This window comes from Amycolatopsis suaedae, assembly GCF_004214935.1.
GTDB classification, from domain to species: Bacteria; Actinomycetota; Actinomycetes; order Mycobacteriales; family Pseudonocardiaceae; genus Amycolatopsis; species Amycolatopsis suaedae.
The window spans coordinates 57672-113990 of sequence record NZ_SFCC01000018.1; the positions used below are offsets into that span (position 1 = coordinate 57672).

General features: G+C 72.6%; 57 protein-coding genes (2 of these 57 running past the window's edge). 27 read left to right on the top strand and 30 right to left on the bottom strand.

Features of this window, described 5'->3' with window-relative positions; all coding sequences use genetic code 11:
- The 3 genes in view from EWH70_RS29975 to EWH70_RS29985 are tightly spaced (at most 12 nt apart) and all read left to right on the top strand, a layout consistent with a single transcriptional unit that may run on beyond the window.
- Positions 1-1051 carry the 3' portion of an ATP-grasp domain-containing protein gene (locus tag EWH70_RS29975; RefSeq protein WP_130478919.1) on the top strand. The gene continues 221 nt to the left of window position 1, outside the view, so the window shows 1051 of its 1272 coding nt (coding positions 222-1272); the start codon falls outside the window, past its left edge; its stop codon occupies positions 1049-1051.
- 4 nt (positions 1052-1055) lie between these two features.
- Positions 1056-3074, top strand: a complete 2019-nt coding sequence (locus EWH70_RS29980; RefSeq protein WP_130478920.1) for a CocE/NonD family hydrolase — start codon at positions 1056-1058, stop codon at positions 3072-3074.
- A gap of 12 nt (positions 3075-3086) precedes the next feature.
- Complete coding sequence (locus EWH70_RS29985) at positions 3087-4139, top strand: FUSC family protein (protein WP_130478921.1); 1053 nt, start codon at positions 3087-3089, stop codon at positions 4137-4139.
- On the opposite strand, the gene EWH70_RS29990 is transcribed toward EWH70_RS29985, so the two are convergent.
- The 11 genes from EWH70_RS29990 to EWH70_RS30040 form a co-directional block, all read right to left on the bottom strand.
- The gene (locus EWH70_RS29990) at positions 4124-6475 is read right to left on the bottom strand and encodes an ATP-binding protein (RefSeq protein WP_205669317.1); all 2352 of its coding nucleotides are present in this window, start codon (positions 6473-6475) and stop codon (positions 4124-4126) included. The genes EWH70_RS29985 and EWH70_RS29990 overlap by 16 nt on opposite strands.
- 187 nt (positions 6476-6662) lie before the next feature.
- The gene (locus EWH70_RS29995; protein WP_130478922.1) at positions 6663-8015 is read right to left on the bottom strand and encodes an aldehyde dehydrogenase family protein; all 1353 of its coding nucleotides are present in this window, start codon (positions 8013-8015) and stop codon (positions 6663-6665) included.
- Positions 8012-9283 (bottom strand): UDP-glucose dehydrogenase family protein, encoded by a 1272-nt coding sequence (locus tag EWH70_RS30000; RefSeq protein WP_130478923.1) that lies wholly within the window; start codon positions 9281-9283, stop codon positions 8012-8014. Before EWH70_RS30000 ends, EWH70_RS29995 begins: the two co-directional genes overlap by 4 nt.
- Complete coding sequence (locus EWH70_RS30005) at positions 9280-10209, bottom strand: glycosyltransferase family 9 protein (RefSeq protein ID WP_130478924.1); 930 nt, start codon at positions 10207-10209, stop codon at positions 9280-9282. The genes EWH70_RS30000 and EWH70_RS30005 overlap by 4 nt, the downstream gene beginning before the upstream one ends.
- Positions 10200-10895: an SDR family oxidoreductase gene (locus EWH70_RS30010; RefSeq protein ID WP_205669318.1), complete on the bottom strand. Its 696-nt coding sequence runs from the start codon at positions 10893-10895 to the stop codon at positions 10200-10202. Before EWH70_RS30010 ends, EWH70_RS30005 begins: the two co-directional genes overlap by 10 nt.
- The gene (locus EWH70_RS30015) at positions 10892-12268 is read right to left on the bottom strand and encodes a PfkB family carbohydrate kinase (RefSeq protein WP_130478925.1); all 1377 of its coding nucleotides are present in this window, start codon (positions 12266-12268) and stop codon (positions 10892-10894) included. The genes EWH70_RS30010 and EWH70_RS30015 overlap by 4 nt, the downstream gene beginning before the upstream one ends.
- The gene (locus EWH70_RS30020) at positions 12265-12825 is read right to left on the bottom strand and encodes a D-sedoheptulose-7-phosphate isomerase (RefSeq protein ID WP_130478926.1); all 561 of its coding nucleotides are present in this window, start codon (positions 12823-12825) and stop codon (positions 12265-12267) included. The genes EWH70_RS30015 and EWH70_RS30020 overlap by 4 nt, the downstream gene beginning before the upstream one ends.
- Complete coding sequence (locus EWH70_RS30025) at positions 12822-13865, bottom strand: glycosyltransferase family 9 protein (RefSeq protein ID WP_165436473.1); 1044 nt, start codon at positions 13863-13865, stop codon at positions 12822-12824. Before EWH70_RS30025 ends, EWH70_RS30020 begins: the two co-directional genes overlap by 4 nt.
- A complete protein-coding gene (locus EWH70_RS30030; RefSeq protein ID WP_130478927.1) occupies positions 13862-15340 on the bottom strand; it encodes an HAD-IIIA family hydrolase in 1479 nt (492 codons plus the stop codon). Before EWH70_RS30030 ends, EWH70_RS30025 begins: the two co-directional genes overlap by 4 nt.
- Positions 15337-16962, bottom strand: a complete 1626-nt coding sequence (locus EWH70_RS30035; RefSeq protein WP_130478928.1) for a carbamoyltransferase family protein — start codon at positions 16960-16962, stop codon at positions 15337-15339. The genes EWH70_RS30030 and EWH70_RS30035 overlap by 4 nt, the downstream gene beginning before the upstream one ends.
- A gap of 304 nt (positions 16963-17266) precedes the next feature.
- Positions 17267-18214: a UDP-glucuronic acid decarboxylase family protein gene (locus EWH70_RS30040; RefSeq protein WP_130478929.1), complete on the bottom strand. Its 948-nt coding sequence runs from the start codon at positions 18212-18214 to the stop codon at positions 17267-17269.
- A 71-nt stretch (positions 18215-18285) separates the two neighbouring features.
- On the opposite strand from EWH70_RS30040, the gene EWH70_RS30045 reads away from it, so the two are divergent.
- Genes EWH70_RS30045 through EWH70_RS30055 form a run of 3 tightly spaced genes read left to right on the top strand, consistent with a single transcriptional unit; the run spans position 18286 to position 20926 of the window.
- Positions 18286-19164: a polysaccharide pyruvyl transferase family protein gene (locus EWH70_RS30045; RefSeq protein ID WP_130478930.1), complete on the top strand. Its 879-nt coding sequence runs from the start codon at positions 18286-18288 to the stop codon at positions 19162-19164.
- Positions 19161-20030 (top strand): glycosyltransferase family 2 protein, encoded by an 870-nt coding sequence (locus EWH70_RS30050; protein WP_130478931.1) that lies wholly within the window; start codon positions 19161-19163, stop codon positions 20028-20030. Before EWH70_RS30045 ends, EWH70_RS30050 begins: the two co-directional genes overlap by 4 nt.
- Complete coding sequence (locus EWH70_RS30055) at positions 20030-20926, top strand: glycosyltransferase family 2 protein (RefSeq protein WP_130478932.1); 897 nt, start codon at positions 20030-20032, stop codon at positions 20924-20926. Before EWH70_RS30050 ends, EWH70_RS30055 begins: the two co-directional genes overlap by 1 nt.
- A gap of 1 nt (position 20927) precedes the next feature.
- Here EWH70_RS30055 and EWH70_RS30060 read toward each other — a convergent pair whose 3' ends face one another.
- Both EWH70_RS30060 and EWH70_RS30065 read right to left on the bottom strand, forming a co-directional pair.
- Positions 20928-22139, bottom strand: coding sequence for a glycosyltransferase (locus EWH70_RS30060; protein ID WP_130478933.1), 1212 nt, complete (start codon positions 22137-22139; stop codon positions 20928-20930).
- Entirely contained in the window at positions 22136-23140 is a 1005-nt protein-coding gene (locus tag EWH70_RS30065) for a glycosyltransferase (RefSeq protein WP_130478934.1), read from the bottom strand. The genes EWH70_RS30060 and EWH70_RS30065 overlap by 4 nt, the downstream gene beginning before the upstream one ends.
- Before the next feature lie 85 nt (positions 23141-23225).
- Here EWH70_RS30065 and EWH70_RS30070 point away from each other — a divergent pair, with 85 nt between their 5' ends.
- The gene (locus EWH70_RS30070) at positions 23226-23645 is read left to right on the top strand and encodes an ATP-binding protein (protein WP_130478935.1); all 420 of its coding nucleotides are present in this window, start codon (positions 23226-23228) and stop codon (positions 23643-23645) included.
- On the top strand, positions 23642-24397 hold the full coding sequence (locus EWH70_RS30075; protein WP_130478936.1) for a SigB/SigF/SigG family RNA polymerase sigma factor: 756 nt from the start codon (positions 23642-23644) through the stop codon (positions 24395-24397). The genes EWH70_RS30070 and EWH70_RS30075 overlap by 4 nt, the downstream gene beginning before the upstream one ends.
- A gap of 7 nt (positions 24398-24404) precedes the next feature.
- Here EWH70_RS30075 and EWH70_RS30080 read toward each other — a convergent pair whose 3' ends face one another.
- Positions 24405-25589 carry a zinc-dependent alcohol dehydrogenase gene (locus EWH70_RS30080; RefSeq protein ID WP_130478937.1) on the bottom strand — a complete coding sequence of 395 codons (1185 nt, stop codon included), beginning with the start codon at positions 25587-25589 and terminating at the stop codon, positions 24405-24407.
- Between the two features lie 149 nt (positions 25590-25738).
- On the opposite strand from EWH70_RS30080, the gene EWH70_RS30085 reads away from it, so the two are divergent.
- Complete coding sequence (locus tag EWH70_RS30085; protein WP_130478938.1) at positions 25739-26314, top strand: dihydrofolate reductase family protein; 576 nt, start codon at positions 25739-25741, stop codon at positions 26312-26314.
- Here the strand turns inward: EWH70_RS30085 and EWH70_RS30090 are convergent.
- Both EWH70_RS30090 and EWH70_RS30095 read right to left on the bottom strand, forming a co-directional pair.
- The gene (locus tag EWH70_RS30090) at positions 26296-26865 is read right to left on the bottom strand and encodes a TetR/AcrR family transcriptional regulator (RefSeq protein WP_205669319.1); all 570 of its coding nucleotides are present in this window, start codon (positions 26863-26865) and stop codon (positions 26296-26298) included. The two genes, EWH70_RS30085 and EWH70_RS30090, sit on opposite strands and share 19 nt — an antisense overlap.
- Before the next feature lie 31 nt (positions 26866-26896).
- Positions 26897-28081, bottom strand: a complete 1185-nt coding sequence (locus EWH70_RS30095; RefSeq protein ID WP_130478940.1) for a kynureninase — start codon at positions 28079-28081, stop codon at positions 26897-26899.
- Positions 28082-28309: 228 nt separating this feature from the next.
- On the opposite strand from EWH70_RS30095, the gene EWH70_RS30100 reads away from it, so the two are divergent.
- Positions 28310-29041 (top strand): S1 family peptidase, encoded by a 732-nt coding sequence (locus EWH70_RS30100; RefSeq protein WP_130478941.1) that lies wholly within the window; start codon positions 28310-28312, stop codon positions 29039-29041.
- A 46-nt stretch (positions 29042-29087) separates the two neighbouring features.
- Here the strand turns inward: EWH70_RS30100 and EWH70_RS30105 are convergent, their stop codons facing one another.
- Complete coding sequence (locus EWH70_RS30105) at positions 29088-29735, bottom strand: dihydrofolate reductase family protein (RefSeq protein ID WP_130478942.1); 648 nt, start codon at positions 29733-29735, stop codon at positions 29088-29090.
- Positions 29736-29916: 181 nt separating this feature from the next.
- On the opposite strand from EWH70_RS30105, the gene EWH70_RS30110 reads away from it, so the two are divergent.
- Genes EWH70_RS30110 through EWH70_RS30145 form a run of 8 tightly spaced genes read left to right on the top strand, consistent with a single transcriptional unit; the run spans position 29917 to position 38751 of the window.
- Entirely contained in the window at positions 29917-31278 is a 1362-nt protein-coding gene (locus EWH70_RS30110; RefSeq protein ID WP_165436474.1) for an amidohydrolase family protein, read from the top strand.
- A gap of 8 nt (positions 31279-31286) precedes the next feature.
- Positions 31287-32051, top strand: a complete 765-nt coding sequence (locus EWH70_RS30115) for an ESX secretion-associated protein EspG (RefSeq protein WP_130478944.1) — start codon at positions 31287-31289, stop codon at positions 32049-32051.
- Positions 32051-32428: a hypothetical protein gene (locus EWH70_RS30120; protein ID WP_130478945.1), complete on the top strand. Its 378-nt coding sequence runs from the start codon at positions 32051-32053 to the stop codon at positions 32426-32428. The genes EWH70_RS30115 and EWH70_RS30120 overlap by 1 nt, the downstream gene beginning before the upstream one ends.
- Entirely contained in the window at positions 32425-33891 is a 1467-nt protein-coding gene (locus EWH70_RS35645) for a hypothetical protein (RefSeq protein WP_165436475.1), read from the top strand. The genes EWH70_RS30120 and EWH70_RS35645 overlap by 4 nt, the downstream gene beginning before the upstream one ends.
- 31 nt (positions 33892-33922) lie before the next feature.
- Positions 33923-34360 carry a hypothetical protein gene (locus tag EWH70_RS30130; RefSeq protein WP_130478946.1) on the top strand — a complete coding sequence of 146 codons (438 nt, stop codon included), beginning with the start codon at positions 33923-33925 and terminating at the stop codon, positions 34358-34360.
- Positions 34360-35274, top strand: coding sequence for a hypothetical protein (locus EWH70_RS30135; protein WP_130478947.1), 915 nt, complete (start codon positions 34360-34362; stop codon positions 35272-35274). Before EWH70_RS30130 ends, EWH70_RS30135 begins: the two co-directional genes overlap by 1 nt.
- Complete coding sequence (locus EWH70_RS30140; RefSeq protein ID WP_130478948.1) at positions 35274-35732, top strand: hypothetical protein; 459 nt, start codon at positions 35274-35276, stop codon at positions 35730-35732. The genes EWH70_RS30135 and EWH70_RS30140 overlap by 1 nt, the downstream gene beginning before the upstream one ends.
- 10 nt (positions 35733-35742) lie before the next feature.
- Positions 35743-38751, top strand: coding sequence for an AfsR/SARP family transcriptional regulator (locus EWH70_RS30145; protein WP_165436476.1), 3009 nt, complete (start codon positions 35743-35745; stop codon positions 38749-38751).
- Here EWH70_RS30145 and EWH70_RS30150 read toward each other — a convergent pair.
- Positions 38738-39958 (bottom strand): AfsR/SARP family transcriptional regulator, encoded by a 1221-nt coding sequence (locus EWH70_RS30150; protein ID WP_165436477.1) that lies wholly within the window; start codon positions 39956-39958, stop codon positions 38738-38740. The genes EWH70_RS30145 and EWH70_RS30150 overlap by 14 nt on opposite strands.
- A gap of 12 nt (positions 39959-39970) precedes the next feature.
- Here EWH70_RS30150 and EWH70_RS35650 point away from each other — a divergent pair, with 12 nt between their 5' ends.
- Positions 39971-40771, top strand: a complete 801-nt coding sequence (locus tag EWH70_RS35650) for a WXG100 family type VII secretion target (RefSeq protein ID WP_165436478.1) — start codon at positions 39971-39973, stop codon at positions 40769-40771.
- A gap of 3 nt (positions 40772-40774) precedes the next feature.
- Here the strand turns inward: EWH70_RS35650 and EWH70_RS30160 are convergent, their stop codons facing one another.
- From EWH70_RS30160 to EWH70_RS30170, 3 genes are all read right to left on the bottom strand, one after another.
- Positions 40775-41206 carry a hypothetical protein gene (locus tag EWH70_RS30160; RefSeq protein ID WP_240687309.1) on the bottom strand — a complete coding sequence of 144 codons (432 nt, stop codon included), beginning with the start codon at positions 41204-41206 and terminating at the stop codon, positions 40775-40777.
- An 11-nt stretch (positions 41207-41217) separates the two neighbouring features.
- Complete coding sequence (locus EWH70_RS30165) at positions 41218-42435, bottom strand: hypothetical protein (RefSeq protein ID WP_130478952.1); 1218 nt, start codon at positions 42433-42435, stop codon at positions 41218-41220.
- Positions 42436-42513: 78 nt separating this feature from the next.
- On the bottom strand, positions 42514-43377 hold the full coding sequence (locus tag EWH70_RS30170; RefSeq protein ID WP_130478953.1) for an LLM class flavin-dependent oxidoreductase: 864 nt from the start codon (positions 43375-43377) through the stop codon (positions 42514-42516).
- An 81-nt stretch (positions 43378-43458) separates the two neighbouring features.
- Between EWH70_RS30170 and EWH70_RS30175 the strand changes: the two genes are divergently transcribed.
- Positions 43459-43800, top strand: coding sequence for a winged helix-turn-helix transcriptional regulator (locus EWH70_RS30175; protein ID WP_130478954.1), 342 nt, complete (start codon positions 43459-43461; stop codon positions 43798-43800).
- Positions 43797-44153 (top strand): MmcQ/YjbR family DNA-binding protein, encoded by a 357-nt coding sequence (locus tag EWH70_RS30180; RefSeq protein WP_130478955.1) that lies wholly within the window; start codon positions 43797-43799, stop codon positions 44151-44153. Before EWH70_RS30175 ends, EWH70_RS30180 begins: the two co-directional genes overlap by 4 nt.
- Before the next feature lie 12 nt (positions 44154-44165).
- Here EWH70_RS30180 and EWH70_RS30185 read toward each other — a convergent pair whose 3' ends face one another.
- The 4 genes from EWH70_RS30185 to EWH70_RS30200 form a co-directional block, all read right to left on the bottom strand.
- Entirely contained in the window at positions 44166-44873 is a 708-nt protein-coding gene (locus EWH70_RS30185; RefSeq protein WP_130478956.1) for a GAP family protein, read from the bottom strand.
- Between the two features lie 19 nt (positions 44874-44892).
- The gene (locus EWH70_RS30190) at positions 44893-45504 is read right to left on the bottom strand and encodes a TetR/AcrR family transcriptional regulator (protein ID WP_130478957.1); all 612 of its coding nucleotides are present in this window, start codon (positions 45502-45504) and stop codon (positions 44893-44895) included.
- 33 nt (positions 45505-45537) lie between these two features.
- A complete protein-coding gene (locus EWH70_RS30195) occupies positions 45538-46377 on the bottom strand; it encodes an LLM class flavin-dependent oxidoreductase (RefSeq protein WP_130478958.1) in 840 nt (279 codons plus the stop codon).
- Positions 46378-46611: 234 nt separating this feature from the next.
- Positions 46612-47085 carry a MarR family winged helix-turn-helix transcriptional regulator gene (locus EWH70_RS30200; protein WP_130478959.1) on the bottom strand — a complete coding sequence of 158 codons (474 nt, stop codon included), beginning with the start codon at positions 47083-47085 and terminating at the stop codon, positions 46612-46614.
- Between the two features lie 74 nt (positions 47086-47159).
- Between EWH70_RS30200 and EWH70_RS30205 the strand changes: the two genes are divergently transcribed.
- Positions 47160-48236: a cytochrome P450 family protein gene (locus tag EWH70_RS30205; RefSeq protein WP_130478960.1), complete on the top strand. Its 1077-nt coding sequence runs from the start codon at positions 47160-47162 to the stop codon at positions 48234-48236.
- Here the strand turns inward: EWH70_RS30205 and EWH70_RS30210 are convergent.
- Positions 48208-48861, bottom strand: coding sequence for a hypothetical protein (locus EWH70_RS30210; RefSeq protein ID WP_205669320.1), 654 nt, complete (start codon positions 48859-48861; stop codon positions 48208-48210). The two genes, EWH70_RS30205 and EWH70_RS30210, sit on opposite strands and share 29 nt — an antisense overlap.
- Before the next feature lie 36 nt (positions 48862-48897).
- On the opposite strand from EWH70_RS30210, the gene EWH70_RS30215 reads away from it, so the two are divergent.
- Positions 48898-49536 carry a TetR/AcrR family transcriptional regulator gene (locus EWH70_RS30215; RefSeq protein WP_130478961.1) on the top strand — a complete coding sequence of 213 codons (639 nt, stop codon included), beginning with the start codon at positions 48898-48900 and terminating at the stop codon, positions 49534-49536.
- Here EWH70_RS30215 and EWH70_RS30220 read toward each other — a convergent pair.
- Positions 49521-50417 carry a serine hydrolase gene (locus EWH70_RS30220; protein ID WP_130478962.1) on the bottom strand — a complete coding sequence of 299 codons (897 nt, stop codon included), beginning with the start codon at positions 50415-50417 and terminating at the stop codon, positions 49521-49523. The two genes, EWH70_RS30215 and EWH70_RS30220, sit on opposite strands and share 16 nt — an antisense overlap.
- Entirely contained in the window at positions 50414-51292 is an 879-nt protein-coding gene (locus EWH70_RS30225) for a LysR family transcriptional regulator (RefSeq protein WP_130478963.1), read from the bottom strand. Before EWH70_RS30225 ends, EWH70_RS30220 begins: the two co-directional genes overlap by 4 nt.
- A gap of 109 nt (positions 51293-51401) precedes the next feature.
- On the opposite strand from EWH70_RS30225, the gene bla reads away from it, so the two are divergent.
- From bla to ligD, 3 genes are all read left to right on the top strand, one after another.
- Positions 51402-52307 (top strand): class A beta-lactamase, encoded by a 906-nt coding sequence (gene bla, locus EWH70_RS30230; RefSeq protein ID WP_205669321.1) that lies wholly within the window; start codon positions 51402-51404, stop codon positions 52305-52307.
- A 65-nt stretch (positions 52308-52372) separates the two neighbouring features.
- Positions 52373-53215 (top strand): hypothetical protein, encoded by an 843-nt coding sequence (locus EWH70_RS30235; RefSeq protein WP_130479022.1) that lies wholly within the window; start codon positions 52373-52375, stop codon positions 53213-53215.
- A 76-nt stretch (positions 53216-53291) separates the two neighbouring features.
- A complete protein-coding gene (gene ligD, locus EWH70_RS30240) occupies positions 53292-54851 on the top strand; it encodes a non-homologous end-joining DNA ligase (RefSeq protein WP_240687315.1) in 1560 nt (519 codons plus the stop codon).
- Here the strand turns inward: ligD and EWH70_RS30245 are convergent.
- Positions 54820-55365, bottom strand: coding sequence for a CGNR zinc finger domain-containing protein (locus tag EWH70_RS30245; RefSeq protein WP_130478966.1), 546 nt, complete (start codon positions 55363-55365; stop codon positions 54820-54822). The genes ligD and EWH70_RS30245 overlap by 32 nt on opposite strands.
- Positions 55366-55390: 25 nt before the next feature.
- Between EWH70_RS30245 and EWH70_RS35655 the strand changes: the two genes are divergently transcribed.
- Positions 55391-55534 (top strand): hypothetical protein, encoded by a 144-nt coding sequence (locus tag EWH70_RS35655; protein WP_165436479.1) that lies wholly within the window; start codon positions 55391-55393, stop codon positions 55532-55534.
- A gap of 544 nt (positions 55535-56078) precedes the next feature.
- Here EWH70_RS35655 and EWH70_RS30250 read toward each other — a convergent pair.
- Positions 56079-56319, bottom strand: partial view of an aldehyde dehydrogenase (NADP(+)) gene (locus EWH70_RS30250; protein ID WP_240687310.1) — the final stretch only. The gene runs 1361 nt beyond the window's last position; the window shows 241 of its 1602 coding nt (coding positions 1362-1602); its start codon lies beyond the right edge, outside the window — the gene reads right to left on this strand; it ends in the stop codon at positions 56079-56081.

The window sequence follows — 56319 nt, forward strand, 5'->3', positions numbered from 1 at the left end:
GGTGACCGCGATGGTCCCGCTGCTGTGCCGCCGTTTCGGCCTGCCGTCCGCACCGCTGGAAGCGGTGGTCAAGTGCGAACACAAGTACTGGAGCAGGCTGGAGCAGCAGAAGGTGATCACCGGGCTGCCGAAGTTCGCGCTCGTCGACCTCGACGACGCCGGCCCACCCGCCGGGCTGGACTACCCGATGTGGCTCAAGCCGGTGAAGTCGTTCTCCTCGGAGCTGGCCTTCCACGTCAGCGACCACCGGGAGTTCACCGACGCGCTCGCCGAGATCCGGGCCGGTGTCTCCCGCGTCGGTAAGCCGTTCGAGTTCGTACTGGAGCAGCTGGACCTGCCGCCGGAGATCGCCGACGCGGGCGGGCAGGCCTGCCTGGCCGAGGAGGCCATGTCCGGTCAGCAGGCGGCCACCGAGGGCTACGTGTACCAGGGCGAGGTGACCGTCTACGGCGCGCTGGACTCGCTCAACTACCCCGGCACGGCCAGTTTCCTGCGCCACCAGTACCCGTCCCAGTTGCCCGGGCCGCTGGTCGAGCGGATGTTCGACATGTCCGAGCGGGTGATCAAGCAGGTCGGGCTGGACAACTCGACGTTCTCGATCGAGTTCTTCTGTGACACCGGCAACGACGACGTACGCCTGCTGGAGATCAACGCCCGCCACTCCCAGTCACACGCGGACCTGTTCCTCGCCGTCGACGGCGTGACCAACCACCACTGCATGGTCCGGCTCGGCCTCGGCGAGGACCCGAAGCTGGTCAAGGGCGACGGGGACGCCGCGATCGCGGCCAAGTGCTACTACCGCCGGTTCTCCGACGCCGTGGTGCGCCGGGTCCCCACCGCCGAGGAGATCGACGAACTGCGCCGCGAGCTGCCCGGCGTTACCGTCGACGTGGTACCGGAGGAAGGTCAGCGGCTGTCCGACATGCCCGCGCAGGACAGCTACAGCTACGAGCTGGCCGACGTGTTCGTCCGCGCCGGCAGCCAGGCCGAACTGGAAGAGCTGTACCAGCGGGCCGTCGAGTCGCTCCGGTTCGAGTTCGAGGAGGACTGATCCCATGCGCACGGTGACCTCGCTGCCCTACGAGATCACCGAGACCGAGCACCTGGAGATTCCGGTGTCCGACGGCACCCGGCTGGCCGCGCGGATGTGGCGGCCCGCCGGGTGCGAGGACCGGCCGGTTCCGGCCATCCTGGAGTACATCCCCTACCGCAAACGGGATCTCACCGCCCAGCGTGACTCCGTGCACCACCCCTACCTGGCCGGGCACGGCTACGCCTGCGTCCGGGTGGACATCCGGGGCACCGGCGAGTCGGAGGGCGTGCTCGCCGACGAGTACCTGGAACAGGAACAGCGCGACGCCGAGGACGTGCTGGCCTGGCTGGCCGACCAGCCGTGGTGCACCGGGCGGACCGCGATGATGGGCATCTCCTGGGGTGCCTTCGCCGCGCTGCAGGTCGCCGCACGCAAGCCGCCGAGCCTGGAAGCGATCGTGATCTCGTCGTTCACCGACGACCGCTACGACGACGACATGCACTACATGGGCGGCTGCCTGCTCTCGGACAACCTGGCCGAGGCCGGCACGATGTTCGCCTACAGCACCCTTCCGCCCGACCCCGCGCTGGTCGGCGAACGCTGGCTGGACATGTGGCTGGAACGGCTGGACAACTGCGGCCCGTGGATCGACAACTGGCTGGAACACCAGCGCCGCGACGACTACTGGCGGCACGCCTCGGTGTGTGAGAACTACAGCGACGTCTCGGTTCCCGTGCTGGCGTCCAGTGGCTGGGCGGACGGCTACTCCAACGCCGTCGCCCGCCTGCTGTCCAATCTGGACGTTCCACGCAAGGGCCTGGTCGGCCCGTGGTCGCACAAGTACCCGCACCTCGGCGAGCCCGGCCCGGCCATCGGCTACCTGCAGGAGGTGCTGCGCTGGTTCGACCACTGGCTCAAGGACGCCGACAACGGGGCGCTTGACGGCCCGATGCTGCGCACCTGGATGCAGGACAGCGTGCCGCCGTCGACCTCCTACGAGCAGCGCCCGGGACGCTGGATCGGTGAGCCGAGCTGGCCCTCGCCACACGTCCGTCCGGTGGACCTGCCGCTCGCCCGGCACCGGCTCGCCGACCCGGGCACCGCGGTACCCGCCGTGGAGCTGACGGTGTCCTCGCCGCTGTCGGTCGGCCAGTTCGCCGGCAAGTGGGCCTCCTACAACGCTCCCCCGGACCTGCCCTACGACCAGCGGGAGGAGGACGGCGGCTCGCTGGTGTTCGAGACCGAGCCGCTGGCCGAGGTCACCGAGATCCACGGCGCGCCGACGGTCACCCTGGACGTCGCGGCCGACCGGCCGGTGGCGATGGTCGCCGCCCGGCTGTCCGACGTCGCCCCCGACGGCAAGGCGACCCGCGTCACCTACGGGCTGCTCAACCTCACCCACCGCGACGGGCACGACGAGCCTGTGCCGCTGGAACCCGGTACCCGCTACCGGGTCACCGTGCGGCTCAACGCCGTGGCGCAGGCGTTCCCGCCCGGCCACCGCATCCGGCTGTCGCTGTCCAGCTCGTACTGGCCGCTGGCCTGGCCACCGCCGGAACCGGTCCGGCTGACCGTGTACACCGGCGAGGCGGTGCTCACCCTGCCGGTCCGCGAGGCGGTCGACGGCGAGGACCCGCGGCCGTTCGGCGAGCCGGAGGGCTGTGAGCCGCTGCCTGCCGAACCGGTGCGCGGCGGCGAGCAGCGATGGACGGTGTCGCGGGACATGGTGCACTACGAGTCGGCGCTGGAGATCGTCAAGGACGCTGGCACGATCCGCTTCCCGGACAACGGCCTGGAGGTCTCCCGCCGCGCACACGAGCGCTACGGCTGGGTGTCCGACGACTTCTGCTCGGCCCGCGGCGAGACGACGTGGGCCATGGAGTTCGAACGGGACGGCTGGTCGGCCCGCTCGGTGACGCACACCGTGCTGACCTGCACGTCGACCGACTTCACACTGCACGCCACCGTCGACGCCTATCAGGGTGACCAGCGGGTGGCTTCCCGCAACTGGCACCGCGTCATCCCGCGCGACGGCGTCTGACGGACGTACACAGTGGACAGATTCGCGCCCGGCCCGTTGCTGCGCAGGCATTCCGGCACGCTGATCCAGTCGGCCAAGGCGGCGGTGGCTGCCGTCGCCGCCTGGCTGATCGCCGCCGAGCTGCTGCGGCTGCCGCAGCCGTTCCTCGCGCCGTACGCGGCGGTGTTCCTGATGGAGCCGACGGTGTACCGGTCGTTCACCACCGCCGTGCGGCAGGTCGCCGCGGTCGCCGCCGGGGTGCTGCTCGCCGCGGCGGTCGGCACGGTGGTGCCGGTCCAGAGCGCCGCCATCGGGGTCGCCGTCCTGATCGGTCTGGTGCTGGGCAGCTGGCGGCGCATGGGCGACAGCGGAATCTGGATCGGCGTGACCGCCCTGCTGCTGCTCTCCTACGGCACCACGGGCAACGAGCTGCTGCTCGTCGACCGGTTGATCGAGTCGGCGCTGGGCGCGGCGATCGGGCTGGCGGTCAACGTCGTGATCCTGCCGCCAGCCTACGTCCGCGAACCGGCCCGGGCGGTCCAGCGGCTGGCCAGGGAACTGAGCGACCTGCTGACCGACCTGTCCAGGGCGATGGACGCCGACGAGCCTCCCGAGGAGAAGGAGAACTGGTCGCGGCGGGCACGCGACGCCGAAGCCCGCGTCCGGGCGGCGGAGGACGCCATCGGCTGGGCGAGCGAGAGCGTGGTGGCCAACCCGCGCCGGATCGCGCTGCGGGAGCGGCCCGCCCCGGCGCGGGCACAGGAGGTGCTGGCGTCGCTGCGAGCGGCCTGGCCGCACATCCGGCAGCTGTGCGAGGCGGTCGAGGCCGTCCTCACCGGACACGAGCCGTTCGCCCAGCCCTCGCGGGCCAACCGGGAGGCGGTGGCGAGCCTGCTCGACGCGCTGGGACGCGCGGTGACCGCGTGCGCGGAACGCGACCACGCCGCCCTGCGCGAAGCCCACCACGACACGGAAACCGCGCTGGACCGGCTGCACCGGGGCATCGCCGACGTCCCGGACGAACGCGCGGGGCTGGGTGCGGTGATCCTCCCGGCCAGGACCGTGCTGGCTCAGCTCTCCTGCTGAGCGGCCAGCCCGGCGGTGAAGTCGGCCACGATCTCGGCGGCGATCTCGCGTGCCTTGCGGTTGCGGTGCTGGGACAGCGCCACCAGCTGCCGGAACGCGGTGTCCGCGTCGACCCGGTGGGTGGCCATCAGCAGGCCGACCGCCTGGCTGAGCACGCTGCGGCTGTCCAGTGCGGCCCGCAGCTGCTCGGCCTCCCGCTCACTGGACTCCAGGACGGTCTCGCGCAGCCGGGACAGCTCCAGATGCACCCGGACCCTGGCGATCAGTTCGACCGGGTGGAACGGTTTGACGACGTAGTCGTCGGCGCCGTGACGCAGGCCCTCCACCGCGGACTCGGGCCCCGCCCGTGCCGTCAGCAGGACCACCGGGAGGCGGACCAGCCGGGGATCGGCCCGCAGCTGGCGCAGCAGGTCCAGCCCGTCGCGGCCGGGCAGCATGACGTCGCTGACCACCAGGTCCGGCGGCTTCGCGCCGATGAGCGCGAGCGCGGTGTCGACGTCACCGGCCAGATCGACCAGCCAGCCCTGCTCGTCCATCAGCCGGGCGAGGTAGTCACGCATGTCGGCGTTGTCCTCGACGACCAGGACGCGGGTGCCGTCTCTCGGCTCGGTCGTGCCCGCCGGTTCCCACTGCCGTGCCTCGCCGAGGAACGCGGGCGCCAGCTTAGCCGCGACGTCGTGCCCGGACAGGTCGCCGTTGGGCGACACGGCGGCGATCCTCGGCACGGTGACGGTGAAGGTGCTGCCCTGCCGCGGCACGCTGGCGACAGTGACCCGCCCGCCGAGCGCCGCGGCCAGGTCTGCCACCAGCGCCAGCCCGATGCCCGCGCCCTCCCTGCTGCGCCCACGGGTTCCGGCGACCTGGTGGAACCGGTCGAAGATGCGGTCCTGTTCGACGTCCGGGATGCCGACGCCGGTGTCGGCGACGGTGAGCGTCACGTCGTCGCCGGTGACGTCCAGGGTGAGCGTCACCGATCCGGACGGGGTGAACTTCACCGCGTTGGACAGCAGGTTGAGCACGATCTTGGCCCACATCTCGCGGTCGAGCGCCACGGTCGCGCCTGCCGCGCCGTCGACGGCGATCCGCAGCCGCAGGTCGTTGCGCTCGGCCACCGCGCGGAACATGCTCGCGCACTCGGCGGTCAGCGCGGCCACGTCGGTCGGCTCCCGCCGGGCGTGCAGTTCGTCGGCCTCGGCCCTGGCCACGTCCAGCAGCGCGTCGACGAGCCGCTGCAGGCGCAGCGCGGCCTGGTAGGCGGCGGCGAGTCCGTCGCGCTGGTCGGCGGGCAACACGTCGGCATGCCGGTCCAGCACCGTGCGCAGCGGTCCGAGCAGCAGCGTCAGCGGGGTGCGGAACTCGTGGCTGACGTTCTGGAAGAACCGGGTCTTCGCCGCGTCCAGCTCAGCCAGCGCGGAGGCCCGCGTGCGCTGGGCGGTGTAGGCCAGCGCGTCACCGAGCACGGCCGACACCCTGGCGGCGACCAGATCGAGGAAGACGCGGTAGAACTCGTCGAGTTCCCGGTACGGGCTCACGCCCACGGCCAGCACGCCGATCGGCTCGGCCTGCCCGCTGACCACCAGCGGCAGCACGACCGACCCGGCGACCCGCTCGGCCTGGCCGGTCCGCGCGACCTTGCGCAGGGTGTCCGGCGGGGTGTCCGCCTGATCCCCGTAGGCGGCGACCAGTTCGAGGCGGTCCTCGGTTCCGTCCGGGCGCAGGTAGGCCACGACCCCGGGCAGATCGGCCGAGCCGGACAGCACGGTGACCGCGGCGCGGGCGGCGTCGGTGATGGTGTCGGCGCCGGTGAGCGACAGCGTTCCCAGCTGGCGCAGGGATTCCAGCCGCCGGTGGGCCAGGGTGCGGGCGGTGACGTCGTTGGTGGCGACGAAGATGCCCGCCACCGTGCCGTCCTCGGAGTGCACCGGGCTGTAGGAGAACGTCCAGTAGGTCTCCTCGAGGTAGCCGTGCCTGCGCAGCAGCAGGTGCATCTCCTCGGAGTAGGTGGCGCCGCCCCCGCCGAGTACCTGCTCGGCCAGCGGTCCCAGCTGGTCCCACACCTCGCTCCAGCACCGCGCGGCCGGCTGGCCCGCGGCGTCGGGGAACTTGTCCCCGAGCAGCGGTGTGTACGCCTCGTTGAAGATCTGGATCAGCTCCGGGCCCCACCAGAGCAGCATCGGGATCCGGGACGGGAGAACGGTCCGTACCGCCGCACGCAGCTCCACCGGCCACGACTCGACCGGCCCGAGAGGTGTGCTCGCCCAGTCCTTCGCCCGCATCACCGCGGCCGTGCGGCCGGGTCCGGCGAACAGGCGGCCGGCCGTCCAGCCATGACTCACCAAGTCGACTCCGCCCGAGCCGACGACATCTCCACCATATGGCCCTGCACTCCCGAACGTAGACGGGCGGGCGGGCCACAGCGGGCGCACCAGACCCGCCTGAGCGAAAACGGTCCTGTGCGGCTGTGTCTCAACCAGCGAAGGCGATCTTATCCCGCCCCGCTCCGGCCCGGTGCAGGTGCCACGCTCAGGCGCCGGGCGGGCGCAGGTGGACCACCTTCGTCGTGGTCATCTCGTCGAGCAGCTCGGGGCCGTAGCCGTAGCCGGTGCCGCTGGCGCCCCTCGGCTCGGCCGCGCCGCCGGGGGCACCGCCGAACACCGCGTTCACCTTCACCGTGCCCACCGGCAGCTCCCGCCAGGCCCGCTGGGCGAACTCCATCGACCCGGTGAGGACCGTGGCGGCGAGGCCGTAGGCGTCGTCGGCGGCCTCGGCCAGCGCCTGGCCGGCATCGCCGACCACCCGCACCGGCGCCACCGGTCCGAACGTCTCCTCCCGCATCACCCGCATGTCCGGGGTAGCGCCGGTCAGCACCGTCGCCGGGTAGTGCGCGCCCGGTCCGCCGGGGATCTCGCCGCCCGCGGCCACCCTGGCCCCGGCGGCGACGGCCTCGCGGACCTGCTCGTGCACCTGCTCCCGGTGCGCCCGGTCCACCAGCGGGCCGAGCACGCTGGTGCGGGCACGGCCGGCCAGCGCGGCGGTGAACGGCTCGGCCACGGCGCGGTGCACGTAGATCCGTTCCACGGCGACGCAGATCTGCCCGGCGTTGGCGAACGCGCCCAGCGCGGCCTGCGCGGCGGCCCAGTCCGGGTCGACGCCTGCGTCGACGATCAGCGGATCGTTGCCGCCGTTCTCCAGCAGCACCTTCGCGCCGGTGACGGCTGCCCGCTGCCGGATCGACCGGCCCACCCTCGTCGAACCGACGTGTGCGATCAGGTCGACCCGGTCGTCGCCGGTCAGCAGCTCGCCGACCGCACCGTCGCCGTGCACGGTGCGCAGCACGCCGTCCGGCAGGGCACCGGCCAGCACCTCACCGAGCAGATCGCCGGTGTGCGGGCACCGTTCGCTCGGCTTGTGCACCACGGCGTTGCCGGTGACCAGCGCGGCGCCGAGCAGGCCGCAGGCCACGGCGACCGGGTCGTTCCACGGCGTCAGCGCCACCACCACGCCACGCGGCTGCGGCACCATCAGGTCGGTCGCGCCGGGATCGCCGAGCAGTGACCGGCCGCGGTGCACCGGCCCCAGCTCGGCGTACTGCTCCAGCGTGCCGATCCCGGCCTCGACACCGCCCAGTGCGTCCTCCCGCGGCTTGCCGGTCTCGGCGGTGTTGCGTTTCGCCAGTTCGCCCGCCCGCTCCCGCAGGGCCCGCGCGGCGGCCTTGACGGCGGCACCACGTTCGGCCGCCGGGGTACGCGCCCAGGACGCGGCCGCCGCGCGCGCACCGGCCAGCGCACTGTCCACTTCGGACCGGCTGGCCACGGGTACGGCACCCACCCTGCTGCCGTCGGCCGGGTCGGTGATCTCCAGGACTGTCACGCTCATTCCGGCCGGGTACCCGTGCCGTACCGGCGGAAACCGCGTGCCCGCAGCAGCGCCGGGTCGAGCAGGTTGCGGGTGTCGACCACCACCGCCCGTTCGGCGAGGGCGGCCATGCGGGCCCAGTCGAGGTCGCGGAACTGCGGCCAGTCGGTCAGCACCACCAGTGCCTCGGCGTCCTTGGCCACCAGGTACGGGTCGTCGGTGACCTGCACCCGCGAGCCGTCCAGCTCGGCCGGGTCGACGGCCGGGTCGTAGCCGGTGAGCACCGCGCCGCCGTCGGCGAGCTTCGCGGCGACGGCCAGCGCGGGCGAGTCCCGCAGGTCCCCGGTGCCCGCCTTGAAGGCCAGCCCCAGCAACCCGACCCGCGCACCGGACAGCGGCCCGCCGACGGCCTCACGCACCGCGGCGGCGACCCGCTCACCCTGCCGCTCGTTGGTCCGCACCGCCGCCCGCAGCACATCGAACTCCACCCCGGCACCGGCCGCGGCCCGCAACAGCGCCGAGGTGTCCTTGGGCAGGCAGGAGCCACCCCAGCCGGGGCCGGGCGCGAGGAAGTCCGGGCCGATCCGGGCGTCCAGGCCCATCGTCCTGGTCACCTCGGTGACGTCGGCGCCGAGCCGTTCGCACAGCTGCGCCAGGCCGTTGACGTAGGACAGTTTCGTGGCGAGGAAGGCGTTGCTGGCGTACTTGGCCAGCTCCGCACTGGCCGGGTCGGTCCGCACGACCGGCGCGACCAGCCGGCGGTACAGGGCAGCGACCGCGTCACCGGCTGCCTCGTCGGCTGAGCCGATCACGATCCGGTCCGGGTTCAGGAAGTCCTCGACGGCGTGCCCCTCGCGCAGGAACTCCGGATTGCTCACGGCCCGCAGCCCGCGCCTGCCGATCGCGGCCGCGGTGCCCACCGGCACGGTCGACTTGGTGACCACCACCGCGCCCGCGGGGAGCAGGTCCTCCAGCCGGTCCAGCACCGCGTCGACCACCCGGGTGTCCGCGTCGCCGTCGGCGGCGCGCGGGGTGGGCAGGCACAGCAGCACGACGGTGGTGTCCCGCAACGGTTCCAGGTCCGTGGTGAACCCCAGCTCGCCACCCTCCAGACCCGCCCGGACCAGCTCGGGCAGGCCCGGCTCGGCGATCCGCACCTCGCCCCGGCCCAGATCGTCCACTTTGGACTTGTCGATGTCCACGCAGGTCACCCGGTGACCGAGATGGGCGAGGCAGGCGGCGGTGGTCAGGCCGACGTAACCCGCGCCGACGACACCCACGGCACTCATCGGGTACCTCCCGCCACGGCGGGCAGCGCCGCCAGTACCTCGTCGACCTCGATCCACAGCAGGCCACGGTCGGGCTCGCCGCCGAACGGGTCGCCCTGCGCTCCCTTCCACAGCACCCGGTGCCGGGTCCGTTCCGGCGGCGGGCCCCAGCGGGCAGGTGGGGTCGGGCCGAACAGCAGCACCGACGGCGTGCCGAACGCGGTGGCCAGGTGACCGACGCCGGTGTCGCCGCAGACCACCAGCGTGGCGCCCGCGACGAGCGCGGCCAGTTCGGCCAGGCCGGTCCGCCCGGCCAGCACCGCCGACGACGGCAGCCCGGCCGCCCCGGCGACCCGCTCGGCCAGCTCCCGCTCCCCCGCCGACCCGGTGATCACCACGTGCTCGCCGCGCCGCGCCAGTTCCCCGGCGACGGCGGCGAAGCGGTCCGCCGGCCACCGCCGTGCCGGGTAGGCGGCGCCGGGATGCACGACGGCCGCGCCCGGCGCCGGGCTGGGCACGGTGGGCTCGCGCAGGTCCAGGTCGCCCGGATCGGCGGGGATGCCGCCGTGTTCCAGCAGCCGGCACCACCGGCGTACCTCGGGAACACCGTCCTGCCAGGGCGGGCCGCCGACACCGGGGAACGCCGGGTGCCGGTGGGTGAGCAGCCGTCCGGGGCGGGCGGCCAGCAGGTCGCCGATGCTCTGCGGGCCGCGGCCGTGCAGGTTCACCGCGAGCCGCGGGGGCGGGCCGGGCCAGTTCAGGTCGCCGAGCCGGGCGGTCGGCAGCAGGTCCAGCCCGGGGTCGATCAGCCCGGCCAGCGGCCGCAGCGGTTCCGGCGCGGCCAGGGTGACCGGGCCGGTGCGGCACAGGGCACGCAGCGCGGGCACCGCCGTCAGCAGATCGCCCAGGCCGAGTGCCCGCAGCGCCAGGACGCCGGTCACGGCCATGACGACTCTTCCGACGCGCACACCACCAGTTCCCGCACCTCGCATCCGGCGGGCTGCCGCAGCGCGAACAGCACCGCGGCCGCGACGTGCCGGGGATCGTTGAGCTTGGCGTCGGCCGGCGGCTTGTAGCGGTCCTCCCTGGCGTCGAAGAACGCCGTGCGCATACCGCCCGGCACGAGCGTGGTGACGCCGATCCGCCCGGCGGTCTCGGCGGCCAGCGCCCTGCTGAACCCGATCACGCCGAACTTGCCCGCGCAGTAGGCGGTCGCGTCGCTCACCGCGGACAGGCCCAGCGTGGACGCGCAGGTGACCACCGTGCCGTGCGAGCGTTCCAGGTACGGCAGCGCGGCCCGGACGACGGCGGCGGTGCCGAACAGGTTGACCCGCACCACGTTCTCCCACACCTCGGCGGGCACCGTGTCCAGCGTGCCGGGCACGTCGATGCCCGCGGCGGTGAACACCGCGTCCAGTCCGCCGGCCTCCTCGGCCAGTTCGGTGACGGCCGCCTCGGTGGCCGCGGTGTCGGCCAGGTCGGCCTTGCGGTAGAGCACGTCCGCCCCCGGCGGATCGCGGTCGATCACCACGGGCCTGCCGCCCTCGGCCAGCACGGCGTCGACCGTGGCAGCGCCCAGTCCGGACGCGCCCCCGGTGATCAGCACCGTGCCCGGTTTCCTTGCCGTTGTCACGCTTTCGCCTCCCCGTTCCGTGTCGTCGTGAGCAGTCGCGTCGTCGAGTAGCCCGCCACCAGCGGGACCAGCTCCACCCGGCCGCCGTGCCTGCGCACCACCTCCGCCTCCGGAAGGTCGGCACCGGCGTAGTCGCCGCCCTTGACCCAGACGTCCGGGGCCAGCCGCTCCAGCACCCCGGCCGGGGACGGTTCGTCGAACACCACCACGGCGTCCACATCGGACAGTGCGAGCAGCAGCCGGGCCCGGTCCTCGGCCGGCACGATGGGCCGGTCCGGTCCCTTGAGCCCGCGGACCGAGTCGTCGGAGTTGAGGCATACCACCAGGGCGTCGCCGAACGACCTGGCCCTGGCGAGCAGGCCGACGTGGCCGGGGTGCAGCAGGTCGAAGCACCCGCCGGTGGCGACCAGGGTGCCGCCGTGGCGGCGGACGCGTTCGGCCACCGCGAACGCGCTCGCCGTTCCGGCAGGCGCCTCGCGGGCGGGCTCGGACAGGGCCGTCGCGGCACCGGCGGCGACGAACCGCGCTGCCGACTCGACCGCGACGGTCACCGCGTCCCGTGGCCGCGCACCCTCCCACAGCGCCGCGGCGACGGCGCTGGCGAACCGGTCGCCCGCACCGCAGGTGTCCGGTCGCGCCCCCGCCGGCACGCGGGCCGAGGCGGGCACCGGGATGCGGTACACCCGGCCGGCCTCGGCCAGCACCGCGCCGTCCGCGCCGAGTGTGACCGCCACGCCGTCGCAGCCCCAGCGGCGGCGCAGCCGCTCGGCCAGCTCACCGGGTTCACCCGGACCGGCCAGGCCCTCCGCCTCGTCCAAGTTCGGCGTGGCCAGCCGCACGCCGGGAACCGGCTCGGCACCGCGGGGATGCGGGTCCCACACCACGGGCACGCGCCCGGCCGCCCGCGCGAGATACCTGCGGACGTCGGCGTGTGCGGCGGTGCCGCGGCCGTAGTCGGCCACCAGCACCGCGCCCGCGCCGTGCAGTGCCGAGGGCACGTCGCCGGTCAGCGGTCGCGTCGCGGCGGTGCCCTCGCCCCGGTCCAGCCGGACCACCGGCTGGCCCGCGGCGCGGACCCGGGTCTTGCGTGGGGTGTCGCCGTCCATCGGCAGGGCCACCAGGCTGACCTGCCCGTCCAGCAACGCGGCGACCCGGCGGCCCGCCTCGTCCGCGCCCAGTGCGCTGATCAGCACGACGTCCGGCGCGGAGCGGGCGGCCAGCCGGGCGGCGAGCCCGGCACCACCGGGGCGCTGCCAGTGCCGTCCCACCCGGACGACCGGAACGGGCGCGTCCGGGCAGAGCCGGTCGGCGGCGCCCTCGATGTCCTCGTCCAGCAACGCGTCGCCCACGACGACCAGCGGGCCGGCGGTCACGCGATCCCCAGCGCCCGGTCGAACGCGGCGCACAGCGCGTGCACCAGCACCAGGTGTGCTTCCTGCACGGTGGCGGTGCTCGGCGACTCGACGGCGAACGCGTCGTCACACAGGGCGGCCAGGCTGTTCGGCAGCGGACCGGTGAACGCCCACGTGGTCAGGCCGAGGTCGCGGGCGGTTTTCGCGGCGGCGCAGACGTTCTGGCTGCTGCCGCTGGTGGACAGCGCGATCAGCACGTCGCCGGGCCTGCCGTGTGCCTGGACCTGGCGGGCGAACATGTCGTGTTCGCCGTAGTCGTTGACGATCGCGGTGCCGGCCGAGGTGTCGGCGTGCAGCGCGATGGCGGAGAACGGCCTGCGGTCGCGCTGGAACCGGCCGACCAGCTCACCGGTGAGGTGCTGGGCCTCGGCCGCGCTGCCGCCGTTGCCGCAGGCGAGCAGCCGGTTTCCGCTGTCCAGCACGGAGGCGAGGTGCCGTCCCCACGATTCGATCCGTGGTGCGTCGGCACTGACGTCACCCAGCACGGCCCGCAGGTCGGCGATGTGTTCGGAGATCATCTCGTTCCTCCCGTCAGTTCGGGTGCCCGTGGGGCACCGGCGAGGTCGGACACGGCCTCGGCGACCGTCTCCGGGGAGATCCGGTTGAGGCACGGGTGGCCCAGCACGGGGCAGTGGCGGGCCCGGCTGTCGCGGCAGGGGGCGTGCTGGTCGCCCAGCAGCACGGTCGGCACCCGGTAGGGCGCCCAGCGCGCCGCGGGCACGACCGGGGCGAACAGGGACACGACCGGGGTGCCGACGGCCGCGGCCAGGTGCGCCGGCCCGGTGTTGGGGGCGACCAGGACGTCGGCACCGGCGAGGACGGCCGCCAGGCCGGGCAGGTCGGTGCACCCGGCGAGGTTGACGGCGTCGTGACCGGCGATCCGTTGGGCCCGTGGACGGTCGGTGCCGCTGCCGGTGACGAGCACCCGCCTGCCCTCGGCGGCGAGCAGCCGCACGAGGCCGGCGTAGCGGTCGGCGGCCCACTCACGGGCGGGCACCGACGCGGCCGGGTGCACCACGACGTAGCCCGGACCGCCGGTCAGCTCGGTGACGTCGGGCAGCGGTTCGCGCACGGCCAGGCGGCCGTCGTCCCCGGGCGGCAGGCCGTACCCGGCGGCGCGGGCCAGCGACAGGGCCCGCTCGGCCTCCGGCGGGTCGCCGCCGACCCGGTGCCGCAGGTCGAGCAGCGCACCCGGGTAGTCCTCGCTGATCGCCCCGATCCACGGCACGCCCGCTTCCCGCAACGCGAGCGCCAGCGGCAGCGGCGACTGATGGAACGAGGTCAAGATGAGTGCCCGGTCCGGGACGGCGGCCTCGACGCGGGCGCGGAACTCCCGCATGCCGTGTGCGGTGATCGGTGGCGGTTGCGGGTCGATCCACGGTGCACACCACTCGATGACCTCGTCGACGCCGGGCAGCAGCGCGGCCGCGTCCCGGCCGTGCGGCCCGGCGAGCATCGTCACCGAGTCGCCGCCGGCGGCCACCGCGCGCACGCACGGCCCGGCGAGCAGGACGTCACCCATGTTGTCCAGGCGGGCGATCAGGACCTTGTCGGTCATCGGCGCACCCCCGTCGCCAGCCGGACCGCAGTGGCGAGGTCGCCGGCGACGGCCGCGGCGCGGCGGGCCCAGTCGACCTCGGCCGGCAGCGTGCGGACCGTGGGCACCAGCACGGCACCCGCGCCCGCGGCCAGCGCGGCGGCGACGTCGGCGCCGGTGTCGCCGATGACCACGCAGTCCCGTGGGGAGATCCCGAGTTCGCGGGCGGCGGCCCGCACCATGCCCGGCCGCGGCTTGCGGCAGCGGCAGCCGTCGTCGGCGCCGTGCACGCAGACCTGCCAGGTGTCGAACGGGCCGAGCAGCTGCTCGACGCGGGCGTTGACGTCGGCCAGCTGCGCGGGGCTGATCAGGCCGCGGGCCACACCGGACTGGTTGGACACCACGCCGACCCGCACCCCGGATTCCCGCAGCCGCCGCAGGATCTCGGCCGCGCCGGGCACCGGGTCGACGCCGTCGGCGTCGGCGAGGTAGGGCCGGTCGGTGATCAGGGTGTCGTCGCGGTCGAACAGCACGGCCTTCGGCGGGCGGCGGTGCCCGCGGGCGGCGATTTCTCCGCGGAGGCGGTGGTAGCAGGCGGCGGGCGGGATGAGGACGCTGGTGAGCAGCATGCGGGCGATCTCGTCGGGCGTGCGCGGGCCGGGCGCGATCCGGCGCACGGCGAACTCCGCCGTCAGCCCGGTCCACAGCCCGGCGGCGACGGCCGCCACCTTGCGCGACCACGGCAGCGCGGCCACGGCGGTGACCGCCGCGGCGGTCGCCAGCGCGTGCCTGCCGAGCCTGCCCGGCCCTTCGCCGATCAGCCGCCGCCAGCCGCGGCCGTACAGCCTGCGCAGCAGGGCGTTGTCGGCGTTGCCGCGTTGTGCCCGCAGGCTGGCCAGGAAACCGGCGCGGCGGGCGGGGTGGACGGTGACCCGGTCGCCGCGTTCCAGCGCGTAGCCCGCGTCGAGTATCCGCAGGGCGATGTCGGCGTCCTCCCGGTAGGCGCGGGGGAACCGCTCGTCGAACCCGCCGACGGCCTCCAGCGCCTCCCGGCGGTAAGCCATGTCCGCGGTGATCCACCTGGCCCCGGCCAGCCCGGCGGTGCCGCGCTCGTCGTCGGCCGGGCGGCGGCCGTCCGGCAGTGGCACGACGATCCGGCCCTGCGATCCGGCGACGCGGGCGGGAAGCTCACGCAGGTCGGCGGCCAGGCGGCGACGCCAGTCCGGTCCGGTGCAGACGTCGTCGTCGAGGAAGACCACCCAGTCGGCGCCGGTGGCACGCCAGCCGGTGTTACGGGCCGCGGCCGGGCCACGTCCGCCGGATCGCAGCAGTCGCAACGGAAACCCGGTTTCCGGCAGTTCGAGGGGTTCACCGGCGGGCCGGTCGTCGACGACCACGACCTCGTCCGGCGCGGGGCCGGGCGTGGTGTCGAGCCCGGTCAGCAGGCCGGCCAGTTCGGGCCTGCCCACGGTGGGGATCACCACGGCGTAGCTCATCGGGGCCTCCGCACCAGGAACGGGCCCAGTGCCAGGACGTCGACCGGGCTGGAGCCGAAGCACTCCAGCGCGTCCCGCGGGTCGTCGACCATCGGCCGTCCCGCGGTGTTGAGGCTGGTGTTGACGACCGTGGGGATACCGGTCCGGCGCTCGAACTCGGTGAGCATCCTGGCCAGCAGTGGCTCGTCGGCGCGGTCGACGGTCTGGATGCGGGCGGTTCCGTCCACATGCGTCACCGCGGGGATGCGGTCGCGCCACTCGGGGGCGACGTCGTGCACGAACAGCATGTACGGACTGGGAATCGGGCCGCGGCCGAACAGGTCAGCGGCGCGGTCGGCCAGCACCATCGGGGCGATCGGCCGGAACTGCTCGCGGCCCTTCACCTCGTTGAGGCGTTCGGTGTTGCGTTCGTGGCCCGGGTGGGCCAGCAGCGACCGGTGCCCCAGCGCGCGCGGGCCGAACTCGGCGCGGCCCTGGAACCAGGCCACCACCTGGTCGGCGGCCAGTGCCTCGGCGACGGCGGCGGCGACGTCGTCCGGCCGTTCGTAGGGCAGCCTGGCCCGGTCGAGCCAGCCGGCCAGCTCGTCGTCGGACCAGCCGCGGCCCAGGTCGGCCCCGCGCATCGGTTCGACGGGCTCGCCCAGTTCGGCTGCCAGGTGCAGGGCCGCGCCCAGGGCGGTACCGGCGTCGCCGGCGGCGGGCTGGACCCACACCTCGTCGAACGGGCCCTCGGCATGCAGCCGGGTGTTGGCCACGCAGTTCAGCGCGATGCCGCCGGCGAGCGTGAGCGACCGTTGGCCGGTTTGCTCGTGCAGCCAGGAGGTGAGGTCCAGCAGCACTTCCTCGACCACCTGCTGCGCCGAGGCGGCCAGGTCGGCGTGCTCGGGCAGCAGCTCGCCGCCGGTGCGGCGTGGTGCGAACCCCGCGAGGTCGACCGGATCGGTGCGGAACCCGCCGTCGCCGGTGGCGTACACGGCCTTGCGCAACGCCGGGAGGAACCGCGGGGTGCCGTAGGACGCCAGCGCCATCACCTTGTACTCGTCGCTGGAGCGCGCGAAACCCAGGTGCTCGGTGAGTTCCTCGTAGAACAGGCCGAGCGAGTGCGGCAGCCGCTGCGCCGCCAGCTCGACGAGCTTGCCGTCGCGGTACTCCCCCGCCAGGTACGACGTCGCCTCACCGCGTCCGTCGGCGACCAGCACCGCCGAGTCGCCCACCGGCGCTGCCAGTCCGGCCGACGCGGCGTGCGCGACGTGATGCCGGACGAACCGGACGATTCCGGTGTCCAGGCTGGGTAGCGCGGTGGCGAGGAAGTGCGGTGCGCGGCGGGCGAACGTCGTGCGTAGTTCCTCCCAGCCCGGGTCCAGCCCGCCGAGCCCGTGGTCGACGACCTCGGGGTCGTAGGAGTAGCCGACGGCGTCGAGGTCCCCGGGACGCAGCCCCGCCTGGTCCAGGCACCAGCGTGCGGCCAGTTCGGGTTGTTCCCACGCCGAGAACGGAACCGGCCGCTTGCCGTGCTTGCGGCGGCTGAAGCGCTCCTCCTCGGCGGCGGCGACGATCCGGCCGTCGACGACGAGTGCGGCGGCCGGGTCGTGGAAGACGGCGTTGATCCCGAGAATCCGCACCGGTCACCTCCTGGGGCTTGGGGCCTTACGTCCATACCGCTACCCGGCGCAGTCGACTCCAAACGCCACCTGGACCAATCGGCTCGCCCAGCCGGTCAGTCGCCTACAGCCCGAAGCGACTCTCCCTGGCCGGGCGGGCGACGACCACAGCACGTGAAGGCCACCTTCATCACGTCACACGTAATGAAGGTGGCCTTCACGAGCTTGGGGCGGGCCGCGCCCGGCATCCGACATGCCGTGACGGGGGCCCTCACGGCATGAGACGCCGTGAGGGCCCCCTTCACGGCAGCGGCCTCCGCGGACCTCAGTCGGCCAGGGCGGGCGCGGTGCGGGCGGCGAACCAGTCCACGGTCCGGGCCAGGCCCTCGCGCAGCCCCACCAGCGGGCGCCAGCCCAGCCGGGTCCGCGCCACCTCGATGTCCGGGCAGCGGCGGCGCGGATCGTCCTCGGCCGCCTCGACGTAGGTCAACCGCGCCGTACTGCCGGTCAGCTCCAGGATCTCGCCGGCCAGCTGCCGCACCGGCAGCTCCTGCGGGTTGCCGATGTTCACCGGCCCGGCCAGGTCGCTGCCGGCCAGCGCGATCAGCCCGCGCACGGTGTCGTCGACGTAACAGACCGAACGGGTCTGCGTGCCGTCACCGTGGACGGTCAGCGGCTCGCCCGCCAGCGCCTGGCCGACGAACGCCGGGATCATCCGGCCGTCGTCGGCACGCATGCGCGGGCCGTAGGTGTTGAAGATCCGGGCGATCACCGTGTCCGCGCCGAACTCACGGCGGCACGCCGACGTCCACGCCTCGGCGTACCGCTTCGCCTCGTCGTAGACGCTGCGCGGGCCGATCGGGTTGACGTTGCCCCAGTACGTTTCCGGCTGCGGGTGCACGAGCGGGTCGCCGTAGACCTCGCTGGTCGACGCCAGCAGGAAGCGGGCACCGTGCCGCATCGCCAGCTCCAGCGCGTGCTGGGTACCCAGCGACCCGGTGAGCAGGGTCCGCGTGGGCATTCCCAGGTAGTGCCGCGGCGACGCGGGGCAGGCCAGGTGCAGCACCCGGTCGACCGGCCCCCGGACGGGCACGCCCTCGGTGACGTCGGCCTCGACGAACTCGAACGCCGGATGACCGTCGAACGCCTCCAGGTTGTCCCTGCTGCCGGTGACCAGGTTGTCCACACAGACCACCCGGTCACCGGACCGCAGCAGCCGCTCACACAGGTGCGACCCGACGAACCCGGCTCCTCCGGTGACCACAGTGCGCATGCCGCGGCGGCTACCCGCCACCCCGGCGGCCAAACGCGTTTCCCCGCCGCGGATCCGGGTAGAGCCACGGCATGCGCGTGTTGCTGACCGGGTGGCCCAGCTTCGTCGACGGCGAGGCCACCGCGGGGGACCTGCTGAGCATGCGCCGGGTGGCCGACGCGCTGGCGGCGCTGGGCGTACCGGCCGACCAGGTGCACAGTCCGAACCTGTACCCCGGCGGCCCCGACCTCGCCACCGTCGACCCGGACGCCTACAGCCACCTGGTGTTCGCCTGCGGGCCCGCTCACGGCGAGCAGGTCCGGGCGCTGCACCGGCGGTTCGCCCGGTGCCGCCGGATCGCCGTCGGGGTGTCCGTCGTCGACCCGGCCGATCCCGCCGTCACCGGATTCCACCACGTGCTGCCCCGCGACGACGCGACCGAGTCCACAGTGGACCTCAGTGTGGGCGGGCCCGCCGAGCCCGTCCCGGTGGTGGGCGCGGTGTTCGCGCCGGGACAACGCGAGTACGGCGAGCGACGGCGGCACCACACCGTGCACGACACGATCCGGAAGTGGCTGTGCGACAACGGCTGCGCGGTCGTCGAGCTGGACTCCCGGGTCGACCCCGCCCAGTGGCGCAACCCGTCGACACCGGAGGAGTTCCTGGCCGTCCTGCGCCGCATGGACGCCGTGGTGACCACCCGGCTGCACGGGCTGGTGCTGGCACTGCGGGCCGGCGTGCCGGCGCTGGCCGTCGACCCGGTGGCAGGCGGGGGCAAGGTCACCGCGCAGGCACACGCGCTGCGCTGGCCCGCGCTGCTGCCGGCCGGCCAGGTCAGCGCCGGTGAGCTGGACGGCTGGCTGCGCTGGTGCCGCTCGCCGGAGGCCGCCCGGCTGGCCGACGACCGCCGCCGCGCCGAGGAGACGCTCACCGGCCGCCTCGCCACGCTGCTGCGGGAGGAATCCCGGTGACCGGACGCATCACGGTGGTGATCGCCACCCGCGACCGCCGCGACCAGCTCACCCGCACGCTGGACCACCTGCGGGCACTGCGTCCCCGGCCACCGGTGATCGTGCTCGACAACGGCTCCACCGACGGAACCGCAGGCACCGTGCGGGCGCGCTATCCCGACGTCGAACTGGTGGCGTTGCGCCGCAACGAAGGTGCGGCCGCCCGCAACCTCGGCGTCGCGGGCGCGCGGACGCCGTACGTCGCGTTCAGCGACGACGACTCCTGGTGGGAACCCGGCGCGCTGCCCCTGGCCGAGCGGGTGCTCGACGAACACCCCGGCGTGGGACTGATCGCCGCGACCCCGGTGGTGAACCCCCGCGGTGAACCGGACCCGGTGGCCCGGCTGATGGCGGCCAGCCCGCTCGGCCGCCCCGACGGGCTGCCCGGTCCGGCCGTACTGGGGTTTCTCGCCTGCGCGAGCGTGGTACGCCGGGACGCCTACCTCGCCGTCGGCGGGTTCAGCCGCCTGCTGCACTTCGCCGCCGAGGAGAAACTGCTCGCCTACGACCTGGCGGCGGCGGGCTGGCAACTGTGCCATGTGGACGGTGTACGGGCCCGCCACCACCCGAGCCCCGGCCGTCCCGGCGAGCACCGGCGGATGCTGGAGGAACGCAACCGGCTGCTGATCAGCTGGCTGCGCAGGCCGCGCCGGACCGCGCTGACGCACACCGCCGACGTGCTGCGGCGCGCGGCCACGGACCCGCTGGCCCGCAAGGCGTTCGGCCAGGCCGCGCGGCGGCTGCCCACGGCGCTGGCCCAGCGAAGGGAACTGCCGTCCCGGCTGGAACAGCAGGTACGGCTGCTGGAGAGGGAGCACGGACACTGATGGACGAACCCAGGGTCACCGTCGTGGTGATCACGCACAACCGCAGGGCCGAGCTGCTCGGCACGCTGGCGCGGATGACGGCACTGCCCGACGCGGCACCGATCGTGGTGGTGGACAACGCCTCCACCGACGGTACCGCCCGCGCCGTCGCGGCCGAGTTCCCCGGCGTACGGCTGATCGCCGCCGACCGCAACCTCGGTGGCGCGGGCCGTAACGTCGCTGTCCGCGAGGTCACCACGCCGTACGTCGCGTTCTGCGACGATGACACCGTCTGGCAACCCGGCGCTCTGAGCCGGGCCGCCGACCTGCTCGACGCCCATCCCGGGCTGGCGTCGGTGACCGGGCGGTGCCTGGTCGAGCCGGAGCTGACCGAGGACCCGCTGACCCCGGAGCTGCGGGACTCCCCCGTTCCCGGCCCCGAGTGGCTGCCGGGCCCGGCACTGCTCGGCATCATGGCCGGGCTGTCGATGGTGCGGGTGTCGGCCTTCCGGCACGCCGGCGGGTTCAGCGAACGGATGTGGCTGGGCGGCGAGGAGGAACTGCTGGCACTCGACCTGGCCGCCGCGGGCTGGTGGATGTGCTGGGCGGAGGACGTGGTGATCACGCACCGCCCGTCCACCGCCCGCGATCCCCGGCGCAGGCGGGCACTGGGCATCCGCAACACGCTGTGGACACTGTGGCTGCGCAGGCCGGTACGCAGTGCGCTGCGCCGCAGCGCGACCGTCCTGCTGTCGGCACCGGCCGACCTGGCCACGCTGGGAGCGGTCACCGAGGCGCTGCGCGGGGTGCTCTGGGTACTGCGTGAACGCAGGGTGGTGCCCGCGCACGTCGAGCACGGGCTGCGGCTGCTGGAGGAGCCGCAGCGCACCTCGGTGGCGCGCCGCTACGTCGGCTGACTCATTCCGCGACGGCGGCGGGCAGCGCGCCCGGGTGCAGCACGCGCTCGTAGACCTTCAGGCTGTCCAGCGCGATCCGGTCCCAGCTGTACCGCGCCTGGGCGCGGTCGACGCCGGCGAAGCCGTAGCCCTCCCGCAACGCGTCGTCGGCGAGCAGCCTGCCCACGGCCGCCGCCAGCAGGCGCGGTTCCCTTGGCGGGACCAGCGCGCCGGTCACCCCGTCCACGACGGTGTCGGTCAGCCCGCCGACGGCCGTGGCGACCACCGGCGTGCCGCAGGCCATGGCCTCCAGCGGCACGATGCCGAACGGCTCGTACCACGGTGTGCAGGCCACGGCATCGGCCGAGCGCAGCAACGCCGGCATGTCCGCGCGGTCGACCTGGCCGAGCAGGTGGACCCGGTCGCCGACACCGAGCTTTCCGGCCAGTTCCCGCAACCGGATGGCCTCGGGGTCGTCGTCCAGCCTGCCCGCGGGCGGACCGCCTGCGATCACCAGTTCGGTGTCCGACAGCCGGCTCAGCGCGGTGATCATCGTGTCGAAACCCTTGCGTGGCACCAGCCTGCCGACCGAGACGACCCGGTGCCGCGCGCCCCGGTCCGCCACCGGGCCGGACGGGGTGAACCGGTCGAGGTCGACCCCGCACGGCACCACGGACATCCGTCCCCTCGGCACGCCGAGCCGGGTCAGCTCGAACACCTCGTCGGTGCAGGTCGCCGCGACCCGCCTGGCCTCCCTGCCGATCATCCGCTCGATCCGCACACGTTCGGCCGGGCTCGTGTCGGCGGACCCCTGGTACCGCTTCTTCACCACCCCCAGCGCATGAAAGGTCTGGACCACTGGGAGGTCGCAGTTCCTGGCCGCGAGCACCGAGGCGAGCCCGGACATCCAGAAGTGCGCGTGCGCGACGTCGGGCCGCTCCGCCGACCAGGCGTGTTCGAGGAACCGGCCGAATTCGCCCATGTAGGGCAACATCTCGTCCTTCGGGATGCGTTCGGCGGGACCCGCCGGCACGTGCACCACCCGGTACCCGGCCGGCGCGGTCACCTCCTGCTCGACCTCCGGGTCGTCCCGGCGAGAGTAGACGGTGACCTCGTGCCCACCGCGTACCAGCGCCGCCGACAGCTCGGCCACGTGCAGGTTCTGCCCACCGGCGTCCACCTCACCCAGCGCCGCCAGCGGATTGGCGTGCTCGGAGACCATCGCGATCCTCATCGGACTCCTTCCCACTCGTCCAGCAGCCGCTCGAACAGCACGTCCCAGGCATGCAGGAACGAATCCAGCCCGTAGTTGTCCAGCGCGAACTCCCGCGCCGCCTTGCCCATCCGGGTGGCCAGCCCGTGATCACCGGCCAGTTCGGTCAGCGCGGAGGTCAGCTCGGCGACGTCGGCCGAGACGACCCCGGCCTCCGCCGGCACCGCCCGGACCGCCTCGGTGCTGGCCAGCGCGACCACCGGCATGCCCAGGTGCATGGCTTCCAGCAGCGACAACCCGAGCGAGGTCCAGCGTGCCGTGTGCAGGTACACCCGGCGGCGCGCCATCTCCTCGTGCAGCCGCGCGGTGTCCAGGTCACCGACCGGCGTGAGCCGCGGCTCACCCACCCCGGTACGCCGCCCGAGATCGGCCAGGCCCATCCCGAACACGTCCAGCGGCAGCGCCCTGGCGAACGCCGGCAACAGGTCGGTTCCGGTGACCCGCCAGCGTCGCACCGGCTCGTTGACCACCACGGCCGCCCGCTCCAGCTCGCCGCTGTAGCGTTCGCCGGGGTCGACGATCCCGTGCGGAATCACCACCACCGGCGCGGTGCCGGTGTCCCACACCAGGTTGTTGAAGTGGGTGACGTGCACGACCGGTAGGTCCGGCCGGTCGGCCATCGGATGCCGGGTGTTCGGCACGTCGCCCTTCGGGGTGTTGTGCTCGACGAACACGGCCGGCACGTCCTCACCCGGGCGCCGTCCCAGCCAGCGGTGCACCAGCTCCAGTTCCTCCTGCCGCTGCAGCACCACGACGTCGACCGGGGTGTGGGCCAGTTCCTCGACCGGCACCTCCACGGCGGACTCCGGCCAGGGCCTGCCTGCCCGGCCACGGCCCCAGCAGTCGCCCGACGACCTCGTGGGCAGCAGGTAGGTGTGTCCGCCGTGGACCAGCGAGGTCGTCCACGATCCGTGCACGTGCCAGACCAGGACGCGTAACGGGCGTACGGGGGAAGCGGTCATGAACGCAGTGGTTGCCAGTGTGTACAGAACTAAACACCCGGCTTCGCCACGTGTGGACGGTCGGTCGACGGGGTAGCCCGAACACATGGGCGACGTGGGAACAGCGACCTCGATCCGGCGGCCGGTGCAGTTACGCCTGCCGGCCGAGCCCGAACGGCTGTCGCTGCTCAGACTGCTCACCGAGCAGATTGCCACCGAGGCCGACTTCGACCTCGACTCGGTCGCCGACCTCAAGATCGCCGTGGACGAGGCGGTCTCGTCGCTGATCGTCGCCGCGGTGGCGGGTGGCGACGTCACCTGCCAGTTCACGCTGACCGCGGAGGAGTTGCGCATCCATGTCACCGCCCCGGTGTCCATGGAACGGGCGCCCAGGGAAGCGGGATTCGGCTGGCACGTCATGCAGACCGTCGCCGACCACGTGTCACTGCGCACCGAGCCGGGCGCGGACGGCTCCTGTGTGGCCTCGGTCAGCCTGGTCAAGCGGCGTCAGGTGGCCGCCGGATGACGACGTACGAACATTGTGCCGAGCTGTTCGACGAACTCCACTCACTGCCCCCCGGCGATCCGCGCCGGGAAACGGTGCGGACCCGCCTAGTGACCGAGTACCTGCCGCTGGCCGAGCACGTCGCCCGCCGGTTCTCCGGACGTGGTGAGCCACACGACGACCTCGTCCAGGTCGCCCGCCTGGGGCTGATCAACGCCATCGACCGGTTCCAGCCCGACCGGGGCTCCGACTTCCTCTCCTTCGCCGTTCCGACGATCATGGGCGAGGTACGCAGGCACTTCCGCGACACCGGCTGGTCGGTCCGCGTGCCCCGGCGGCTCAAGGAACTGCACCTGGCGACCAGCCAGGCCGCCGGCACGCTGGCCCAGCGGCTGGGCCGGGCGCCGACACCGAGCGAGATCGCCAAGGAACTCGACATGGACGTCGAGGACGTCGCCGAGGGCCTGATGGCGGGCAACGCCTACCGCTCGGTGTCGACGGACAAGCCGGTGATGCACGACTCGGAGACCGTGTCCCTCGGCGACACCCTCGGGTTCGAGGAGTCGGGGCTGGAGGCCGTGGAGAACCACGAAGCTCTCCAGCCCCTGTTGAGAGAACTCCCCGACCGCGAGCGCACCATCCTCATGCTGCGTTTCTTCGGCAACCAGACGCAGACCCAGATCGCCGAGCGCATCGGCATCTCCCAGATGCACGTGTCCCGGCTGCTGTCGCAGACGCTGCGCAAGCTGCGTGCCCGGATGCGGGAGGAATGACACCGCCTCACGGCCGGAACAGCACCTTGACGGCGCCGTCCTGCTTCTTCTGGAACATCTCGTAGGCTCGCGGCGCCTCGTCCAGCGGCAGGTGGTGGGTGGCGAAGTCGTCGACGCCCAGCGGGTCCTCGTCGGTGAGCAACGGCAGGATGTCGTCCACCCAGCGGTGCACGTTGGCCTGCCCCATGCGCAGCTGGATCTGCTTGTCGAACAGGGTGAGCATGGGCATCGGGTCGGCCATCCCGCCGTACACGCCGGACAGCGAGATGGTGCCGCCGCGGCGCACGATGTCGATGGCCAGGTACAGCGCGTTCAGCCGGTCCAGCCCGCCGCGCTCCATCAGCCTGGCCGCGATCGGGTCGGGCAGCAGGCCGACGACCTGCTGCGCGATCTTGCCCACCGGCGACCCGTGTGCCTCCATCCCGACGGCGTCGATGACCGAGTCCGGTCCCCGTCCGCCGGTCATCTCCCTGATCACCTGGGCCAGGTCGTCGGGGTGCTCGTCCAGGTCGACGGTCCGCACGCCCCGCGCGGTGGCCCTGGCCAGGCGTTCGGGCACGCGGTCGACGCCGATCACCTCACCCGCGCCCCGGTGCAGCGCGATCCGCGCCGCCATGTCGCCGATCGGGCCGAGGCCGAGCACGACCAGGCTGCCGCCCGGCGGGACCGCCGCGTACTCGACGGCCTGCCACGCCGTGGGCAGCACGTCGGAGAGGAACACGTAACGGTCGTCGGCCGGGCCCTCGGGGACCTTGATCGGCAGGGTGTTGCCGAACGGCACACGCAGGTACTCGGCCTGCCCGCCGGGCACCTGGCCGTACAACTTGGTGTAGCCGAACAGCGACGCGCCGGTCCCGCGCTCGCGGACCTGACTGGTCTCGCACTGCGAGTGCAGCCCCTGCCCGCACATGAAGCAGCTGCCGCAGGAGACGTTGAACGGCACGACGACGCGGTCGCCCTTCTGCACCGCGTTGACGTCGTTGCCCACCTCCTCGACGACCCCCATCGGCTCGTGGCCGAGGATGTCGCCGGGATCCAGGAACGGGCCGAGCACCTCGTACAGGTGCAGGTCCGAGCCGCACAGCCCGGTCGAGGTGATCCGGACGATCACGTCGTCGGGCTTGCGCAGTTGCGGGTCGGGTACCGAGTCGACCCGAACGTCACGTCGGCCGTGCCAGGCCAGAGCCTTCACGTCGTCCACCTTCCCTGTGCAGCGGAATGTCCGATCCGTCGGCTACCCCGCCGGTCCGGCGGCAAACGGCCCCGGGCGGGATGTCGAATCGGGTAGCTTCCGTTCGACGCACTGACGACAACAGCGTCGGAACCACCGAGGAGCCAGCCATGCGCACCCTGATCACCACCGCCTTCGTCTCGCTCGACGGCGTCGTCGAGGCACCGGGCGGCGAGCCCGGCCACCGCAGCACGGGCTGGACGTTCAAGGACATCCCGTCCGACGACGCCGCCTACGAGATCAAGGGCCGTGAGCAGGAGGAAGCCACAGCGATGATGATCGGCCGGGTCAGCTACGAGGGCTTCTCCCCGGTGTGGCCAGGCATGACCGAGGTGTTCGCCGGTTACAACGCGATGCCGAAGTACGTCGTGTCCACCACGCTGCGCGAGGAGGACCTGGTGACCAACTGGGGTGAGATCACCATCCTGCGCTCGCTGGACGACGTCGCCAGGCTCAAGGAGACCGAGGGCGGCCCGATCATCATCCACGGCAGCGCCACGCTGAACCGCAACCTGTCCGACGCCGGCCTGATCGACCGCTACCACCTGCTGGTCTTCCCGGTCCTGCTCGGCGCGGGCAAGCGGCTGTTCAGCGACACCGACAAGGACAAGCAGATGCTGACGCTGGTCGAGAGCGAGTCCTACGGCAACGGCATCCAGAAGCTGGTCTACGACGTGGCCCGCTGAGCGGCCAGCCCGCGCAGCAGCAGCTCGACCAGCCGGCGCGGGTCGTAGCCGGGATCGTCGTCGCGTCCGATGCAGAGGTTGCCGACCCCGCGCATCAGTTCCAGCGGCGTGGTTCCCGGCACGGCCTCGCCGGCGTCGACCGCGGCGTCCAGCAGCCGCTCGCAGACCGGCAGCAGGCGGTCCAGGAAGTAGGTGTGCAGCGCGGCGAAGCCGCCGCTGTCCGACCGCATCGAGTTGGCGAGCCCGTGCTTGGTGACCAGGAAGTCGACGAAGAGGTCGATCCACTGCCGCAGGGCCTCGAACGGCGAGCCGGCGGCGGCCAGCAGTGCCGGGCCCGCCTCGGCGCAGGCTTCGACCTGGTGCCGGAACACGGCGACGATGAGGTCGGCCCGCGTCGGGAAGTGCCGGTAGATCGTCCCCATGCCGACGCCGGCCTTCGCGGCGATCTCGCGGATCGGCGCGTCGACTCCGGCGCTGACGAACACCTCGGCGGCGGCGGAGAGCAGCTTCTGCTCGTTGCGCACCGCGTCGGCGCGTTTCGTGCGGGCCACAGCCGCCTCCTTTCCGGAACCTGGCTCCACTTCAGGATAGCGTCCGGCGGAGGACGTCCATCGCGTCACGCAGCTCGGCGAAGCCGGTGCTCAGCGGGGACAGCCCGAGCCGGATGCCGTCCGGGGCGCGGAAGTCGATCAGCACGCCCGCCTCGATCAGCTTCGGCGCCAGTTCGCGGGCACCGGGGTGGCGGATCGTCACGTGACCACCGCGCACGGCCGCGTCCCGGGGTGAGCCCAGCTCGAACCCGAGCGGCGCCAGCCAGTCGTCGAACAGCTGGACGGCGTAGCCGGTGAGCGCGATCGCCTTCTCCCGGATCCGGCCGATGCCGGCTTCGGCGACCAGCTCGACACCGGCCTCCACCCCGGCGAGCCCGACGACCGGCGGCGTGCCGGACAGCATGCCGCGCACGTCGGGCTGTCCCTCGTAGCCCTGCGCCATCTCGAACAGGTCGCGGCGGCCGAACCAGCCCCAGATCGGCTGCCGCGCCGCGCCCTGGTGGTCGCGCCGGACGTAGGCGAACGCGGGCGCGCCGGGGCCACCGCAGAGGAACTTGTAGGTGCAGCCGACGGCGAAGTCGACGCCGTGGGCGTCCAGCGACAGCGGCAGGACCCCGGCGCTGTGGCAGAGGTCCCAGACCACCAGCGCACCGGCCTCGTGGGCCTGCCGGGTGATTCCGGGAAGGTCGGCGATCCGGGCCGACCAGTAGTCGACGTGGCTCAGCGTCACCACCGCCGTCCGCGGGCCCAGCACGCCGGGCACCTCGCTCACGTCGTCCACCCACCGGACCTCGCCGCCGAGTTCGGCCGCGATGCCCTCGACGAGGTAGCGGTCGGTGGGAAAGTTGCGGCGGTCCGTGACGATCTCGCGGCGGTCCGGCCGCATCGCCATGGCGGCACGCAGCACCTTGTACAGCCACACCGAGGTCGACTCCCCCAGCACCACCTGTCCCGGCGCGGCCCCGAGCACCGCCTCGCCGAGCCGGTCGCCGAGGCGGGTCGGCAGGTCCACCCAGCCCTCGGCCCAGCCGCGGATCAGCCGTCCCGCCCACTGCTGCCCGACCAGGTACTGGATCTTCTCCAGCGCCGCCTTCGGCGGGCGGCCGAGCGAGTTGCCGTCGAGGTAGGCGATCACGTCGTCGCCGGCGGGCAGGAAGCGGTCCCGGTAGTCACGCAGTGGATCGGTGGTGTCCCGGTGTTCGGCGGTGTGCGGCACGCCCGCAGTCCATCACGCGCCCCCGTTCCCGGGCCACTCGGCCGAATGGATCAACGGTGCTGACTGCGCAGCTGACCGGCATGCGTCGAGCCGGACCAGAATAGGTACCACTGGTCTGGACCAGGAGACTTTCGTCGGTTCCAGGGCCCGGATTTCCGCTCACAGAATTGAGCCGCCCCTCCCCTCCCCACGCGGCCGCGACCCGTGCCGCAGAATCGAGCCGGAAACATGAGACTGCGCTCTCTCGCCGTCCTGCTGGGCAGCGCGCTGCTGGCGTTGCTCGGGCTGACCGCACCAACCGCACTCGCCACCCAGGAACCGCAGGGATCGGACCAGGTCCAGCCGTTCATCATCGGCGGCCACCAGGCCACCAGCGGGCCGTGGGCGGCACGGCTGTTCGTCAACGGCAGGCAGACCTGCTCCGCGACGATCATCACGCCGCGGCACATCCTCACCGCCAAGCACTGCGTGAGCAGCAGCGGCACCTACACCTTCCGCATCGGCAGCCTCGACCAGACCACCGGCGGCACGATGGCGACCGCCAGCTCCATCACCCGCTACCCCGGCTCGGCCGACCTGGCCATCGCCACGCTGAGCACCTCGGTCAACGCCACCTACTCCCCGCTCGGCACGACCAGCGACGTGTCGGTCGGGCAGACCGTGCAGGTCTACGGCTGGGGCGCGACGAGCCGGTGCGGCTCGGAGATCAACTGCCAGTCGCGGTACCTGAAGTACGCCAACGTCCGGGTCAACTCGGTCTCCTGCCGTGACTACCTCAGTGGCATCGCGGTGTGTGCCAACCGCATCGACGGCATCACCGCCGGCGGTGACTCGGGCGGCCCGATGTTCGCCTCGGGCCGCCAGGTGGGCGTCGCGTCCACCAGCGACCGCTCGAACAACACCGCCTACACCAACATCACCCGCTACCGCGACTGGATCAACCAGGTCGCCGGAGTCTGATCACGACGAGCGCGGGGACCCCGGTGCCGCCGGGGTCCCCTTCTCGTCACTTGCGCCAGAACAGGTGATGGACGACGCCGCTGGAGCTGGGCACCACGTCGAGGTGGAACCGGTCCAGCAGCTCGTCCGGCGACTTCCACAGCCGCACCCCGGAGCCGAGCTCGACCTTCTGCGACACCGCCACGTGCAGGGTGTCGACGAGGTCGGCGTCGAGGAACTCCCGGATGGTGGTCGCGCCGCCGCCGAGCCGGACGTCCTTGCCCTGCGCCGCCTCCTTCGCCATCCCGAGCACCGTGGCCGGGTCGGCGTTGACGAAGTGGAACGTGGTGTCGGACAGGGTGAACGACGGCCGTTCGTGGTGGGTCAGGACGAACACCGGTGTGTGGAACGGCGGCTCGTCGCCCCACCAGCCCTGCCACTCGTGGTCGGTCCACGGGCCCCGCTGCGGGCCGAACTTGTTGCGACCCATGATCTCCGCGCCGATGTTGTGCGCGAAGTCGCGGGTGAGGTAGTCGTCCAGGCCGCGGCTGCCGCCCGGGTCGGTGCGGTTGGGCCAGCTCGCGGTGGCGCCCGCCCAGGTGAACATCTCCTGGGGATCGGCGTGGCCGAACGGCCGTTCGAGGGTCTGGTTCTCCCCCGCGGCGAAGCCGTCACTGGAGACGGTGAAGTTCTGGACTTTCAGCAGCTGGCTCACGTGGACCTCCTGTATTCGTGCCGCTGGATTGGACCAGGCCGGTGCCGCGGACTCATCGCTCCGCACGCGTGACGCCGGTCACAACGGATGCCGGTCGAGTGAAAGCGAACTGTCAGTGACCCCCCGCTAGCGTCTCGGCGAGCAGCAGCTGAGGGGGCGTGCGGTGGGAAATACCGAAACGGTGGCGTTCACGCGCGGCATCGTTGTCGATCCCGACGGACCGCACCGGCACGACACCACGATCGTCGTGCGCGGTGGGCGGATCGAACGGGTCGGGCCGGCGAGCGAACTCGCCGCGCCCGAGGGGGCGCAGGTCGTCGACCTACGGGGCCGGTACGTCATCCCGGGGCTGGCCGACATGCACCAGCACAGCTCGTTCGCCCGGATCGACCTGCCGCTGCTGGTCGTCAACGGGGTGACCAGGGTGCGGGAGATGTCCGGTACGCCCGAACTGCACGAGTGGCGGCGGTGTGCCGAAGCCGGCACCCTGCTCGGACCGCGCTCGACTATCGCCAGCCGCATCATCGACGGCCGCCCGACGCTGTGGGACCCCGATCTGGTCGAGGTCGTCCAGGTCACCGGCGACCGGGACGCCCGGGCGGCGGTCCGTGAGCAGCTTGCCACCGGCGCCGACTTCGTCAAGGTGTACACCCGGCTGCCCCGGCGCGCGCTGCGTGCCGTCGCCGACGAGGTGCGCAGGCACGACGCCCACTACGCCGGCCACTGCCCGGACCACGTTCCGATCGCCGAGGCCGTCACGCTCGGGCAGCGCAGCTTCGAGCACCTCACCTGGACGATGTACGGCGCGTCCCGGCGGGAGGCCGAGATACGCGCGCGGCTGGACGAGTTCCAGCTCGGCGAGGGCGACTACAACGGCTGGCTGAACCAGACCCACCCGCTGGAACTGCGGGCGGGGAGGACGTTCGACGCGGACAAGGCGGCCGCGCTGTTCGACCGGCTGGCGGGGTTCGGGGCGCGGCAGGTGCCCACGCTGATCATGTACCGGGGTCTGGACAACGCCAGGACCGTCGACCGGGACGATCCCCGGCGGCGCTACCTCCCGCCCGGCCAGCTGCGGGCGCTGGACACCGTGCTCGACGAGATCTATCTGAAGGGCCGGACCCCCGAGCAGGATGCCGACTGGGCGGAGGTGTTCGAGCACCGGTTGCGGCTGGTCGGCGCGATGCACAAGGCCGGGGTGCCGATCATGGCCGGGACGGACGGCGGCTGCCCCGCGGTGTTCCCCGGGTTCGGGTTGCACGACGAGCTGCGGCTGCTGACCGAGGCCGGCCTGAGCACGCGGGCCGCGCTGCGGGCCGCGACCGTCGAGCCCGCGGCGTTCCTCGGCACCCGGTCGGGCCGGATCGCGCCCGGCTACGACGCCGACCTCGTGGTGCTGAACGGTGACCCGATCGCCGACATCACGAACACCACCGCCATCCACGGCGTCATGATCCGCGGCCGCTACATCGGCCCCGGCGAGCGGGAGGCGATCCTGCGCGAGGTGGAGGAAACCGCCGCAGGCATGCGAGAGGACGGCTGAGCACGGCCATGACTCACCTGTTCGGATTCACCCTGACGACCGTGGAGGCCGCGATGGCCGGCCGCGCGCTCGGTACCGACCTGCGCCGGTTCCCGCTCGATCCGCCCGCACTGCCAGCCGACCCGGCCCGGCTGGCCGCGGTGCTCAGGATCGTCATCGACGATCTCGCCGCGCGACGTCTGTCCGTCGCCGGGGAGCTGAACCCGCACGTGCGGCAGGCGATCCGGCTGTTCGGCAGCGCTCGCGTGTCGGTCGGGCTGGCGGGTGCCCGGTTCCGGCTGCTCGGACTGACCGACGGCCGGGACGCGGTGACCGTGCGGCAGCAGGGTGACGAGCTGAGCTTCGAGTGTTATGACGACGAGGACATCGTCGCCGTTCTCGTCGGCGAACTTCCAGCCGCGCCCCGGTGCACCGGACCCGCCGAGGTGCGTGTCCCGGTGACACCGGACCGCGGAGCCGAGCACGACGACGAGTTCTTCGGTTCGTCGCCGGTCGCCGCCGGCGGCTGGACCACGGCCCGCCGCGAGCCGGACTCCGCTGCCCTGCTGCTGAGCGGAACACACCGGGAAGCCGGATTCGCCGCGGTCGACGGCGTCGGCCGGGCGGGAGCGCGGGTCACCGGCAGGCGGCTGTCCTGGGTGGACACCGACCACGGCCGCTACCTGGTGGAGCAGGCCGGAAACGCCGTCGTGTACACGGCGGCCGACCAGACCGGGCTGGCTCGCGTGCTGCGGGCGGCCGTCGACGACGTCCAGTTCGCGGGGGTGCGCTGATGACGGGATTGCTGGGACAGGCGAAGGCACTGGCCGAACAGGCCGCGGGTGGCGGGTTCGCGGTGGACCCCGCCACGGCGCGGCAGCTGCTCGACGGGATCCGGACGCTGCGGGACTACCTCAGCGACAGCACGCTGGCCGACCTCGCCGTGCTCACCGAACGGCCGAAGCTGAGCGAGTCCACCGCCGGGCAGTGGGCGGGCGGCGTGCTGATGGACACCGCGGCCGACGCCGAGGGGTTCCTCACCAGGCTCACCGAGCTGCGTGACCTGCTGCCCCACGCCGAAGCCGCGTTCGAACGGGCGATGCGGGCGTACGAGGAAGCCGACGACCGGGCCGGGCTCCGGTGCGGCGTTCCCGGCCTGGACCGGGGGTGACCGTGAATCCCCGTGACCTGACGACCGACCCCGCGTCGCGTTACTACGTCGGTCCCACGCAGACCTGGATCCCGTCCGGCCACCAGTTGCGGGCCGAGATCAGCGCGCGGGTCGGTGAGCAGGCCCGCGGCGGCTGGGCCGAGTCCTGCCTGGACGATCTGCTCGACAGCGAGGTCAACCAGCGCTACCAGGAGACCGTCGAGGCCGACAGCATCCGGCTGGCCGACGGGCTCACCCTGCGCGATCCCGGCGAGCCGCCGTTCGCGCACTACGACTGGATGTTCCACGACGACCTGGACCGGCTGCTGAACACCGACGCCGATCCGGTCGCGGTGTCGATCCAGTCCGAGAAGTGGGTCGAGGTCGGCAACGCGCTGGCCGGGTTCCAGCACACCCTCGCCGCGGCGATCAACCGTTCCGAGCAGGAGTGGCGTGGCCCGGCAGGCGACGCGGCCCGCGCCTACACGGCGGGGCTGGCGCGCTGGGTCGGCGAGGCCGGGCGCGGCGCCCAGTTGGCCGGTAACCAGCAGCAGATCCACTCGCAGGCGTTGAACGAGGCGCAGAAGCAGCTCGCGGACAACCCGCCGGTGGCGTTCTCGCTGGACGACGAACTCAACCGCCTGTCGGAGATCGACAACCCGGTCACCTACTGGCGGTCGATGAACCAGGTGTGGCAGGACTACGAGCGGGCCGAGGCCGCGCGCGAGCGTGCCGTGCGGGTCGTGACCGAGTTCGACGCCACGGTCGCGACCGCGACGACCACACCCGCCTTCAGCCCGCCGCCCGGCGTCCCCGGGCTCGCGCCACCCCCTACCCCACCTGTGGTGCCTCCCGTGACGCCCCCGCCGGTGGTGCCACCGCCCGTGGTGCCTCCGGGAACACCCCCAGGAACCCCGCCGGGATCCCACCCGCCACGCCGGCCACCCGGGCAGTGGCGCGACACCCGGCCGGGCCCCGGGACCGGCCGGTTCCCCCAGCCGGCCGGTCCCGGCGACACCACCACCCCGGCCGGTGTCCGGCCGGACACCGGTTACCGCCCAGCACGGTCCACTTCGGACGGCCCGCTCCCCGGCACGGGCCGCGCCGACCCGGGTGCCGCCGCGGCCGGTTCGTGGGGGGCCGGCCGAAGCGGCCCCGGCGGCGGGATGCCCGGGGGTACGTCCGCGGGGTCCGGCTCCGGCGCGGGCCGGGCGGGCGGTATGGGAACCGGCGCCGGCGGCCTGTCCCGCGGCCTCGACGGCGCGGGCGCCGCACGGGCCGGCGCCGCGGGTGGCCGGGGAGCCGGTGGCCAGTTCGGCCCGTTCGGCGGCGCCCCGGGGGCCGGCGGCAAGGGCGAGGAGGACAAGGAACGCAAGACCCCGGACTACCTGATCGACGAGCGGCACGCCGAGGTGTTCCTCCCCGACGGCACCGTCACCCCGGAAACCATCGGCGAGCTGAAGCAGCCCGACCGCGAGCTATGAGAGAGGTTTCGAGCGAATGAACGGATTCCGGATGGATCCGGCCCAGGTCAGGGACTTCGCCGTCTATCTGGGCGCCGAGGCACGCCTGACGCTGCCCGTGATCGAGAGATTCGTCGTCGACGAGGGACTCAACAAGCACGGTTTCAACTCTGACGACAAACGCACTCTGCTCTCGCCCATAGGTGACCTCTGCGACACGGCCAGGAACGCGGTAGTCACACCGGTGTTCGAGGAGATGCGCAGGAAGCTGTGCGAGCTCGGCGACCGTCTGCTCGATGCGGCGAGAGCTGTCCAAGGGGCCGATGCCGATCACCGGACGGTACTCGAACGCACTGAGAAGTGGTGGCGAGGCGAGTACGAAAAGTATCTCTCACCGGCAAGCGTCGTCGGCAAACCACCGGAGGTGATCAAGCCTCCGGAGAAGGAGCCGAAGGACGGCAACCCCCGGGACCGTAAGGAGCGCAAGTAGTGGCCATTCCCAAGGAAGATCAGCAGCTGGATGGCGTAGGTACATCCGCCTTCCATGTAACGCAGCTGACGACCTTCCAGGTCGAGCGTCCGGATATGAACTTCAAGAAAGAGCTCAACATCCAAAGCGACCCGATAGTGGCGACTGTCGACTGGGCGTGGCGACAGTTCAACCTGGGTGGCGGCGGAGGCTTCCTGGAAAGCCTTGTCGAGCCGCTCTCCGGAAACTATCTCAGCATCGAGGTCAACGGCGTCGTATGGCAGAAGGTCGGGACGATGTTCGCCCAGTTCGCCGGCAACCTCGGCGGCAACCTGACCAAGCTTGTCGCCGCCGAACTCTGGGACGGCCCGGCAGCCGAAGCCATGCAACGTTTTGTCGAGACCTACTGGACGAGGGGTGCCGCACTCGTCGGCGGCAAAGTGTGCGAGTTCATCGGCAGCGGCTTCGCCAGAATCGGCGACCTGGCTCGAACCATCGCGACGGCGGCAGCGAACCAGATCGTCAACATTTTCAGGATGGTGCGCGACCTCGTCGTAAAGCGACTGATCCCAGGGGTCGGATGGGTCCGCACGCTCTTCGAGTACGTGGCCGACATCTTCACTGACGTGAAGACACTGCATGAAAATCTCGAAGAGGTGTTCGCTGCGTTTCGGAAGCTCAGCCAGCTCCGGGACTCCATGAGCTTGCTCGTCGACGCTGCCCGCGCGTACCTCGACACGCTCGTCGAATTCAAGGACGCTGTCGCCAAGATCCCCTCTGTCGGCACGCTGGAGCAGGTGCAGCAGAGCTATGGCGAAATCACCAGCAAGGGGGCGGGGTTGAACACCAAGTTCTCCGACCTCGAAAATCGAAGCAAAGACGTCGTCGGCAAGGCCGACGACATCACCAAGACCATCCGGTCGAGGACCGGCTGATGAGCGAGGACTGGTACACACCCGAGATGGAGGCAGCCGCACGCAGTCTCGACGCTGTCGCCGACCACGTGACCACTGTCGTCCGCGACAGCGAGGCCCTCATCGCGGAGGCGGAGGCCGCACGGGAGCCGATCAGCGACGAGGATGTAGCGCGACTGGAAAAGTACGCCAACGCGCGCTTCCACACCCCGGAGTGGCAGGAGCTCAAGGCCCGGATCGCGGCCGGCGAGCTGACGTGGCGCGACATCGCCAGCGGCCAGGCCCTGACCGACCCCGGCGTCGCAGCGGCAGCGCAGTCCGTCCAGTCGCTGCCTCCGCCGACCGCCGAACAGCTGGCCGACCTCGGGCTCACGAAGCCGCCGGAGCCCGCCCCCACCACACCACCAACCCGGCGCCGCGAGTGGGCCGACGATGATGACTACTTCGACGAGTTCTCCGCCCAGGAGAGGTTCCACTAGCCTCCTCCGGGTGGGGGTGAGCTTCGAGGTTCTCGGGCCGCTGCGGGTGGTCGTCGACGGGGAGCCGGTCGCGTTGCCGCGCGGCCGCGTGGCGGCACTGCTGGCCTGCCTGCTGGCGCGGCCGAACGAGCTGGTGCCGCTGGGCAGGCTCCGCGGCTGGCTGTGGGACGACGAGCCGAGGGATCCGCGCGGCGCCATCCAGACCGCCGTCCGGCGGCTGCGGGCCGGCGTCGGTCACGACGTCGTCCGCACCGGGCCCGGCGGCTACACCGTCCCGGCCACCCCAGCGGAACTGGACCTGCTGCGGTTCCGGTCGCTCGCCGACACCGCGCGCCGCCACGAGGAACGGGGTGCACGCGGCGAGGCGGCCCGGCTGGCGGGGCTCGCGCTCGGGCTGTGGCGCGGCCCGGCGTTCGCCGACGTCGACGCACCCGGATTCCGGCGGGAGGTCGTGCCCCGGCTGGAGAACGAGCGGGTCCTGGCCACCCTGCTGTGGGCCCGCACGCTGGGCGACCGCGCCGCGGCGATCACCGAGCTGGCCCGGCTGACCGCGGAGCACCCGTCCCGCCAGGACCTCAGCGAAGCCCTCATCCGCCTGCTCCATCACGTTGGCCGCCGCGCCGAGGCGCTGGCCGAATATCGTCGTATCAGCGGCCTGCTGTCCACCGGCGTCGGACCGGCGCTGCGCGAACTGCACCGGTCCGTTCTCGGCGACGTCGCCCGCGAACCGGCGACCACCGTGCCGCCTGCCGAACTGCCGTCCGACCTGACCGGGTTCAGCGGCCGCGACCGCGAACTGTCCCAATTGGACAGCTGGCTGCACGCGGGCGGAACCGCCGTCGTCACCGGCCCGCCCGGCGTCGGCAAGACCGCGCTCGCCGTCCACTGGGCGCACCGTGCGGCCGCGCGGTTCCCGGACGGGCAGCTGTTCGTCGACCTCCGCGGCTGGGCACCCGGCCAGCCCCGCACGCCCGGTGCCACCCTGCGGTACCTTCTCGGCTCGCTCGGCGTGCCAGCCGGACGGATCCCGGCCGATCCCGGGCAGGCCGAGGCGCTCTACCGCCGCACACTCGCGGGCAAGCGCATGCTGGTCGTGCTGGACAACGCCGCCAACGCGGGCCAGGTACGGACACTGCTGCCGGACACCCCCGGCGTCGCCACCATCGTGACCAGCCGGGACGGCCTGCACCAGCTGCCCGCGAACCGGCTGACACTCGACGTCCCCACCGCCCGCGAGGCCGTCGCGATCCTGGCCGGGATACTTCCCACCGGGGCCGGCCACGCCGACCTGCCCGAACTGAGCGAACTCTGCGGGCGCCTGCCGCTGGCGCTGCGCATCGCGGGCGCCAACGTCGCCTCCCGGCCGGACGCGTCACCCCGTGCCTACCTCGACGAACTCCGCGACGGCAGGCTGGACGCGCTGGAGGTGACCGGCGACCGGGACGCGGCGGTCCGGGCCGCGTTCGACGCCTCCTACCAGCGGCTGCCGCCACCGGCGCGGCGGCTGTTCCGGCTGTTCGGCACCGCACCCGGTGCCGACGTCAGCGCCGCCGCGGCAGGCGCCCTCGCGGCGACGGCACCACGCACGACCCGGCGGCACCTCGACGCGCTGACGGCGGCACAACTCCTCCGCGAGACCGCACCGGGCCGGTTCGCCATGCACGACCTGCTGCGGGAGTACGCGGCCGAACGCGCACACGCCACCGACCGCGACACCGAACTACGCCAGGCGCGGACGCGGCTGCACGACTGGTATCTGCACAGCACCGACAACGCCATCCGCGCGCTCGACCCGGCCATCGCCTACGCGCCGCTGCCACCGGTCCCCTGCGGCCTGCGGCCGGCAGCGCCCCGCGACCAGCGGGACGCCAAACGCTGGCTCGACGCCGAACAGGACAACCTCGTCGCCACGATCCTCGACGCCGCCACGGGATCCGGTGCCCACGCCTGGCAGCTCACGTTCACGCTCGGCACCTACTTCCACTCCGCCCGGCCGCTCGAAGCCTGGCGTGCGGCCGCCGAGGCCGCGTACACGGCGGCCGACACGGCCGTCGCGCGGGTCGCCGCGCTGGCCGGTCTCGCCCACCTGCACCACTGCACCGGCGACTACGCCGAGGCGATCGCACACGCCGAACGGGCCGTTCCGCTCCTGGACGAGGCGGACTGGCCCACCGGTGAATGCGCGATCCGCTGGCTGCTGGGCATGGCCCACCAGCACACCGGCTCCCTGGACACCGCCGCCGCGCAGCACCGCAGGGTGCTCACACTGACTGACCGGCACGCCTTCACCTTCCACAACCTCAGCACGATCGCCGAGCAGGCCGGGCGGCTCGACGAGGCGATGGACTACGCCGACCGGGTATTCCGCGAGTCCGTGGCCGCGGGCGACGACGTCGGCGTCGCCGCCGCACTCCTGGCCACCGGCAGGGTCCACCACCACCGCGGCAACCTCGCCGAGGCCGAGGAGGCACTGCTGCGGGCCTACGCGCTGGTGTCCGGACTGGACCCGCTGGCCACCGCGCGGGCGGAGCTGTCCCTGGCCAGGCTCCATGTCGATCAGGGCAGGCACGCGGACGCCGCCGACCACGCCGCCCGGGTGCTGCGGTTCGCCGAGAGCGCCGCCGACCGGCCGAGTCAGGCGGGCGCCCGCTACGTCACGGCGATGGTCGAGCTGCACCAAGGCAATGCCGGCGCGGCGGCCGCTCAGCTGACCGAGGCACTGGCTCTCGCGGAGCGGTCGCGGCTCGGGTACGCCACGGTCGAGTTGCTGATCGGCCTCGCCGCGGCCGAAGACCGCGCGGACCGCGCGCTCGGCCATCTCGGGCGCGCGCTCGACCTGTCCGGCCGCGTCGGCTGCCGGGGCCTGGCGGCGCTGGCCCACCTCGTCCGGGCTACCGTCCTGCGCGCCATCGACGCGGACGCCGCGGCGGAGGCGGCGCGGGCGGCGGTCACCATCAGCGGCGCGACCGGCCACCGGCTCGTCCACGCGCGTGCCCTCGCCGAGGTCAGGGAAGCGTGAGCGGTTCGAGACGCAGCAGCCGCGCGCTGTGGGTGACGGTGAGCCCGGCGAGGTGCTGCCGGCTGGTCACGATCACCCTGCTGCGGGTCGCCCCGGGCAGCAGCGGCCGCACCTGGTCGGCGGCCCCGGCGTCGTCCAGTACCAGCAGCGCGCGGCGCCGGGCCAGCAGCGACCGCAGCAGGGCCGACGCCCGGTCGACGTCCTCCGGCACCCGGCCGGCCGGCACGCCCAGTGAGGTCAGCAGGCACGCGAGTGCTTCGCCCGCACGCACCGCGCCACCGAGCAGGTCGACGTACAACCTGCCGTCGGGAAACCGTTCCGCCGCGCGGTCTCCCCAGTGCAGCGCGAGCGCCGTCTTGCCGGCACCGGGCGCGCCGACGATCACCACGACACCGGCTTCCGCTCCCAGCAACCGGTCCAGTTCAGCCAGCTCGGCGTCACGCCCGCGGAACCGGGCGGGCGGTGCCGAATCCGCGCCCACGATCTCCCGGTGCAGGCGGCGAAGCGACGGTGACGGGTCGAGGCCGAGTTCGGCGGCGAGCACCCGGCAGGTGTCGTGGTACTCGGCGAGTGCCTCGGCGCGGCGGCCCGCCTGGTGCAGGGCACGCACGAGCAGCTCGCGGATCTCCTCCCGCAGCGGGTACTCCGCACGCAACGCGCTCAGCTCGCCGACGGCGAGCGCGTGCTCGCCGAGCCTCGACCACACCCGCACCAGCAGCAGGCGCGCGGCGAGCCGCTGCTCGGCGAGCGGAACACCCTCCTCGTCCCGCAGCCGGCGCGACGGCACGCCGTCGAACGGGTCGCCACGCCACAACGCCAGCGCGGCGGGGAGTTCCGCCGCCGCCCCACGCAGGTCCCCGTCCGCCACCAGGGCATCGGCGCGGGCCACCGCCGTGGTGAACCGCGTCAGGTCGAGGTCGGCCGCGCCGACGTCCAGCCGGTAGCCGCCCGCGACGGTCCGCACGACGTCGTCGCCGAGCACGTCCCGCAGCCGCCGCACGATCGTGTGAACCGCCGACTTCGGGTTGTCCGGACCGTCGCCGTCCCACAGCCAGCGGACCAGCTGATCGGTACGCACCAACTGGTTCGCCCGTGCCAGCAGACCGGCCAGCAGCGTCAGTACCCGGCCGCGCGGGAGCGGCACGGCCCGCCCGCCGATCTCGGCGCACACCGGACCGAGCACCCGGAACGAGACAGCCCTGCGCACCGTCTCACCGTAGTGCCAGCCCCAGCAACGGCTGCCGGACAGATCGTCCGGCACGCCGGCAACGTCGAGTCCATCCGGCTGCGGTTCACCGCGGTGAAGGACGCCAGCGCGTCGATCGCGGACGACGACAGCGCCTGCGGGCTGCTCTGCCGGTGGGTCACCGAGTCGTTCCGGGCCCGCCACGTCCGCCAGGACGAGCTGTTCGCGTTCATCGAGGAGAACCTCCGGCTCATCGGGGTGTCGCTGTGCGACGCAGCGGACACCTCGGTCCCGGAACCCGACCCGGTGCGGCTGGCGGCGCTGCCGTCGCTCGTGGCGCCGGTACCGGAGGCGGCCCCGGCCCGTCTCGGCTGGACCATCGAGCACGTCGAGCCGCTGCGGGACGTGCTGGACCAGCTGACCGGCAAGCCGCACGTCATCACCTCACATGCCGCGACCTGGTACAACATCGCGAACGAACTGCATGCCATGGCCGTGGAGCTGGCGGACCACGTCGCCTGCGACATCCCCGGCTGGCACGGGGCGGCGGCCGAGGAACACCGGAACCTGATGGCCAACAACGTCGAGGGCATCAGGCAGCTCGGCGCGATTTCCGCCGCGCTGGCCGAGATCACCGAAAGCGTCGGCGTCCTCGTCGCGCAGACGCGGCGGATCGTGCACGACCTCGTCCTGGACCTGGTGGCGCTCACGCTGCCGCTTCCGGTGGCGGCGGTGCGGGACGGGACGTTCGCCCGCTGGGCCCGCCGGATCAGCGTCTACGCGGTGGCGCTCGGCACCACGCTGACCCATCTGGACAGGCGCCTCAACGGCTGAGCGTCAGACCTGCTCCAGGTAGGGCCGGTCGTACCAGCCGTCGTCATCGTCGCCGGGGTCCCGGTCCGCCGCGGCCGGGCTCTCCCGGTCGGCCGCGCGGGCCGCCAGCTCCCGCAGCCCGTCCTCGGTCGCCTCGACGGTCTCGGCGTCCATGGTGGCCAGCTCGGCGACCTGCTGCTCCAGTCCGGCCCACGCCTCGGCGGCCAGCCGCTGCCGCACCTCGGCGGGCAACGCGTCGATCAGCCGCGACAAGCCCTGTGCCTGCACGAGAAGCTCCTCCCGCACCGGACCGTGTGCCAGCAGCTCGTGCGGCTGCCGCCGCCCGGCGACCACCTCGGCGGCGAAGTCGCCACTGGGGCCACCGGTCGCGGCCAGCAGCCGCAGCATCGTCTGGCGGGCCCGCTGTCCCTGTTCCGTCTCGAACGGGTTGTCCATGGTCCCTCCGGTCACAACCGAGCCCGCTCGCGCTTGGCAGGGCACTCGGCGTCGCGGTGCTCGTAGAACTCCGGCCACCGCGGCGGCTCCGCCGCGGCGATGGTGATGCCGGCGGCCCTGGCCGAGGCCTCGCCCATGGCGATCTGGTGGCCCCAGCCGAGCAGCGTGCTGACCGCCGTCTGAGCGATACCGAACGCGTCCAGGAAGGACAGCACCAGGTGCACCAGTTGCACGAGGTCGCGGTTCTCGAGGAACTCGATGATGTTGCCGCCGCGACCGAGGCTCGCCAGCACATGCTGGATCACCTCGACGAGGTCCTCGCCCGACTTCAGTGCGATGGTCTTGCCCTCGGCGAGGATCAGCAACGCGATGTCGATCGCGGCGCTGACGCTGTGCCGGATCGTCTGCATGAGGTGGTAGGCCGTCTGCGCCAGTGCCTGGATCACCTGGCTCGCATGGTCGAAGTACTGGGCGAGCTGGGTGACGGCGGAGTGGTAGGCGGCGAGCCAGTTCTTCGCCCGGTCGGCGGCCTCCCCTGTCCACGGCTCCTGGATCCCGTACTGGCCGTGCTTGATGTTGACCGCGATCTTCCCGAATCCCTCTGCGGCGTCGGCGTAGACGACGGCCTGCTTCTGCAGCACGCTCCAGTCGCCGACGAGGGCGTCGCCGAGCATCTCGATGAAGTCCTTGTCGCTACCGGTCAGGACCTTGATCAACGCGGCGACGTCGCCGAGCGACCCGCCCAGCCCGGTGAGCTCCTCGGCCTCCTTCCATGCCTTGACCGGCCACCACGACGGGTCCTCGAGCTTGTGCTGGTCGGGCCCGGCGTAGCCCACCGGCAGCGCGTCCCGGAACTTCCTCGCCTCGCCGGGGCCCGGCACGTCGTCCGGCGGAACCGGTGCGGCGTCCGGTTCCGGATGGATCCCGTCCAGCCGCTCGGCCACGCGCTTGTCGACTGCCGAGTACCAGCACCCGGCGCAGCACAGTTCGGTCCCGGCGGTGCCGGCCAGCCCCACGGCGGACCGGGCCAGGCTCTGCGACATCTCCTGCCACTCGTCGAGCTTCGGCCAGATCTGGGCCAGGAATCCCTCACCGTGTTCGGTGTCCTGGCCACTTCCGTCACCGGCCACCCGGTCGAACCAGACCCGGTAAGTGTCCGCGGCGTCACCCGCCCGCGCCACCAGATTGCCGAGAGCGCAGACGGCCTCCGGCTCCACGGAAAACCCCACGGCCTTCCCCCTTCGCGTCGAAAGTACCCATCCGACGCGGGCGAGTGTTGACAGGTTCCCATCCGATGTCACATCCGGTCAGCGCAGCGCCGGGATGACCTCTGCCGCCAGCCGCTCGAACTTCTCCGCCTGCCGTGGGGTCTCCGGCCAGCCCAGGACGAACGCCTCGATGCCCGCCTCGCTCAGCCGGCCCACCAGGTCTTCCAGCGAGGCACCCGGTGCCAGCGGATCGGTGGTGTCCCAGAGCAGGAACTGCCGCCGCAGCGTAGACGGGTCGCGGCCGGCCGCGAGGCACAGCTCGTCCAGCCGCGCGTTCTGCTCCCGCGTGCGGGCGACGATCTCGTCGACCGGCGCCCCGAACTGCCCGTTGGAGTTCCAGATGTCGGCTCGCTCCGCGGCGACCCGCAGCAGGGTCGGCGCCTGGCCGCCGACGATGATCGGCGGCCGCCGCACCGGCCCCGGCGCGGTCGGCACGTCCCGCACCCGGTACCAGTCGCCCTCGAAGGTGAACGGCTTGCCGTCGGCACGCAGGATTCCGTCGACGATCGCCGTGTACTCGGCGAACCGGCCGACCCGCTCCCGCACCGGCCACGGCCGTGAGCCGACGGCCTGGTGGTCGGACTCGAAGACACCGGCGCCCAGGCCGAGTTCAAGCCTGCCGCGGGACAACTGGTCCACCGTCATGGCCTGCTTGGCGAGTACGGCGGGTTCGCGCAGGATCGGGTTGTTCACCAGTGGCCCGAGCGCGATCCGCGACGTCTGCACGGCCGCGGCGGCGAGCAGGCTCCAGCCGTCGAGGAACGGGCCGGAGAGGTCGCGGAAGTCGCCGATGTGGTCGGCGAGGTAGAGCTGGTCGAATCCGAGTTCCTCGATGCGGCGGAACCGTGCCGTCAGCTGGGTTGCCGGCGCGTCCGGCATCACGATGACCCCAAAACGTCTCATACCGCTACCCTCGACGGCACCGTATGATCCGGCAAGTACCCACTTCGAAGTCAGATACCCACCCTCAGGTAAGGATCCAGCATGACGGCCCACGGCCCGTACTCCTGTGGTCTCGACGCGGCACTCGACGTCGTCGGCGGCAAGTGGAAATCACTCATCCTGTGGGCGCTGGCCGAGCACGGCAGGCTGCGGTTCGGCGAGCTGCGGCGGGAGGTTCCGGGCATCACCGAGAAGATGCTCGTCCAGCAGCTGCGTCAGCTCGAGGCCGACGGGCTGGTGGACCGCGAGGTGCACCAGCAGGTGCCGCCCAAGGTGGAGTACTCGATGACCGACTTCGGCGCGACGCTCAACGAGGCCCTCGTACCGCTCGGCGAGTGGGGCGAGCGGAACATGCGGCGCATCGTGGAGCGGAGGGCCGGATGAGCGCGAGCAGCGAGGACTTCCACCGGCTCGTCGACTCGCTCGACGAGATCGAGCAGGGACAGGGGCGCGACTGGACGTCCTACAGCGTGCGCGGCAAGCGGTTCGGCTACTACTGGCCGCGTACCCAGACGGTCGGGCTGAAGCAGACGCTGTCCGAGCAGCGGGCGCTGGTGTCGGAGCGGCCGGACGTGTTCGAGGAGCAGTTCACCGCTGGCGGTTTCGGCTGGGTCGTCGTGCATCTGGCCGGGGTCGAGGCCGACGAGCTGGCCGAACTGGTCTACGAGGCGTGGCGGCTGAGCGCGCCGGAGGACCTGCTGGCCACGCCACCGTCGTGGGCGCCGGAGCCGGCGTAGCCGGACCGGCCGTCATTTCCCCAGCAGCTGCGGAAACCACAGCCGGGCGACGGCATCCCTGGCGACCAGGAAGCCCGCGATGGCGAGTACCCAGCCGGTTGCCGAACTCGCCTTGCCGGTGATCCAGGTGTTCATCCGGTTCAGCAGCGGCTCGACGCGCGCACGGGCGGCCAGGCGCGCGCCCAGCAAGACGAGGGCGGGCACCACCATCACCACGCAGTATCCCGCGAGCAGCGTCGCCGCCGTGACACCGTCCACACCGGACGTCGTGATCATGCCGATGGCGCCGAGGTAGGGCAGCATCGTCGCGACCTCGATCAGTCCGGCGAGCAGTGCCAGTCCGATCAGCCACACCACCGACGAGGACTCCGCCATCGCACGTTCGCGCCACCTGGTCACACCACCGGTGTCCTTGCGGCGCTTGGGATCGAACCGGAAGCTGAGCAGGAACAGGCCCACGCCCACGACGAGCTGGATCCACAGCGCGACCCGGCTGTCGACCGCGCCGCCCAGGACCTCGGCGACCTTCCCGGCACCGAGCACGACGAGCAGGCCGACACCGAAGTAGAAGGCGGTGATCGTGGCGAGGTAGACGAGTACCCGTCCAATTCGGACTTGGCCTGGCGCGAGCAGCAGCCAGACCGGGATGAACAGCGTGCCGATGCTGGTGCTGTCCAGCAGGGCGAGGCCGATCAAGGACAGGATCAGGCCGACGGTCAACGTTTCCCCCAGGTTGGTTTCAGTGCTGCCGTGCGAAGATTCGGTCGAGGTAGCCGCGGAGAAGCCCGCGGGCGACGTCCTTGGTGACCAGTTCCGGTTCCAGCGCCCGCTGGAGCGCGACCCCGTCGGCGAAGGCGGCAAGCGCGAGCGCCGCGTCCCCGGGGTCCAGACCGGGGTCGACCTCACCCGCGTTGCTGGCCATCGCGAAGGCGTACCGGCACTTGTCCCGCACGGCGGCCGTGCCGGCGACGTGCCGTGCGCGCAGCGCGGGATGGACCGCGGCGCGGGCGAGAAAGGCCAGCCAGATCCGGCCCTCACCGTCCTGTTCGGACTCGTCGGCACTGGCCAGCACGCTCATTCCGAGGAACAGCCGCTCGCCGATGGTGGCACAGCTGTCACTGCTCAGCGCCCGCTCGACCCGGTCGTTGACCAGTTCACCGAGGTGGTCGAAGGCGAACAGGAGCAGCTCGTCCTTGCTGCTGAAGTACGTCTGCACCAGCCCGGTCGTAGCCCCCAGCTCGCGCGCGATCCGGGGGATGCTCGCCGCGTCCAGCCCTTCGGCGCCGGCCACCCGCAGCAGGGCGTCGGCCACCTGCCGGCGGCGCAGAACTGGGTCGGCATGACGAGGCACGGACGTAAGATTAAGACCATAATCTTACGAAGGTCAACTCGGGGGTCCCTGTTCGACGCGGCGCAGCACCGGGGCGAGCTTGTCGAGGTCGTCGCCGCCGAGCAGCTGCCGCTCGTCCCACCAGGTGGCGCCGGCCTCGGCGAGCGGTGCGACGAGGTCGCGGCCCCCGGCGGGACTGATACCACCCACGACGACCTCGAACGGCCCATCGGCGCGGTACCGGTCGACGTAGGCCACGACCTCCCGGACCTGCTCGGCCGACGGAACCCGGCCGTGCCCGGCATCGGTGAACAGCGGAACCACGCCGTCCCAGCGTGCGGCGCGGCGCATCGGCCTGCGGTGCGGCCAGAAACCGGCGACCCAGACCGGCGGGCGGGGCCGCTGCACGGTCGCGGGCAGCAGGGTCACGTCGTCGACCCGGAAGTGCTTGCCGTCGTGGCTCACCGGCTCGCCGGACCAGTACCGCTCCAGCAGGTCCAGGCCCTCGTCGAGGCGTTCGGCCAGCACGACGGCGTCGGTGGTGTCGCCGAAGCTGCCGAACTCCGGCCCGACCGGCCCACCCAGCCCGGCGCTGAAGATCACCCGGCCGCCGCTGAGGGCGTCCAGCGTGGCCACCTGGCGGGCGAGCTGTTCGGGCCGCCGCCGGGCCACCGGCGTCACCAGGGTCCCGAGCCTGATCCGGGAGGTCGCCAGGGCGGCCGCGGTCAGCAGCATCCACGGGTCGCCGAACGGGACCCTTCGCTTGTCCAGTAGCACGTGGTCCCAGACGAACAACCCGTCCCAGCCTGCCTGCTCCGCCGCGGCGGCCACCTTTGCCACCGTCCTGGCGTCGGCGAAGTCCCCGAAGTTCGGGATGTTGATCGAGAAGCGCATCACCGCAGCGTGCCCGTGGCTCGCCGGGCGGGGCAAGCGGATTAGAAGGAGACCCGGTCGGTGCTGTCGGCGCGCAGCACGGATTCCTGGCCGTAGAGCCGTGGGCCTGAGGTCAAGCTCGTGAAGGCCACCTTCATTACGTGTGACGTGGTGATGGTGGCCTTCACGTGCTCCGGTGCTTGGGTGGGTTGCCTCGTTCGTGGTGGCTGGCGGGGCGGTTGTGGTTTGGAGGGGTCAGGACTCGTCGGCGCAGTAGGCCCGCTGTTCGGCCGCGATCGCCCGCAGATAGGCGGTGACCACCTCGGCGTCCTCACCCAGTTCCCTCGCCACCCGGTCGAAGCGCGCCAGCATCGGACCCAGCGCCCGCATCGCCGCCTGCCACCCCTGTTCGGTCAGCTCGACGACGATGCGCCTGCGGTCGGTCGGGTGCTTGCGGCGGCGGACGTGACCGGCCGCCACCAGCCGGTCGACCATCTCGGTCGCCGACGCCGAACGGATGCCGAGGCGTTCGGCCAGCTCGACGGTGCCGAGCCCGCCTCCGGTGTCGCTCAGCACTTCCAGCGCCCGCACGTCGTTGTACGACACGCCCATCCGGCGCGCGATGGCCCGGCCCGCGTCGCTGGCGGTACGGGTGACCTCCCACAGCGCCCACGTCGGGTCCTCCGCCTGCCAGCGCCGCCGTTCCCGCCGCTCGACCTCGTCGATCATGCTAGGCAGCCTAGCGACCGGTGCACCAAAGGTGGTAATTTCGCTAGGCGACCTAGCGACCTGGGGAGGATTCCATGACCAACCCGTTCACCTCGACCACTTTCCGTCTCGGCGATCACCGGGCCACCGCACGCGGCCCGGCACTGCGCAGGGAGGAGTCGCCCGCGGGCGGGCCGGTGTGGGTGATCGCCGACAACGACCTGGCCCGGCGGGCGATCAACGACCGGCGCATCACCAAGGACACCGCGTTCGCCCCCGCCCACTGGCGCACCTGGGAGAACGGCCTCGAGCCGCCGGGCGGGCAGCAGCCGTCGCTGACCACCCTCGACGGCGAGGAACACCTGCGGCTGCGGCGCGCCCACACGCCGCTGTTCACCGCTCGCCGCCTGCGCGAGCACACCGGCCGGATGGCCGAGCTGGCCCGGACCCTGCTCGGCGCGGCCGGGCCGGATCTGGCCGCGGACTTCACCATGCGGTACCCGCTCTCGGTCATCTGCCACGTCCTCGGCGTCCCCGCCGAACACCTCGACGCGGTCACCGCCGCCCTGCGTGGCATGACGACCGGGACCGGCGAGGACATCTGGCGCGGCACCGTCGAGCTGACCCGGCTCACCGCCACGGCACTGCACGTCCCGGACTCCGGCGCGGCCGAGCTGCGCTCCCGCCTGCCCGCCGACCTCACCGACGAGCAGGTCGGCTACCTGCTGTTCGGCCTGGTGATGGCCGGGCAGATCACCACGGAGGCCACGCTCGGTTTCCTCATCGCCCACCACCTCGCCGGCCACCAGGGCGACACCGACGACGAGACGTTCGTCCGCGACGTCGTGCGCAGGCACTCGCCCGCCCCGTTCACGCTGTGGCGGTTCACCACCGAGGAAATCGAGCTGGACGGCCAGACCCTGCCGCCCCGTTCCCCCGTGCTGGCCCACATCCAGGGCATCAACGATGCCGGTGACGACCTGACGTTCGGCGCCGGCGCGCACTACTGCGTCGGCGCCCAGCTGGCCCAGCTCGAACTGGTCACCCTGCTCCGGATCCTGCGCACCGACTTCCCCGCCGCCCGGCTGGAGATGCCGTTCGACGAACTACCCGTCCACCAGGCGGGCGTCAACGGCGTCCGGCTCACGCGGCTACCGGTGACGCTGCGGTGATCCGGCCGCGGAGCAGGGTCACGCCGTAAACCCCCAGCCAGACCGCCCACAGCAGCCAGCCGGCCAGCCCCACCAGGCTGAGCGGGCCCTGCTCCGCGGTCACCCACGGGGCCAGCGTCGCCCCCGCGAACAGCAGCGCCGCACCGGTCAGCCCGACGGCGGCGTGCCACCGGCGGACCAGCCCGGCACGCCGCCCGCCGAGCGTGAAGCCCACCAGCGCGAGGGCGAGGAACGTCCCGTTGAACGCGATCAGCACGTCGTGCAGCCTCCACAGCCCGCCGGTCGCGCCCTCGCCGGCCAGCGCCAGCCGCAGCGCGATCACCACGCTGAACACGGCGTTCTGCAGCACCACCCCGGCGAAACCGACCAGTGCCCACACGCGATCGGCAGACCACAGCGCCGCCAGCGCACCGGCGGCGAACACCGTCGAGGCCACCCAGGCCAGCGGGAGCACCACCGTCACGGCGGCGACGAGGTCCCGCTGCGAGCCGAAGAAAGCCAGCGCCTCGGCGGCACCGGTCCCCGGAGTGGGCAACCCGGCGGGCACCAGCACGGCGTTGCCGAGGACGATCAGGGCGGCGAAGCCGAGTGCGGCGACGCCCGTCAATTTGGTTTTATCAGTCATATAATCAATGTAGCGAAGTTCAACCGAAAGGTGCGAATGACAGCGGAACCAGGCCGCCGCCGGTACGACTCGACGCGCCGGGCCGCACAGGCGGAGCAGACGAAGGCCGAGATCGCCCGCGCCGCCCGCGCCCTGTTCGTCAGCAGGGGCTGGGCTGCGACGACCGTCCGCGACGTCGCGCGGGAAGCGGGCGTCTCGGTCCCCACCGTGTACTCGGCCTACGGGCAGAAGAAGGGGCTGGCCAGGGCACTCGCCGACGCCGCCGACCTCACCGCCGACAGGCCGCGCATGCTCGCCGACCTCGACGCCCCCGGCGCCACCCCGGCCGGGCAGCTCGCGGCCATGTCCGGCTACGACCGCAGGCTGTTCGAACGCTCCGGCGACGTCATCGTCCTGCTCCGGGAGGCCGGGCGGACCGAGCCGGACCTGGCAGGCGCCTACGCCGACGGCAGGCGGCTGGGCGACCAGACCAGGGTGCGGGTGTTCTCGTCGTGGCCGGACGGTGTCCTGCGTGCCGGTCTCGACGTCGCCGCCGCCGTCGACATCTACGCGGCGCTGTGCAACATCGACGTCTACACCACGCTCACGGTCGAACGGGGCTGGCCGGCGGACCGGGTCGAACGCTGGTGGGCGGACGCGCTCGCCAGGGAACTGCTGGCTCAGCGGCGCAGCTGATCCCGCATGGCCCTGGCGACGCGGGCCATCAGCGCCTCGGCGCCCGGCTGGCTGACGGCAGGGACCCGCGACTCGGTCAGCGCCGCCACCGCGAACAGGCCGCCGTCGGAGTGTTCGACCACGCCGAACTCGTGCCGCAGGTTCAGCAACGTGCCGGTCTTCGACGACCACACCGACGCGTCCGAGCTGAACTCCGGGGCCAGCCGCTGACGCAGCAGGTTCAGCCGCATCAGCTCCCGCACCCTGGCGGCGACGTCCGGGTGAATGCGCGAGGGCGTCCACAGCGCCTGCGCCAGATCGACGAACGCCCGTGCCGAACCGGAGCTGCCCCTGGTCACGTCCAGCTGCGGGATGGGGTGGCCGCGGCCGACGGTGCCCGAGCCGATCGCCAGCGTCTGCGCCAGGTGTTTCTCCGCGGGGTCCAGCCGTTCGGCGACGGTGTCGCTCAGCTCCCGGATCGCGTGCCGCACGGTGATGCCCCGCACGCCCCACTCCCCCAGCATCGCGGCCACCCGGTCCGGCGGGGTCAGGCCGAACAACGTGTCGGCGGCGGTGTTGTCGCTCAGCGCGACGGCGAGATAGAGCAGGTCCTCCACGGCGATCCGGGCCGGGTGGCGGAACTGGCTGGTGCCGGTCGGCCCCACCACGGCCTCGCCCGGCTCGACGAGAACGGGCCGGGCACCGTCCAGCTCCCCGGTGCGGATGCGCTCCAGCGTCGCCGCCACGAGCGGCACCTTGACCAGCGATGCCGACGGGAACTCCAGGTCGGGATCGATCGCCAGCTCCGCACCGGACCGCAGGTCGCGGACCAGGAACGAGCCACGCAACCCGGCGTCGTCGAGTTCCTCGCCCAGCTCGCGCAACAACGCGTCGTCGTTCACCCGGCACTTCCTTCCGCACCCAGGCAACGGGCGATACCGGCGGCGCAGGCCCGCAACCGGGCGGCGTCGTCGGCGACGGCCGCCGCCAGGTCGTACCCGCGCGCCAGCCGCAGTTCCCCGATCGGCTGCCAGCTCAGCCCGAGCTCGCCGGCCTGAGCGCGGGAACACAGCAGGAGGTTATGGGTACCGAGGACGTCCGCGGTCGCCGACACCAGCGAGTCGGCGACGCTCACCTGCGACGGCCGCAGCCCGACGGCGTCCCGCATCCGCAGCACCCGGTCCCGGATGTGCGGGACGTCGTCCTCGGGCTGGATCCACACCCGCCTGCGGCCGGCCGGCTCGGATCGCAGTGCCCGCAACGACTCCAGGTACACCGCACCCGTGCCGGCGGCGCCGGAGCCGGCGACGCCGAGTGGCACCGTCCACGCGCCGTCGGACTCGGGAACCGCCACCAGCGCCACTCGCACCTCCCGGTTGCGGACGAGTTCGGCCCGCTGCCCGGGCGGCGCGGGCCGGAAGTCGAGGAACACGTCGTGGACGCGTGCGTCGGCGTCGAGGTTGGCCAGCTCCCGGACGCCGCAGGTCTGCGGCACCGCGACCCGCATCGGCCGCAGGCGGGCCCGGCGGGCCTCGTGCTCCATGTCGTCGGCCAGCCGCACCAGCCGCTGGGCCGACGGCAGCAGGTCCAGGCCGAACGGGGTCAGCGATGCCCGCCGCGTGGACCGGTCGAACAGCCTGCCGCCGAGATGGTCCTCCAGCGCGGCGACCCGGCGACTGGCGACCGGCTGCGGAATCCCCGCCGCCGCGGCGCCGAGCGTGAAGCTGCCGCGCTCGCTGACATGCACGAACGCCCGGTACGCCCCGATCAGGTCCACCACCTGATCTTATGCCACCTTCGCATGAAAACTTCTATTTCCGTCTTCGACAGCATGACCAGGGCTCGGAAGACTGCCGTTCGAACCCCACGGCAGAAAGGTGATCTTCGTGTCCCGTTCGTTCCCGCGACTCGGTACCGCGCTGCTGGCGGCCGTCGCGCTGGCCGCGTGCGCACCGGCGGCGGAGCAGCCGCCCGCCCCCGCGCCACCGTCCCCCGCCGCGGCGCCGGTGGTGTCGCGTGACGCCGAGTTCGGTCAGCTGGAGAGCCGGTTCGCCGCCCGGCTCGGCGTCTACGCCATCGACACCGGCAGTGGCAGGGAGGTGGCGTTCCGGCCCGACGAACGGTTCGCGTTCGCGTCGACGTTCAAGGCGCTGGCCGCGGCCGCGGTCCTGCGTGCCAACACGCCGGCCGAGCTGGACCAGATCGTCCGCTACACCCGGGCGGACCTGCAGGAGCACGCCCCGATCGCGGAGAAGCACGTCGACACCGGCATGTCGCTGCGGGCGCTGTGCGACGCCGCGGTCCGCTACAGCGACAACACCGCGGGAAACCTGCTGCTGAACGAACTGGGCGGCCCGGCGGGCCTGACCCGGGTGCTGCGCGAACTCGGTGACCAGACGACGCGGTCGGACCGGATGGAGCCAGAGCTGAACGAGGCGACGCCCGGCGACCCCAGGGACACCAGCACCCCGCGGGCGCTGGCAGGCAGCCTGCGCACGTTCGCCCTCGGCGACGCGCTGGCCGCGGACAAGCGGGAGATCTTCGTCGACCTGCTGCGCCGCAACACCACCGGCGACAAGGTGATCCGTGCCGGGACACCGGCCGGCTGGGTGGTCGGCGACAAGACCGGGACGGCCGACTACGGCGGCCGCAACGACATCGCCGTGATCTGGCCGCCGGGCCGGGCACCGATCGTGCTCGCGCTGCTCAGTGCCCGGTCCAGCACCGAGGACCAGCCCCAGGACGCGCTGCTGGCCGAGGCGACGAAGGTGGCGCTGGCGGCGCTGGGCTGAGTGGTGCACGTCTCGCACGTTCGGTGGTTGTGCCGCGCGGCACCGTAGGCCAGGTTGATCGCGTGATGGCCAGGCGCAGGGTGGCGCGACAACGGGAGGACCGCACGCCGCTGTCGGGGCGGGTCCGCCGGGTCTGGGAGGTGGTGACCACCGGGCTCGCCCTGATCACCGCGATCTACCTGGTGCTCAGCACGATCGAGCCGACGAGGCTGATCCTGGAGCGCTACGTCCTCAAGCTCAACGTGGAGGTGCTCACCGCGATCGTGGCGATCATGCTGGAGGTCGCCATCATCGCCGTCTACCAGCTGGGCCGCCAGGTCCGCAAGCTGCGTACCGAGCTGGCGCCGCGGGTGCACGGGCAGGTGGTCTACGACGTCAGCACCGTCGTGGAAGCCGTACGCAGGCTGGGCGCGGACGGCCGCCGCGGCGAGCGGACGCTGGAGGTGCTGGGCCTGACGCTGAACACCACGTGGCCGCAGCTCGCCGCGTGGCTCACCGGCCACGAGTCGCCGTCGCGGTGGCGGATCACGTTGTACTGCCTGGATCCGGAGTTCGCCGAGACCTGCGACGAACTACCCGGCCACTGGTCCACCGAGGCGGCCCGCAGCGCGCACCGCGTCCGGGCACTGCTGGAGGAGGAAGCAGGCGACCTGGAGCAGCGCCGGATCACCGTTGACCTGCGGACCTACGATTTCGTGCCGGTGGTGCACGGGTTCCGGCTGGGCAACGGGGAGATCTTCCTGGCCTACCTGCAGTGGTCGGAATCGGGCCGGGTGCGGCCGTTCGAGTTCTACGAGCGCATCGCCCCGGAGGACACCTCGGAGCGGGCCAACCGCTACCGCGACCTGTTCGACAGCTGGCTGGCCCGCGCCGAGCACAGGTCGGCGGAGGCCGTCCCGGCCGAGTGACTTTTCCCGGGCACCGGCAACGGGTAAGAGTGTGGTTGTGAACTCCAGGTCCGAGCGGCTGGCCAAGTACCGGTCGATGCGCGACTTCGACCGGACCGCCGAACCCGCGGGCGGCGCGGGCCCCGCGGACGGCAACCGGTTCGTGGTGCAGCGGCACCGCGCGAGCAGGCGGCACTACGACGTGCGCCTGGAGATCGACGGCGTGCTGGTGAGCTGGGCGGTACCCAAGGGCCCGACGCTGGATCCCAAGGCGCGGCGGATGGCCATCCACGTCGAGGACCATCCGATCGAGTACGCCGACTTCGAGGGCGTCATCCCGGCCGGCGAGTACGGCGGCGGCGACGTCATCGTGTGGGACCGCGGCACCTGGGAGCCGGTGGACACCGACGATCCGCTCAAGGCCATCGAGGACGGCAACCTGCACTTCGACCTGTACGGCGAGAAGCTGGCCGGCCGGTTCGTGCTGGTCCGGCCGCGCCGCGACGACGGCAAGCAGTGGTTCCTGCTACACAAGCAGGACGAGCACGCGCAGCCGGGCTGGGACGCCGAGGACCACCCGAAGTCGGTCAAGAGCGGGCGCACCAACGAGGAGGTGGCCGCCGACCCGGACGCGATGTGGCACGGTGATCGGCCCGCCGCGCGGGCCGAGGAGTCGCTGCGGCGCCCCCGGCGCGAGATTCCGAAGTGGACCGGACCGTCCGGCGACGAGCTGGAAGCCCTGGACTCGCTGCGGAGCAAGGGAACCTGGCACGTCGACGGCCAGGACGTCGCACTGACCAATTTGGACAAAGTGCTGTTCCCCGGCCGCGACGGCGAGGACCCGGTGACCAAGCGGGACCTGATCCGCTACTACGCCACCGTCGCGCCGGTGATGCTGCCCTACCTCGCGGACCGGCCGCTGAACACCCACCGGTTCCCGCAGGGCGTCGACAAGCCGGGCTTCTGGCACAAGGAGGTTCCCAGCCATGCCCCGGACTGGATCCGGCGCTGGCACAACGAGTCCGCCGATCCCGACGACGTGAAGTACTACATCGTCCCCGACAGCGTCGCCACGATGGCCTGGCTGGCCAACTACGGTGCGCTGGAACTGCACGCCTGGACGTCGCGGATCGAGGACGTCACACGGCCGACGTGGGCACTGTTCGACATCGACCCGGGCACCGACACGTCCTTCGACGACGTGCTGGTGCTGGCCCGGCTGCACCGCACGGCGCTGGAACACCTCGGGCTGGAGGGCAGGCCGAAGGTCACCGGCCAGCGCGGCGTCCAGGTGTGGGTGCCGATCGAGCCGCGGTACACCTACGCCGAGACCCGCGCGTTCGTGCAGACGGTGTCGAAGACGATCGGGCGTGCGGTGCCGGAGATGGTCAGCTGGGCCTGGAACAAGGACGAGCGGCGCGGGCGGGCGCGGCTGGACTACACGCAGAACGTCATCAACAAGACCCTCGTCGCGCCCTACAGCGTCCGGCCGCGGCCCGGTGCGCCGGTGTCGGTTCCGCTGGAGTGGGACGAGCTGGACGACCCGGACCTGGAGCCGGACCGGTGGACCGTCCGCACGCTGCCCGAGCGCCTGGCGAAGGCCGGTGACCCGTTCGCGCCGCTGCTCACCCTCGAGCAGAAGCTGCCGAAGCTCTAGCCGTGCGTGCCCGGTGACGGCGCACGGCGTCGCGGTTTGCGCAGGCCGGTGAGCAGTACCGCTGCCTGCCGCCGCGGCTGAAGTCGCCGAACGCCCTGCCGCACTCGGCCAGTGCGCACCGGTGCAGCCGGTCCATCCCGCGGCCGGTGAGGTGCAGTGCGGTGCCGACGCTGATCAGCGCCCGCAGCACCTTGGCCATGGGCAGGTCGTCGTCGCGGTAGTGGATGTGCCAGCCGGTGCCCGCGTGGTCGGTCACCCTGGGGTAGGCCGAGGAGTCCGCGAGCAGGTCGTTGAGCAGGCGGACCCGTTCGGCCGGTTCCGTGGCGTCGACCACCGCGAGCCATTCGCGCAGGAACACCTCGATGTCGGCGAGGTCGGCGGGCTGCGCGTCGCGGGGCGCGACGACGCCCGCCGCGCGGCACCGGGCGGTCAGCTCGGCATGAGTGCGCGGCGGCGTGGCCGCCAGGTCCATGGCCAGCCGGACGGGATCTTCGCCGTAAGGGTTCAAATGCACAAGGGCATTACAGCAGACTGGGGCCATGACCGCATCACACCGCTGGATCACCACCTCCGCCCACGTCACCAGCGAGGGCTGGGTCCGCTACCAGCGCTGCCACTGCGGGCAGACCCGCGTCCTGCTCAACGACCGCCCCGTCGCCGCCCCTGTCCGCCAAAGCACGTGAAGGCCACCTTCACCACCTGAGACGTCAGGGCCCCGGCCGGGGATCCTGGGTCGATTGCCGTGAAGGGGGCCCTCACGGCATCAGACGCCACCAACTCCCCCCTCACCCAGACACACCACCCGACCCGCCAGCCCCAGACGCCACAACCACCCCACCCGCCACCACGAACGAGACAACCCCGCCAACCCTCACCGCACGTGAAGGCCACCTTCACCACGTCACACGTAATGAAGGTGGCCTTCACGTGCTTGGGCCGGGGCCGGTGTCTCGCGATGCGGAACCGGCGTGCCGGACAGTGGGGCCCGGCGGGCGGGAACGGACAACTCGCGCGTTCGGGAACGGACGACTCGCACGAACGGACCGGCCACGCGGACGACCGGCACCACCTGAGAAACCGGTCCACATCGTGAGTTCTGCGCTCACGCCCGTGAGTTCTGCGTTCCGGCCCGCGAGTTCCGCGTTCGGGACCACGACCCGCCCCGCCGGACACCGACTTGGCCGGAATCCCGCCAACGCACGTGAAGGAACCCGACCGGCGCCAGCGTCAGTCCCGGGTCAGCTCACCGTCCACGCGGCGCCAGACGCCCTGCGGGTTGCCGTCACGCAGCACGTGCGGCCGCACCGCGTCGGGCACGTTCTGGTAGGCCACCGGCCGCAGGAAACGCTCGATCGCCCGCGATCCCACCGAGGTGGCCCGGGCGTCCGAGGTCGCGGGGAACGGCCCGCCGTGCACCATCGCGTGACACACCTCGACGCCGGTCGGCCAGCCGTTGAACAGAATCCGG

Bases quoted from the DNA above. Each gene is read 5' to 3' on its own strand.
- EWH70_RS29980 (WP_130478920.1), top strand. From the start codon at position 1,056: ATGCGCACGGTGACCTCGCTGCCCTACGAGATCACCGAGACCGAGCAC.
- EWH70_RS29995 (WP_130478922.1), bottom strand. From the start codon at position 8,015: ATGAGCGTGACAGTCCTGGAGATCACCGACCCGGCCGACGGCAGCAGG.
- EWH70_RS30000 (WP_130478923.1), bottom strand. From the start codon at position 9,283: ATGAGTGCCGTGGGTGTCGTCGGCGCGGGTTACGTCGGCCTGACCACC.
- EWH70_RS30005 (WP_130478924.1), bottom strand. From the start codon at position 10,209: ATGGCCGTGACCGGCGTCCTGGCGCTGCGGGCACTCGGCCTGGGCGAT.
- EWH70_RS30020 (WP_130478926.1), bottom strand. From the start codon at position 12,825: ATGATCTCCGAACACATCGCCGACCTGCGGGCCGTGCTGGGTGACGTC.
- EWH70_RS30025 (WP_165436473.1), bottom strand. From the start codon at position 13,865: ATGACCGACAAGGTCCTGATCGCCCGCCTGGACAACATGGGTGACGTC.
- EWH70_RS30030 (WP_130478927.1), bottom strand. From the start codon at position 15,340: ATGAGCTACGCCGTGGTGATCCCCACCGTGGGCAGGCCCGAACTGGCC.
- EWH70_RS30040 (WP_130478929.1), bottom strand. From the start codon at position 18,214: ATGCGCACTGTGGTCACCGGAGGAGCCGGGTTCGTCGGGTCGCACCTG.
- EWH70_RS30045 (WP_130478930.1), top strand. From the start codon at position 18,286: ATGCGCGTGTTGCTGACCGGGTGGCCCAGCTTCGTCGACGGCGAGGCC.
- EWH70_RS30055 (WP_130478932.1), top strand. From the start codon at position 20,030: ATGGACGAACCCAGGGTCACCGTCGTGGTGATCACGCACAACCGCAGG.
- EWH70_RS30060 (WP_130478933.1), bottom strand. From the start codon at position 22,139: ATGAGGATCGCGATGGTCTCCGAGCACGCCAATCCGCTGGCGGCGCTG.
- EWH70_RS30065 (WP_130478934.1), bottom strand. From the start codon at position 23,140: ATGACCGCTTCCCCCGTACGCCCGTTACGCGTCCTGGTCTGGCACGTG.
- EWH70_RS30070 (WP_130478935.1), top strand. From the start codon at position 23,226: ATGGGCGACGTGGGAACAGCGACCTCGATCCGGCGGCCGGTGCAGTTA.
- EWH70_RS30075 (WP_130478936.1), top strand. From the start codon at position 23,642: ATGACGACGTACGAACATTGTGCCGAGCTGTTCGACGAACTCCACTCA.
- EWH70_RS30085 (WP_130478938.1), top strand. From the start codon at position 25,739: ATGCGCACCCTGATCACCACCGCCTTCGTCTCGCTCGACGGCGTCGTC.
- EWH70_RS30100 (WP_130478941.1), top strand. From the start codon at position 28,310: ATGAGACTGCGCTCTCTCGCCGTCCTGCTGGGCAGCGCGCTGCTGGCG.
- EWH70_RS30115 (WP_130478944.1), top strand. From the start codon at position 31,287: ATGACTCACCTGTTCGGATTCACCCTGACGACCGTGGAGGCCGCGATG.
- EWH70_RS30120 (WP_130478945.1), top strand. From the start codon at position 32,051: ATGACGGGATTGCTGGGACAGGCGAAGGCACTGGCCGAACAGGCCGCG.
- EWH70_RS30130 (WP_130478946.1), top strand. From the start codon at position 33,923: ATGGATCCGGCCCAGGTCAGGGACTTCGCCGTCTATCTGGGCGCCGAG.
- EWH70_RS30140 (WP_130478948.1), top strand. From the start codon at position 35,274: ATGAGCGAGGACTGGTACACACCCGAGATGGAGGCAGCCGCACGCAGT.
- EWH70_RS30160 (WP_240687309.1), bottom strand. From the start codon at position 41,206: ATGGACAACCCGTTCGAGACGGAACAGGGACAGCGGGCCCGCCAGACG.
- EWH70_RS30170 (WP_130478953.1), bottom strand. From the start codon at position 43,377: ATGAGACGTTTTGGGGTCATCGTGATGCCGGACGCGCCGGCAACCCAG.
- EWH70_RS30175 (WP_130478954.1), top strand. From the start codon at position 43,459: ATGACGGCCCACGGCCCGTACTCCTGTGGTCTCGACGCGGCACTCGAC.
- EWH70_RS30180 (WP_130478955.1), top strand. From the start codon at position 43,797: ATGAGCGCGAGCAGCGAGGACTTCCACCGGCTCGTCGACTCGCTCGAC.
- EWH70_RS30195 (WP_130478958.1), bottom strand. From the start codon at position 46,377: ATGCGCTTCTCGATCAACATCCCGAACTTCGGGGACTTCGCCGACGCC.
- EWH70_RS30200 (WP_130478959.1), bottom strand. From the start codon at position 47,085: ATGATCGACGAGGTCGAGCGGCGGGAACGGCGGCGCTGGCAGGCGGAG.
- EWH70_RS30205 (WP_130478960.1), top strand. From the start codon at position 47,160: ATGACCAACCCGTTCACCTCGACCACTTTCCGTCTCGGCGATCACCGG.
- EWH70_RS30210 (WP_205669320.1), bottom strand. From the start codon at position 48,861: ATGACTGATAAAACCAAATTGACGGGCGTCGCCGCACTCGGCTTCGCC.
- EWH70_RS30215 (WP_130478961.1), top strand. From the start codon at position 48,898: ATGACAGCGGAACCAGGCCGCCGCCGGTACGACTCGACGCGCCGGGCC.
- EWH70_RS30235 (WP_130479022.1), top strand. From the start codon at position 52,373: ATGGCCAGGCGCAGGGTGGCGCGACAACGGGAGGACCGCACGCCGCTG.
- ligD (WP_240687315.1), top strand. From the start codon at position 53,292: ATGCGCGACTTCGACCGGACCGCCGAACCCGCGGGCGGCGCGGGCCCC.
- EWH70_RS35655 (WP_165436479.1), top strand. From the start codon at position 55,391: ATGACCGCATCACACCGCTGGATCACCACCTCCGCCCACGTCACCAGC.